Source organism: Pedobacter cryoconitis (genome assembly GCF_014207135.1).
Lineage (GTDB): Bacteria > Bacteroidota > Bacteroidia > Sphingobacteriales > Sphingobacteriaceae > Pedobacter > Pedobacter cryoconitis_D.
In genome coordinates, this window is sequence record NZ_JACHCC010000002.1 from 173,015 (window position 1) to 230,685 (window position 57,671).

A 57,671-nucleotide genomic window follows, 5' to 3' on the forward strand; every position below is an offset into this window, starting at 1 on the left:
AATGTTGCACAATCTTTTATCGATAAAGCAAATCCACATTTCTTTAATTGGTTTAAGCCTTATTACTGGATTACCCTAAGTACAATGATTTCCATTTTGTGCGGTATTTGCTGGCTGTATCTGAACGGAAGAATGCAGTATTTTTTTACTGGCTTGCAGGCCATGGGTAAAATGACGCTTACTAATTACATGATGCAGAGTATACTGGCGCCTTTTATTTTTTTAAATGTAGGTTTAGGTATATTCAATACTCAGCCATACTGGTTTTATATATTTATAGCCCTGCTGATTTTTATTATCCAGGTAGGCTTTAGTAAATGGTGGTTAAGCCGTTATAATTATGGGCCGGTGGAATGGATATGGAGGCAACTCAGCTATGGAAAGAGGTTTCCTATCCGTAAAAAAGATGAAACTATATCATCTCTCTTTTCAAATAATATACAGGATTGATTAAAGCCATTTATCCTTTCGACCAGGGTATTTTCATCACTATCCCCATTTTTAGTCATATTGAAGTAGGAACTTCAGAAAATATCTGTAAAATTCACCGAATCGGGGCATGTTTTGACACCCGGTAAAAACAAAACCCCTGCAAACTATAGTTTGTAGGGGTTTATACGTTTTGATCTCAAATCTTGTGATCCCGCTAAGGCTCGAACTTAGGACCCGCACATTAAGAGTGTGCTGCTCTACCAACTGAGCTACAAGATCATTATCATCATCTATTGTAACTATTAAGATCTATAATTGTTTGTAAATTAGTAAATAATATCAAAGGTTTTTAAAGCCTTTTGCTTTGATGATTAATTAAGCCGTTGTCTCGCATACTTCTTCCTGACGCGGCTAAGGGTCTCGCGGGATAAACCCAGATATGACGCAACCATGTGTAAAGGTAGCCGGTTGTAAAATTGAGGATACACCTTGATGAAATTGGCATATTTTTCTTCTGCAGTTTCATTGATATTGCTTAGAATCCTGCTCTGACTGACTTCAAAGCGTTTAGCCCCTAATCTGTCCTTTAAATCCTGAAATTTAGGAATAAGCTTAAATAAGGCATTCAGATTCTCCTTTGTAAGCATGTATGAAGTTTGTCCAAAGCTGTTTAGCAAAGTCAATATGTTCTTCAGGTACCATTTTGCTAAAAACAGGTGTATCGATTGAACCAGGGGATATTACATTCACTCTGATTTTTCTGGATAATAAATCCAGCGAAAACCCTCTTGCAAATGATATAACCGCAGCTTTTTGACCCGTAAATAAACACTTTTTAGATCATCGGCCTTGGTTACATCACCCGCCAGTCCGATAGAATCATTTCCGAGCTGTTCCACTGCAGAGTCGAGAGTTTTTTTATTCCTGCCGGTGATTGTACCAACTGCACCTTCACTTCTGAAAGCGTTGGCAATACCAAATCCTATACCGCTGTTACCGCCCGTAACTATGGTTATCTTGTTTTTTAACTTCATTGTTCTTTAAATTTTTACAATCCAAAAGTGAGATACTTTTACCAATAGCGACAAGGGCATTTGACAAGATTTTTAGGTGATCTATATCACAGTTATAGCAGAGGAATTAAAACAATCCACACGCTCTGACATCGTACAGCCTCAGCTGAATGACTATAAAAGGAGATTCAGCAACTAAACAGATTAGAATATTCTAATACAGATGAAAAAGTCTTTAAAGCATTCTATCTTTGAAAAAAAATCAATGTTTCATTTAATTCGTATGACATGTATACTGGAATATTAGCTGAATTTTTAAATATGGGTGGCAGCGAAATTATGCTCATCCTTGTCGTTGTCCTTTTATTGTTTGGCGGCAAAAAATTACCAGAACTGGCACGTGGATTAGGTCAGGGGATAAGAGATTTTAAAGATGCTTCTGAAGGTGTGAAAAGAGAAATACATCGTAATATCAACGCCGTAGACCCTCAGGAAGATGCACCGGTAAAAACAGAAGAAAGACCAGCTGAGCCGTCTAAAGTATCTGCTGAAGCTGTATAAGAACGAAATTGTGGTTGGAAGGAGTGTCGTTTTAAGCTCTCGTAATATTAATTAAAACTTATATCCAATCGCAATTCCAAAACCCTTATTTCTCAAGCTTCCGTCTGGTTGATAATCATTGAATCGGGGAACTAGATTAGCCAGACCAGCCGTCCCTGTAATCTGTAGGGTTAGACTATTACGGAATTCATAACCCAGTGTTGCATTAAAACCATAATCAAACGGTTTTCCATAAGTATATTCTGAATCGTTACGAAACGAGCCATCGTTCCTAAAAGCCACGCTACCTTCTCCCTTTATCCTAATATCCCCCAACAATATTTCACTATCAGACTTCCATTTACCCCCTGTTCCATAACCGATGTAAGGCCCGACGCCCAATATTAAATTTCCCATTCCCATTTTCGGTTTATACAGAAAATTTACCGGTAACTCTATGTAATCGGCTTTAACCTTAAAATTTGTCGCTGAGCCGTAAAAACCTCCGCTTTCCTGTTTGAATCCCTTACGGTTATACAACAGTGCAGGCTGGATATAAAAATCATCAGTTAAGGGAACATCTGCAGTAAGACCAATAAGCAACCCGGGCAGTGATTGGGTATTGGCTTTGCTTCCATTTTCCATTTTTTCTTTGACATTGGAAAAGCTTACCCCAGCCTGAATGCCAAATCTGGTCTGGGCATTAGTTATATTGGATGCAGATATAAGGATAACCAGCAATAGCGGTAGTTGGATTTTTTTATGTTTCATATTTTTTTTCGTATTTTTTTTGAAAATTATTATTCGTTATAGGTCTCTTGCAATATTTTAGTAATTGCATTTTTAATTCTGGCCATTCCTTCCGGTGTGTTAAGGTCTATCTCGCAAAACAACGTATCGGTTGACTTTGCATGCAGCACGAGGTAATAAATACCCGCAACTAACAAAGCTGACACCGCCCTTAGGTCGGTCTCCCTACCCTCCAGTTCTTTATCAGACAGTGCGAAAAAATATTTGCTAAGCTGTTCTCTTTCCTCAGCGACTTCTTTCATTATTGTTGTGCTTTCGCTGATCTGCCACAGGATCGTTTTTTGCATTTCTTCATTGCTAAAAAAATAATCCATCTGGTTTAGCAACAGGCATTCCAGTATTTCCCTCGTATTTTCGCCTTTATTCTCTTTCATCATCGACACCGCATCACCTGAAGCAGCAAGCCAGTAATCTTTGCCACGTACATAAGTTTCAATAAGATTATCAACTGTGCCAAAATAAAGTGTGATAAGCCGACGGCTCAATCCTGCTGCACTGGCAATATTTGTTGCAGTTAAGCCTGTATAACCCTTAGATTTAATGATTACTCCAACAGCGTAAACAAGCTTTTGGATGGAACGCTCTTTGTCATTGGATATTCCCTGGTAGGTTTTTCTAGTCATAAATTAGAGGTGTCTAATCCAAATGTATTAATGTTCCCGATAATGGGAAAATTAATACATCAATGACCGATAGTATTTGTAAGAGATCCTACAAGTTATCTATCAATGGAAGTCTTCCAATGTGCAGACATGCTGCTAAACATGACGTAATCGGTGCATATCGGATCATTTATTTTTTAACAATCGTAAAGGTCTTGCACATACATTAATATGAAGTATTTTTGTTAAAATAAGTATGGATATAACGTTAGTTAAATACACAGCCAGTGATTTTGATCTTTTCAAGAGGATGGTAAGTGATGATGAGACAATGAAATATATTGCAGGAAATGGTTGGACAGAAAGTCAAGCAAGGATCCACTTTGACTCGATGCTTGAAACCAATTGCAAAGAAAACGGATTAGGGTTCTACAAAGTAGTTAATCAGAAAAATGAATTTATATGTAAAATGGTGCATATTTTGACACTCTTTGAAAAACAAAACCCCTACAAATTATCGTTTGCAGGGGTTTATATGTTTTGATCTCAAATCTTGTGATCCCGCTGGGATTCGAACCTAGTATAAAAAACAGGGTTTACTCATTATCTGGAAGGTTTTGGATTTGGTACTCACCGAATCACTTACTTTATATTTGGCACGTTTTAGCTGCAAATGCTATGGGGCTAAAATACGCAATATCTTTCAGGAAATACATGTATCTACATTTGATTCTAATTAACACTATACGAAAGGATTTGAATTTTTAACTCATTTGAGGAAGCTAAAACAACTGAAATTCAGGGTATTATCAAGCAATCATCACCTATTGATCGTTTAAGGCATACGGTTGAACTTATTTTGCGTGTACATCAGGTAAGTAGAGAAGACTTAAAGAAATAAACGCCTGGATTGATACCATAGTTGCGGAGATTATTTGCTCCTTAATTTACATCCAACCCTTATTGCCACTTTCAACTTGGTATATCCAATAATTTACCAAATGCTTAATTTCGGTATAATTACCATATTTAAAGCGGATTTTTCCGGCAGCGGTGTGCAGACAAAGATGACCAACATCTACACCTTTATGCCATGGATATTGAAAAGTTGTAATGGCTTGTATTTTATTAGGCATGATAATTTCGTGTGAAATATCCCAAATGCCACTTTTTTTTATGATAAACTCTTCGTTTACAGTAATCCGATGTCTTTTGTAACTGATGTAAATCATCAATACACCTGTTAAAAAGTAAATACCTGCCAACGGTAAATAAGGCTTAATCTCCGCAACGTTGAAACCAACAATTAAAAAAACAACTACAGGTATAACCAGATTGAAAAAGATTGGAAGGTTTAAGAATCTCCAGTTGGGGATAAATATTTTACCCTTAGCCGGAATTTTGCCCAATATCATTTTTAATAATTCATCTCGTTCATTAGCATTGCAGCCTACAATTTCCAAAGTATTACCTTGCATTTCATGCTCATCTTTACTTTTTCCAAAGTGAGCTTGCCTTAAGCTCATATTTAAAAGCCCTATTTTTTTCTGGAAAAAATTTTGAGTGTGCTTTGTAATCTGAACCTTTTCTGGATTAACCAATGTATTCTTCTTTGCAAATAAACCGTAAGATATTAATAACGAGTGCTTGTGCTGGGTAATTTTGAGTTCGAAATATTTATAAAATACTCTAACTAAATTAAAAATCAAGGATAACAGCAATAGCGTAACAACTAGAATCGTAACAGAAAATATTGTAGACATACCGCTCATTAGCGACACATAATGAATACCATCGATTTGAAAAGCTTTAATAATTTGCTGTCCCTCATGAATTAGTGAGCTTAAAAACAAGATTAATAAACCTAAACTTCTTCCGTAATTTGAAGTTAAACCAACTTTAAACAAAGTCCAGGTGCTAATTTGAACAATAGAGCGATTTTCCGTTGTGATATTTGCTTCATCATTTTCTTTAATATCAAGAGCAAAATCAGTGCTTTTATTAAGTAAATGCTCTTTTAAATTATAAGCTGAACTTTCATCAATAGCCAGTATATTCGCTTCCGCACCATTAGAGCCAGCAGTATCAATCTTTAATCCGTAAACGCCAATAATTTTTTGAAGAATGGTTTGATTGATATTTACCTGCTGAATTTTATCAAGTTGAATAATAACCTGATCTCTATTAAAAATTCCCTTATTAACAATGAATTCTTGCTTATCCTTATTTAAAAAGAAAGTAAATTTTAAATACCATAGATAAGCAATAAGAAAGCTGATAAAAATAACAATTGCCAAACCGGAGGTTAGGAATATTAAGCTATTGGTTTTCATTTTAACCAGCGATATAGCAAAGAGAATAATAAAAACTTTTACAATTTTGAAAGCTGTGTGGCTTCCCATAATAATTATTCCTGCTGCTGATTGGCGCTGTGGTTTACTGAAATCATTTTCCATTTATTCTTCAATAATTGTTGAATTCTTAGCCAGATTGAGTGTATTCAATAGCAAATCACGAATGCTTTTAGCCTCATCAATAGGAATTCCTTTAATTTTTAAATGTCCGCTATCGCCACCAGCAGTAAAAACCTGTAGAGAGCCGAGTTTGAAAATTCTGGAAAAAATCCCTTCATTTAATTCAATATGCTGAATCCTATTTAGGGGCACAATCGTAGTAGATTCAGCGATTATCCCACTTTTATAAATAACATCTTTAGACCGGATTGCATAACCTCTTTTTTTAAAACTTGCTACAAATAGAAGTATAAGCAGGCCCATAAAAACCAGATATATAGATAGAATTAAAACCACATTCGGTTTAAGCTCATCAATAAAAGTAATTCCTAAACCTATTAATGCTCCAAAAACAATGAAAGAAATACTAAAGTTGATGAAAATAATTTTAAGGTAATCCTGGTGTGGTTTATTTAGTTCAATTTCTTCGTAGCGCGGAATTGTACTAATATCGATCGTATCATTTTCAAATAGGGACATGATGAGCTTTTGGTTAAAAATATAAAACAATTGATCTACTAATAGATGAAAAAAGAATTGTTTTGTTACATAAGACAATGAAGCTCTCAATAGCGGAGTATTTATATTTTACCCACAACCAAAATACAGATTTTCAACTAGCTGTATGTCAGTGGATTAATACAAATCAGGGGAGTTTGAAGAAATAAAGAACAACGCACCTAATGACGCTCATTTTATATGCGATTTATTGCATGTTTTGACACCCCTTAAAAAACAAAACCCCTGCTAACATAATGTTTGCAGGGGTTTATATGTTTTGATCTCAAATCTTGTGATCCCGCTGGGATTCGAACCCAGGACCACTACATTAAAAGTGTAATGCTCTACCAGCTGAGCTACGGAATCATTTCCTTTTTTGAAGGACTGCAAAGGTAGAAATTAAATACTAACATGCAAATACAGAATGAAAATAATTGGCTTTAAACACCCAACAAGCTGTTTTTCAATAGAATTAATTTAAACATCTCGTTCTATTAGTTTAAACAGGGCTGGAGAATGTTGCTCCAGCCCTGTTTAAACCATTTCTTAAGTTCTATTTAGCAGGTTTACTGCTCATATAAAATGTCAGTTTTCCACCATTAGTAATATCAGCGTGTTTAATTGTATGCATTGTTACGGGTATGCCATTTAACAAAACCTTGGACACGTATACATTTTTATCACTCTGGTTAATTGCATCTATAGTAAATGTCTTTCCGTTTTCCAGTTTCAGCACTGCTGATTTAATTGCCGGGCTACCTAATGAATACTCATCTGACCCTGGTGCTACGGGATAAAATCCCAGTGAAGAGAAAATATACCAGGCACTCATCTGTCCGCAGTCATCATTTCCTCCCAGTCCATCAGGTGCTGCCTTATATTGCATTTTCAGGATCATTCTTACTCTCGATTGTGTTTTCCAGGGCTGATCTGTCCAGTTGTAAAGATAAGCTACGTGATGAGCTGGCTCATTACCATGTACATAACCTCCTACTATGCCTTCGCGGGTAATATCTTCAGTTTCTGCAAAAAATTCATCTGGTAAATGCATCGTAAATAAGGTATCTAACCTGTTGGCAAAACGCTGCTTCCCTCCCATGCGTTCAACCAGCAGCTTTGGGTTTTGTGGAACAAAGAAACTATAGTTCCATGAATTACCTTCAATGAACCCCTGTCCATTGGTACTCATCACATCAAACTTCTTCTGAAAAGTTCCATCAGCCATTTTTGCACGCATAAAACCGGTAGACGGGTCGAAATTATTCTCCCAGTTTCCAGAACGTTTCATATATTCTTCGTAAATGGCCTGCTTATTTAGTTTTTTGGCTAGTTGAGCAATACACCAGTCATCATAAGCATATTCCAGTGTGTTGGAAACCGATGTGCCGCTTTTTTCAACCGGAATATATCCCCTGTCAATGTATTCTCCTATCCCATCATAGTTCCTATGATTAGAAGTTGTAATACAGGCCGCCAGCGCTGCTTCAGGATCACCATTATATACGCCTTTGATAATTGCGTCAGTCAATACAGATACGCTGTGATAACCGCTCATACACCAGTTGTCATTCGCATAATGTGACCATACCGGAAGCATCTTCAGAGAACTCTGATCATAATGAGCCATCATAGATTTAACCATATCATTATTCCTGGAAGGCTGAATCAGGTTAAAGAATGGATGTAATGCCCTGTAAGTATCCCATAATGAAAAAGTAGTATAATTCGTAAAGCCTTTAGCCTGATGCACATTCTGATCCAGCCCCTTGTACTGACCATTGACGTCAGCATAGGTTGTTGGATTGATAAAAGCGTGATACATTGCGGTATAAAAATTCACCTTATCTTCTTCAGAGGTATTGACACTGATCTTGTTCAGCTCTTTGTTCCACTCTTCTTTCGCCTGTTTTCTCACCTGCTCAAAGTCCCACCCTGGTATCTCTGCACGCATGTTTTCAAGGGCATTATCCTGACTCACTGGCGAAAGTGCAAATTTGATCTTCACTTTTTCCTGGTCTTCAGTTTTAAAGTCAAAATACATCCTCAGCTGTTTACCAGCTATTTCCGGGAAATTTTTGGTCTGGTCGAACTTTCCCCAGAACCCACGGTAAACTTGTCTGCGATCATAATTCTTCTGACCATATTGGGTGAATGGTTTCGAGAACGACATCGCAAAGTATACAGTTCTGGTCCTTGCCCAGCCGTTGGTCTGACGGTAACCTGTAACCAGGGTATCATTAACTACCCTGACATAAGTCCATACATTTTTGTCTTCATAATTATATATTCCTGACATCAGGTCAAGAATAATATGTGACTGGTCAGATTTAGGAAAAGTATACTGATGCATCCCTACCCGCCTGGTCGCAGTTAATTCTGCCAGAATCTGATCATCATCTAATTTCACTTTGTAATAACCTGCCTCGGCCACTTCATTCTGATGGGAGAAAGCAGAACGGAAGCCACTTTTAGGATCAGAAGCAGTTCCTGGATTCAGTTGTAATTTGCCCTGTGTAGGCATAATCAGGAAATCTCCAAGATCTGAATGCCCGGTACCACTGAAATGAGTATGACTAAAACCTACAATAGTCTTGTCTTCATACCTATAGCCCGCACAATATTTATAAACGTCACCATTGTATTTACCATTCAGTTCATAAGAAATGGTATCCGTCTCGGGACTCAACTGCACGGCACCGAATGGAACAACTGCACCTGGATAGGTATGTCCCATCTTTTGGGTTCCGATAATTGGTTTCACATATTTAGCCAGATCCTGCTGTGCACTGGCAAGAAAAGGCACGAATAATAAACTGTAGAATAAAGATTTCTTCATCAATTGAATAGGTTTTGGTTGTTTATTTTAGATTGTCTAATATATCATATAAAGTTTATAAAACGCTGTGCTGTAAAAGCTATATCGTTTAATCATCATAAAATAAAACCTTTTTACAAGGATCTGACTCCTTAAAAAATGAATCTTTAACTAAAATCCGTTATTTTTGTATCATATTAAAATACAATGAGTAAAAGGGGTAGAATTCTGGTAGCCATGAGTGGCGGTGTAGATAGTTCAGTAGCAGCAGTAATGCTACACGAACAAGGGTATGAAGTTATTGGCTTAACAATGAAGACCTGGGACTATGCAACCTCTGGCAGCAGTAGTAAGGAAACCGGTTGCTGCAGTCTGGATAGTATCAATGATGCCCGTACTTTAGCAGTAAACTATGGCTTTCCGCATTATATATTAGACATCAGAGAAGAATTTGGTGATTATGTAATTGATAACTTTGTTGATGAATATCTGGCAGGACGCACACCTAATCCATGTGTGTTATGCAATACGCATATTAAATGGGAAGCGCTGCTGAAGCGTGCCAATAAACTGGACTGTGAGTTTATCGCTACAGGTCACTATGCTAATGTCAGACAACATGACAATGGCAGACACGTAATTTCTAAAGGACTGGACGAAAACAAAGATCAGTCTTATGTATTGTGGGGTGTATCGCAGGAAAACCTTGCACGTACACAATTTCCTTTAGGATCTTTCGCTAAAGCTGACATCAGACAAATGGCCCTGGATATGGGGCAGGAAGAACTTGCTAAAAAGAGTGAGAGTTATGAAATCTGTTTTGTACCTGAAAATGATTACCGTTCTTTCCTGAAACATAAAGTGGAAGATCTGGAAGATCGTGTGGCAGGTGGAAATTTTATTACCAGTGACGGAATGGTTGTCGGACAACATAAAGGTTATCCTTTTTATACAATCGGTCAGCGTAAAGGTCTTGGGATTGCTTTTGGGGAGCCTATGTTTGTTACCCAGATCCTTCCTGAAAGTAACACAGTGATGCTGGGCAGAGCTGAAGAACTGGAAAGAAAAGAAGCAATGGTACGTAACATTAACCTGATCAAATATGAAAATATTCTGGAACCAATGGATAATGTGATTACCAAAATACGTTATAAAGATGCAGGTATGTTAAGTACCATCGTTCAGGAGAAAGACAGAATGCGTGTGGTATTTGACCACAATGTATCTGCTATCGCTCCAGGACAATCCGCTGTTTTCTATGAAGGAAACGACCTTCTGGGTGGCGGTTTTCTTGTTTAAACAGCATCCAGCTGATCTGATATCATATAGGGTGAAGAAGTTAATGATTTCTTCCCTCTGTATGATTCAAAATAATAATCTATACGTCCCAGATTTATTCCGGCAAAACCTACCTGGTTAATTGTTGTAAGCTTACCTGACCTGTTTTTAACGTCCTGAGGCTTAGCCATAAAAGTATGGGTATGCCCACCAATAATCAGATCAATATGATCGTTGTTCTGAGCTAGTGTCTGATCTGAAACTTTACGATCCGAATATTTATAGCCCAGATGTGAGAGACAGATGATCAGATCACATTTATGTTCATTTTTAAGTAAGCCGGCAACTTCATTGGCTTTCTGAACAGGATCAAGATAGATCGTATTTCCGTAGTTCTTCTCCCCGACCAGCCCTTTAAGTTCTATACCTATTCCAAAAACACCAATCTTTAAACCTCCTTTATTAAAAATCTGGTAGGGTTTGGTAGATTGATGCATGATCGTATCAGAAAAATCATAGTTACTCACCAGAATAGGGAATTTAGCATGTGGAAGTTGCTTATAGAAGCCCTCTACTCCATTGTCAAAATCATGGTTGCCCATTGTTGCAGCATCGTAACCCATCTCACTCATGAGCTTAATTTCAAGCTCACCGCCATATAAATTAAAGTATGGTGTCCCCTGAAAAATATCACCTGCATCCAGCAAAAGTACATGCTGCTGTTCTGCCCTGATCTTCTTAATCAAAAACGCTCTTCGTGCTACTCCGCCTAACCCCTGGTTCCTGGAACCGTCCATCGCAAAAGGTTCAATCTGGCTATGTACATCATTTGTATGCAGAATAGTTAATTTCCTGATCCCCCCATTAGCCAGGGCATCTATACTATCAATACTTAATGCCGTCGCTGCGGCTGCGATACTTCCGTTTTTTATAAATTTCCTGCGATTAATCATGCGTAATCCTCCCGTCTAATTTTGTACTTATTTTTTCACCTCTTGCCTGAGTCTCTTTAATATAACTGATGAGTGCATCGCGTATTTTAAGGTTTAATACCTTACTGGCCACTGGCTTTTTGAAACAACTGATTCCGTCAGCCCCACCAGCGATATAATCAGAGGTAAGTACGTGATAGTTTTTAGTCTGATCAAATGGTTGACCGTTGATGATTACTGCAGCTGGTTTACCGGCTACAATCTTCATCTTCAGTCCTGATACTGGCTGTCCTCCGGTACGTGCGATATAATCGAGCAGGGACTGGACTTCTGTTCCTTTAATTTCAAAAACGATCAGCTCATTTTCAAATGGCATCAGCTGAAAAACATTAGCTAACGTAATTGCACCTGATGGCAGATCATTGCGTAATCCTCCATTGGTACTAGGCATTGTGAAATCTATTTGTGGATCTGTTTTACGAGCTTCGGCCAAAGCTGCATCTGAGAAAAAATCACCGAGAACCGACTCTCCTCCTGTCATCTTCTTTTCAAGCAGATTTTCAGAATAGCCTAATATTACATTCATTTGTGAATCGAGCTTCAGCTTGTAAGGTTGATAAGTCCGGATAATTGAACTGTCAGCTTTTACTTCTTTTGTTACTGCATATTCAGTACGGTTAGATTTAACCAGGTGATAATTGCTGCTGCAAGAATACAAAAGTAAAGGGCCCAGAATAAAACTGAGTGTTTTAAGGGGTATAAAAGTATGCATAAATGAAATTTAGTTGCAAATGTAAATCAAATTCATGCATATTCAGGTTAAAAAAAAGAGAAATCACGGTTAAGTGATTTCTCTTTTTGCATTATAAATGCCTTTAAAAGGCTTTGTATGGTAATTGTTACAGGTTTTTAGTAATCTCCGGGCTTAAAGGAGTAACCTTAGAACGGAAACGGTGAACCAGTTGTCCATTCTCATTAATCAGGAATTTCTCAAAGTTCCAGTTGATATCTCCAGTGAAATCGGGATTACTCGCCGATGTCAGATATTTGAAAAGCGGATTGATGTCATTTCCCTTTACGCTCACTTTTTCGCTTAATAAAAAGGTCACTCCAAAATTCTTTTTACAAAAATCTTGTATCTCTTTATTGGTGGCTAATTCCTGGCCACCAAAGTTACCCGCTGGAAAACCAATAAGCACTACATCTTTGCCGTATTTTTGATGTAATTTTTCGAGATCTTCATACTGTGGCGTATAACCGCATTTAGAAGCGGTATTCACAATAAGGATTTTCTTACCCTTAAACTTGGAAAGCTTAATCTCTTTACCATCAATTGTTTTCATGGTAAAATCATAGATGCTTTGCGGCGGGGTAAATAACAGACTGAATAAAATAAGTAGGGTGTTCATGGTTTTTAATTTTATGTTACAACGAATATATGGACAAATTTTTTACACGTATATAATAGGAAGGTAAACTTAATGGGCTATCACCATTTATACGTAGTAACACGGTCACTGGATTCAGAAAATAAGCAATATTTTGAGCGCTTAAATGATGCTTTCTAATATTTATTCTTGATAGAATTTTGATTTTAGGCTTATTTATAGTTTTATTTGCAGAAAAACCTTCTAGATGGCCAAAAATTTATTAATAGTTGAATCACCTGCAAAAGCGAAAACAATAGAAGGGTATTTAGGTAAAGATTTCCTTGTTAAATCGAGTTACGGACACATCCGTGACCTGGTAAAAGGAGATATGGGAATTGATACGAACAATGATTTCGCCCAGACCTATGAAGTACCCGCCGATAAAAAGCAAGTGGTTGCTGAACTTAAGAAATTAGCAAAGGAAGCCGAGATGGTATGGCTCGCATCCGATGAGGACCGTGAAGGGGAAGCAATTTCCTGGCACTTATTTGAGACGCTTGGGCTGAAAGAAAACAAGACTAAACGAATTGTTTTTCATGAGATTACTAAACCTGCAATTTTAAAAGCAATTGAGTCACCAAGGACCATTGATTATAATCTGGTTAACGCGCAACAGGCAAGACGTGTATTAGATCGTCTGGTAGGTTTCGAACTCTCACCTGTATTATGGAAAAAAGTTAAACCTTCTTTATCTGCCGGTCGTGTGCAATCAGTTGCAGTACGTCTGATTGTAGACAGAGAACGTGAAGTAAATAAGTTTAACGCTGCTGCTGCATTTAAAATCACAGCAAGGTTCAGCACAGGAAAAGCCAGAGAACTGGTTAAAGCCGAATTACCACAGCGGTTTGAACAGGAAGCAGATGCAGAGAAGTTTGTACGCGACTGTATTCATGCTGGTTTTAAAATCAGCAGCCTGGAAACTAAACCCGCTAAACGTAATCCTGCTGCACCTTTTACAACCTCTACTTTACAACAGGAAGCATCCAGGAAATTAGGTTTCCCGGTTTCCCGTACCATGCAGGTTGCACAGCGCTTATATGAAAGTGGAAAGATCACTTACATGAGAACGGATTCTGTTAATTTATCAGAAACTGCGCTTGCTGCTGCTGCCAGTGAGATCAATACTGCATACGGAAAGCAATATCATCACCCAAGGACTTATAAAACTAAATCGGCAGGCGCTCAGGAAGCGCATGAGGCCATCCGCCCTACTTACTTTAATCAGCACACAGTTACTGGTGATAGTTCGGAGCAGCGCTTATATGAGCTAATCTGGAAACGCGCCATTGCGTCACAGATGAGTGAGGCATTATTTGAAAAAACAACTGCCCAGATTGCAGTCAGTACAAGAAGCGAAAACCTGATTGCTGAAGGTGAAGTCATGAAGTTTGATGGTTTTCTGAAAGTCTATCTCGAATCGAGTGATGACGAGGATACTGAAGAAAAAGACAATGAAAATATTCTTCCTCCATTAACTAACGGACAGGAACTGATCCTGAATGTGATGAATGCGACAGAGAGGTTCTCCCGTCCACCAGCAAGATATACTGAGGCCAGCCTGGTTAAAAAACTGGAGGAACTAGGTATAGGCCGTCCTTCTACTTACGCCCCTACAATCTCAACGATCCAAAACCGTGGTTATGTAGTTAAAGAAGACCGTGACGGACGTACGCGTTCTTTTGGATCTATTATCCTGGAAAACGGACAGCTTACAAAAGCTATCAAAACTGAAATTACAGGCGCTGAAAAATCTAAGTTGTTTCCAACTGATATTGGTGAAGTAGTCAATGACTTCCTGGTAGAACATTTTAAAGGAATTGTAGACTTTAACTTCACAGCGAAAGTAGAAAAGGAATTTGATGAAATAGCTCAGGGATTACAAAACTGGACTAAAATGCTTCATGCCTTTTATACCCCCTTCCATAAAGAGGTAGAGGTTACGACAGAAACTGCAGACAGAGCAAACGGGGAACGTTTGCTGGGTATAGATCCGGTAAGTGGTAAAAATGTCTATGCTAAGGTGGGTAAATTTGGTCCCCTGGTACAGATCGGACAGAATGATGACGAGGAAAAACCAAGATACGCCAGTCTGATGAAATCTCAGTCTGTTGGTACAGTAACACTCGAAGATGCTTTAGAGCAATTCAGGTTACCTTTCCAGCTGGAGAATTATAAAGATAAAGAAGTAGCCGTAGGTGTTGGCCGCTTCGGACCTTATGTGAAATGGGGAGAAACTTATATCTCTATTCCTAAGAATGAAGACCCACTCACTGTAGATCAGCTCCGTGCCCAGGTAATTATTGAAGAAAAAATTACTGCTGATGCACCGGTAGCACATCATGAAGGTTTACCGGTAACTAAAGGTACGGGACGTTTCGGACCTTTTATCAAGTGGAATGACTTGTTTATCAATGTTCCTAAAGCTTATGATTTTGATAATTTATCTGATCAGGACATTGCTGAACTGATTACTAAAAAGGTAGAGAAAGAGGCTAACCGCTTTATCCAGCAATGGAATGCAGAGAAAATAGCTATCGAGAATGGCAGATGGGGACCTTTCATCCGTTTTGGTAAAGACATGCTTAAACTAGGTAAGAATCCGGCAACAAAAGATAAATATACTGCTGAAGATTTAGCTGTTTTATCACTGGATGAGGTTAAGAAATTAATTGTTGAACAAGTACCCAATGCTTTTGAACCAAAGGTAACCAAGAAAAAAGCCGCTGGTACTAAAACTGCAGCAGCTAAAAAAGCACCGGCAAAGAAAAAAGCCCCTGTAAATAAGAAATAAAAACATGAAGAAAGATCTGCCGGAAAATATTGTAGAAGACCTGGCCATGGCAGTGGTGCTAATGAATGAAACACCGGAAAGCAAAAACTGGACTGTTTACCTGGTTAACCTTAAGGGTGTACAGATAGACAATGTACTCATCAGTTCTAAAGGTTATGGAGAAAAAGATGGCAGAATGGTAAAAACCTCTGTATTACGTCATTTTCTGGGAGATGTTCCAGCAACTTCGTTTAAAGGAGTTGAAGCTATAGACACAGAGGTATTTGGACTAACCAATGAATACTGGCTAAGTTATTATATTGACGGAACGATTTATGATAAAAAGTTCATTTTTCTACCAGAAAGTATAGTAGACGAGAATCTCATTAAAATACCCCTGGTTAATAAACCTGGTGTGATGATTAAATAGGATTCCCGGTTCAATAATTTTTCGTATTTTTCCTGTCTATCTATACAAACGGGAAATATGGAAAACGGAAAATATACCTTTCTGCATAAAAATAAAAAGCCAGTTTTAATTGGTGTAATTGCAGTTATCCTCCTGGGGATAACTGCAATTTTTGTTTTCAAAAAACACAAATCTCTGGAGAGTCAGCAGTTATATGCTAAATACATCGATTCTTATACCTCCGGTACAATTTCCAAAAAGAGTTTTATCAGGATACAATTAGCCAGCCAGGTAAAAACTATGGGTGAAATTGGTAAACCTGATGAGCGTAATCTGTTCAGCTTCTCTCCTTCCGTAAAAGGCAAGACCTATTGGATTGATGCACAGACCATAGAGTTCAGACCTGACGAAAAGCTGGAATCAGGTAAAACTTATCAGGCTACATTTGATTTAGGTAAAGTAACGGAAACGGAGAAAGGACTGGAAGAATTTGAGTTTGATTTCAAGGTGATCCATCCCGGACTGGTACTCAGCCAGAATGGACTGATCTCTCAGAATAATACTTCTTTAACCTATATGAAGCTGACTGGAGAGATCAGCACAGCTGATGATGAAGATCCGAAAAAGATTGAAAAATGTCTGGAACTGGAGTTTAATCAGCCTCTTAAAATAAAATGGCAGCATAATCCTCAGAAAAACAGCTCGGTGTTCCAGATTGATAGTATCAAAAAAACAGCAAAAGAAGAAAAATTAAGTCTGAAATGGTCTGGTGATGCAATTGAAGCCCAGAATAAAGGAGAAGAAAATCTGGCTGTACCGGCCAATGGTGTCTTTAAAGTACTTGCGACAAAAGCTGTACAGAACCTGGAAGATTATGCACTGGTGCAATTTTCCGAGCCCGTGGGTATAGGTCAGGATCTGACGGGTTTAATCACCTTAGGTGCTGCAGCGACAGATCTGAGGTATACTATTGACGGTAGTCAGGTAAAAATTTATACACCAGAACCGCTACTGGGAAATTACACGCTGACAGTAAATAAAGGAGTAATCAATAGCAATGAACGTGCATTGAATGCCAGTGTCACCGCCAATATTGTATTTGATAACAAACTACCTTCTGTAACGATAGCCGGAAGCGGAACTATCCTGCCAAATTCGGGAAAACTGGTTCTCCCTTTTGAAGCGACCAATCTGAATGCAGTAGATGTGACTATCATCAAGGTTTATGAAAATAACATCCCTCAGTTTTTTCAGACCAATAACTACAAGGAAGCTAACGAATTAAGGAGGGTTGGTAAACCATTACTACAGAAAAAAATACGCCTGGATGAAGACAAGACACTCAACCTGCACAAAAAAAACAGGTTTGTACTGGATCTGGATAAAATCATTAAAGCCGAACCTGGGGCTATGTACAGGGTAACTTTTAGTTTCCGTCAGAAATATAATATACTGGCTTGTGCAGAAGGAAAAACTAAAGAAGCAACAGATAGTGATGAGGAATATTATGGTGAAAAAATAGATGAAGATGATAGCTTCTGGAAAGCTTATAATAACTATTATACAACAGCCTATAACTGGAGTGATAAAGATAACCCATGCACGCCGTCATATTATACGAATGATAAGTTTGCCAGCAGGAACCTACTGGTTTCCAATATCGGACTGGTAGCCAAAAGAGGAAATGATAATAGTATGCTGGTGGTTGCGACTGATTTGCTGACGGCTAAAGGTATGAGTGGAATCACGCTCGAACTCATGGATTATCAGCAGCAGGTTATTTATACAGCAAAAACTGATGGTGATGGAATGGCCACTTTTGAACTCAAGAGAAAACCATATCTGTTGGTAGCCAAACATGGTGATGAACGTGGGTATCTGAAACTTGATGATGGAAACTCTCTCCCACTCAGCCGTTTTGATGTAGGCGGTGACGTAGTACAAAACGGATTAAAAGGGTTAATTTATGGAGAACGTGGCGTCTGGAGACCTGGTGATTCGCTCTTTTTATCATTCATCCTCGAAGACAAATTAAAGAAACTACCACCTGCCTACCCTATTAGTTTTGAGCTATATAACCCAATGGGACAATTGATTAAGAAGTCTGTCATTGGTTCTTCTTTAAATGGATTCTATACCTTCCGTACAGCCACTGACCGTACTGCCCCAACAGGAAGCTGGGTGGCTAAGGTTAAAGCTGGCGGAGCATCTTTCCAGAAAACGATTAAGATCGAAACAATCATGCCTAACCGATTGAAGATTGGTTTTGATATTGGCAACAGAAAATACCTGGGGACTGGTACCGGGGCAACGGCTACGCTATCTGCAAACTGGCTATTTGGTGCACCTGGTAAAAACCTGAAGGCTAAGGTTGACGTGAACCTGAATACCATGAAAACTACTTTCCCTGGTTTTGATGGTTTTAACTTTGATAATCCTACAGTGAATTTTGTCTCCCAGGTTAAAACTATTTTTGAAGGTACACTGAACGATCAGGGAGTAGTCTCAGTTAATACCAACCTGAATGACAATGCTTCTGCACCCGGTGTACTAAAGGCTAACTTCACCACTAAAGTATTTGAGGCAGGTGGAAATTTCAGTATAGATAACTTCTCAATCCCCTACCATGTGTTTAACAGCTATTATGGTATAAAAGCACCCGAAGGCGAAAAACTGAGTGGAATGCTCCTGACTGGTAAAGATCATAAATTTGCATTAGTCAATGTGAACCGTGATGGTCAGCTGATTGGCGGCACTAAAAACGTGCAGGTAGAGCTGTATAAAGTGCAGTGGCGCTGGTGGTGGGAACAGGATACACAAAACTCATTTGCGAACTTCACGCAGAACAATTACAACAAGCTGATTTCAAAAGAAAATGTAACCTTACAAAATGGTAAAGGCAGCTGGACACTGAGAATAAATGAACCGGAATGGGGCCGTTACCTTGTACTGGTCCGTGATCTTAGCGGAGGGCATGTAACCGGCAAAGCTGTTTATGTAGACTGGCCGGGCTGGGCACAAAGAGAACAGTCATCTAATCCGACCGAAGCTTCCATGCTGTCGTTTACGGCCAACAAGACCAAATTTAAGGTAGGTGAAGATATTGTACTGACAATTCCAACCGGTGCGAATGGAAGAGCACTGATCTCTATTGAAAATGGCAGCAAGGTATTAAAAACCTTCTGGACAGATACTAAGGCAGGCCAGACTCAGTTTAAGTTTAAGGCTGAGAAAAACATGGCACCTAACGTATTTGCCAATATTACGCTATTACAACCGCATGCCCAAACGGTGAACGACCTCCCTATCCGGATGTACGGAGCCATTCCATTAATTGTGGAAGATCCCGAAACTATTCTCAAACCGGTTATCAAAATGGCCGACAAAATTAAACCGGAAACAGAAAATACGATTACTGTTTCGGAGCAGAATGGGAAAGCTATGACTTATACCATTGCATTGGTAGATGAAGGTCTGCTGGATTTAACAAGATTTAAAACACCAGACCCACATGCTGTATTTTATGCTCGCGAAGGTCTGGGTGTAAAAACATGGGATCTCTTTGATTATGTATTGGGTGCCTGGGGCGGTAATCTGGAGAGAATATTAAGTATTGGTGGAGACGGAAGTGCCAACCGTAACCTTAACCCTGCAAAAGCAAACAGGTTTAGTGCTGTTGTCAAATATATGGGGCCTTTTGCTTTAAGTAAAGGCGGTTCACAAACCCATAAATTTAAATTACCACAGTATATTGGTGCTGTAAGAGCAATGGTTGTAGCCGGACAGGATGGCGCCTATGGTGCTGCGGAGAAATCTGTTCAGGTTAAAAAACCATTGATGGTCCTGGCAACACTTCCAAGAGTAATTGGTCCGGGAGAGAGTTTCACTTTACCGGTGACTGTATTTGCTACAGAAAATAATCTTAAAAATGTAACGGTACAATTACAGACCCAAAACCTGCAGGTCACAGGCAATAAAACAAGACAGCTGACTTATAAACAACCTGGTGAACAGATGGCGTATTTTGACGTAACTGTGCCACAGATGACAGGCATAGCTAAGGTTAAAATTGTAGCACAAAGTGGTGCTGAAAAAGCCGTTTATGACCTGGAACTGGATATCAGGAATCCAAATCCTTATGTTACTCAGGTAGTTTCAGCCATTATTCAGCCTGGACAAACCTGGTCGGCGGATTATCTCCCGCTGGGTATTTCGGGCAGTAACACTGGTAGCGTAGAATTATCGGCCATCCCTCCTGTTAACCTTAAAAAGCGACTAAATTATCTGATACAATATCCTTATGGATGTGTAGAGCAAATTACGTCGGCTGTGTTCCCACAGTTATTCCTGAATAAACTGAGTCCATTGACCGAACAACAGAAGGCAACAACAGATAAAAACATTAAATCGGGCATTAACCGTCTGCGTGCTTTCCAGACTACCGATGGCGGACTGGCCTACTGGCCAGGGCAACCTTCTGCTGATGAATGGGGAACAAATTATGCTGGTCATTTCCTGGTGGAAGCACAGAATAGTGGCTATAATATACCAGTCGGAATGCTGGATGAAGTATTACGTTATCTTAAAGCCAAAGCGGGCAGTTGGGTACCTAACAGCAATAATTTCTATGGTGGTGATCTCTCGCAAGCTTACCGTCTTTATGTGCTGGCACTAGCCCGCAAACCAGAAATGGCAGCTATGAACAGATTAAGGGCATTTGAATATTTATCAGTAAGCGCTAAATGGCGGTTAGCTGCTGCCTATCAGCTGGCTGGTCAGGCTACTGCTGCAAATGCATTGATCAAAGGGCTTGAAGTTACAGTTAAACCATATAATCAATTGGGTGGAACTTATGGCTCTGACAGTCGTGATGAAGCAATGATCCTGGAAACGCTGACACTGATGGGTCAGAAAGGAAAAGCTGCCCAGGTTTTACAAACTCTGGCGGCCAAACTCGGCACCGATGACTGGTACAGTACGCAAACTACAGCTTACAGTTTATTGGCCGTAGCTAAATTCTGCGGACAGAATTCTGCATCTGCCAGATTGCAGTACACCTATCTGCTGGATGGACAAAAGGGATCAAATAATGCCAGCCAGTATTTCAGCAGTTTGCCGGTTAATTTCAAAGGAAACAAAGCTGTGGTGACAAATAATGGAAAAACTGTGCTCTTTGCCCGGTTAATACTGGATGGACAACCGGCAGCCGGACAACATAATCTTAAACCAAATAATCCGGATATTCTGGATATGTCTGTGAATTATAAATTACTTAATGGCAAACCAATAGACCCTACGACCTTAAAACAAGGTTTAGACTTTTATGCTGAGGTAATTATAAAAAACCCAGGAAAAATGGGCTTTTATGAGCAGATGGCACTTACACAGATTTTCCCTTCCGGCTGGGAGATTATCAATACCAGACTGAATGATAATGAAAGTATTATTTCATCTTCACCCTATACTTACAGAGATACCAGAGATGATCGCGTATTTACTTATTTTAACCTCAGGGAGAATGAAACTGTGACTTACAAGGTTCTCCTGAATGCATCATATATTGGTAAATATTATCTTTCTGCCGTACAATGCGAGGCGATGTATAATCATACAATCAGCGCAACACAGGATGGGAAATGGGTGCAGGTGATTAAATAAAAAGATGAGTTTAAAAATAAAACCAGTGTCAAAACTGTTGATCTGGGATGGAATAGTGGGTTTATTACTGTGCTGGTTTCTATTTGCCTTGCCTTCCAGGCTTTTCGTCTCTCCTACTTCCTATGTAGTAGAAGCAGCAAACGGAGAATTATTGAATGCAGCCATTGCCTCGGATGGGCAATGGCGTTTTCCTCCGGCAGATTCTGTACCTGACAAATTTTCGAAGTGTATCATCGCATTTGAAGATAAACGATTTTATCAGCACCCTGGAGTCGATATACTAGCCATGGCAAGAGCTATGCGTCAGAATTACCGGGCAAAAGGGATTGTAAGCGGAGGCAGTACACTGACTATGCAAACTATAAGGCTCAGCCGCAGACAAGACCGCACAATCGTTCAAAAATTATATGAGGTCTTTCTTGCACTGAGACTCGAATTAAGGTATTCAAAAAAGGAAATCCTGAAGTTATATGCCGCTAATGCCCCGTTTGGAAGTAATGTAGTTGGTCTGGAAGCAGCCTCATGGAGATACTTTGGCCGCAGTCCACAATCCCTGTCCTGGGGTGAAATGGCAACCCTAGCTGTTTTGCCAAACAGCCCCAGATTAGTACATCCCGGGAAGAATACAAGCCGGTTGATCATTAAAAGGAATAACTTGCTCGATCAGCTGGTGAAATTAAAATTTATAGACCAGCCAACAGCAAATTTATCCAAACTGGAGCCGGTACCAGGCAAACCAAGGCCACTTCCGCAAGATGCCCCACATCTATTGAACCGTTTTAAAGCTGAGCGCGGTTTGCTGAAAATTTCCTCTACCAGAATACGTTCAACGCTTGATGCCCATTTACAAATCAAGATTAACGCCTTATTAAAAAGATATAATAACCGCTACAGGGCCAATGACATTAATAATATTGCTGCTTTAGTGCTTAATGTTAAAAATGGGACTGTAATGGCTTATGCCGGCAATATTTATCAACCTGAAAATGCAGGACTGGAAAGTCATGTGGATATGATTAAAGCACCGAGAAGTCCTGGCAGTACGTTAAAACCAATTTTATATGCCAGTATGTTAAATGACGGACTTATTCTTCCTAAAACATTAATTCCTGATATACCAACACAAATTGGCAATTACTCTCCCCAAAATTATGATCTGGGTTATGATGGAGCAATACCTGCCGATCTTGCACTCAGTCGTTCGTTAAATATCCCTGCAGTACGTTTATTGCAAACTTATAAATATCCCCGTTTTTATGACCAGCTGAAAAAACTGGGATTCTCTACCCTGAACCAACCTGCTGATCATTATGGTTTATCGCTGATTCTGGGCGGCAGTGAAGTCACGATGTGGGATCTGGCAAAAACTTATATGGGCATGGCCAGATCGCTTAATCACTACAATGACTATAAAGGGTATTACAATCCACATGATTATGATGAACCTGATTATATACAACGCAGGGAAAAGGATAAACTGGATGAGAATGAACTGCAGCGCAGTACATTACTGGATAATGGGGCTATATGGAGCACATTTAATGCGATGGAAGAATTAATGCGCCCCGGAGACGAGGGATTGTGGGAACAATTCTCTTCTTCACAACGTTTAGCCTGGAAAACCGGAACTAGTTTTGGTTTCAGAGATGCCTGGGCCGTAGGACTTACACCTGATTATGTAGTCTGTGTGTGGGTGGGAAACGCAGATGGTGAAGGCAGACCTGGGTTAACAGGAATTGACGCAGCCGCACCAGTACTGTTTGATATTTCCCGGCAGTTACCAGCTGGGAAATGGTTCGAAACACCAAAAAACAAATTGAAAAAAATAAGTATTTGCCGTCAAAGTGGTTATAAAGCAGGACAATATTGTCCTGACCGTGTAGAGGAACTGGTTCCCTTTGCCGGAGAAAAGACCGTCGTATGTCCTTATCACAAGCTGATCCATTTAGATCGCAGTGCTGCTTTCAGAGTAACTGATCAGTGTGTAAGCCCATCGGATATGGTTCATCAGCCATGGTTTATCTTGCCTCCTGCGATGGAGTTCTACTATAAGGTTAAACATAGTGATTATAAACCTCTGCCACCGTTTATGACAGGATGCGCAGAAACCGGGAGTAATTATATGATGGATATGATTTATCCGAAGAATAATGCATCAATATATATACCGCTTGAATTTGACGGCAAAAGAGGAAAGGTTGTGTTTACTGCGACGCATAAAAATCCTGCTGCGCAAATTTACTGGCATATTGATGATGAATATGTAGCAACAACTTCACATACGCATCAACTTAGCTTAAGCCCCGCTCCTGGAAAACATACTTTAACATTAGTGGATGATAAGGGAGAAAGATTTGTACAGCAATTTACGATACTGGATAGAGAAAAGCATTAATCAGCCGAAAGCGGACGGATTAGTTTCCGCTCCACACCGCCGATTACAATAAAGTACTGGGCAATCATATAAATTGCGCTGATCAGCAAATCAGAAAACTGAAAAGGGCTGATAAAATAACAATGCGCTAAAATACCATCAGCAATTATAAAAAAAAGGACACCTGTAAGGATCAATTTAAAGCTCGCAGGATTTACGCGTTGATTTCTAAAGGCCGCCATCATAGCTAACAAGGCTACAATAAAAATACAGACTAGTACCGGTAGTCTTAATGGCCCAAGATGTGGTCTGAGGTAGAAATAAAAAGTAGTGAAAATTATGGCACTACTAAATATGGCGATCTTTGCTCCCTTTTTGTCCAGCTCCTGCGCCGAGCGGAAGTCAAGGTAAAAAGCACCAATATAAAATAGATGACAAACCAGAAAAGCTAATAATCCATAAGTAAAATACGATGGATCATAATTTCTCAATAGCACAAACGTACTGCCCGTCAATGCGAAAACTATTCCGGTAAATAATCTTTTGTGAAAACGGCCACTCAACCTGGTAGTCAGGCAGAAAAACACGAGCAAAACCAATGTAACACATGGACTTACACCGTAATTTAAAAGAGTGTAATGCTGATAACCAGTAATGAGCACCACTATAAATAACAGTGCATAAACCAGGTTAAATAACAGGTGTTTTCTTATCATACGCACAATATCCAGCATAATCATAAAATCGTCTGATTAAGAACCAGGAAATCAGACCTGGTTCTCTATGTGATGATAGAAAAAATCAATCCAATAGAAAAAAGCTAATTAATAGCTTCTTTCTCTGTTGTTGTTGTTGCGTTTGAAACCACCACCGCCACCAGCACCGCCAGTATTAGGTTTTTCTTGTGCTTCAGCAACTTTGATGCGGTTACCATTGTAATCGCCACCGTTCATTCTCTTGATCGCTTCTTTAGCCTCTTCGTCTACTGGCATCTCTACGAAACCAAAACCACGACTCTGACCAGTTTCACGATCTTTGATAATTCTAAGTGATTTTACCTGACCGAAATCACCAAATACGGCTGTTAATTCATCTTCCCCTACTTCTAACGGAAGGCCTGTAATAAATATCTTCATTAATGTCTAAAAATTTCCTCAAAGGTACAAAAATCATACCTTTTATTTGCAATCAGATTGTAAGTAATCGATAAAATAATTATTTATTCATATAAAGTTCATAAATAGCAGGTACAAAAGCGCAGATTTCAAGCTCGCAAGCACGTATAACTATTGGTGTAAAAGATTAAATATTAGCTTAATATGGCGCCGGGAATCTCAAGAACTTTTTTCATACAGAAATCTCTGTCTTCATGGTTCCATTCGAGCATAAGCTCCCAGATACCTTCGGGAATGCCCTCAAGCGGAATATGCAACAGGCCATATTCGTCACTGCGCAATAATTTTATTTCCTGTTTAAGATGAGGATCTGAGGTGCAGTTGAAAAAAATTTTTACGGCCACAGGATGATCAAAAGAAAAAGTCACCGTTTTCATAATCTTAAATTTAAACTCCTATTATTATACGTATCAAAAGTTCTTTTATTGTTGAACTAATATTTATAAATAGTTGACAAAAGCCATAATCAACTGTACAACAACAACTGACTGTCAATGTTTTAAAAAAAAAAGAAGATGAGCAAGCCCCCCGTCATCCAGATCCTTTTATATAACAAGCAGGTTCACAGGTTTTGTCAACAATTAAGAAGAAAACGCCGAATATTTTATAATTTCGCGACCACATGATAGCTACATACTCGAAACTTCCGGGAATATCCAATACTATTTTTTCAGTGATGTCCCAGTTAGCGGCCGAACACAACGCCATTAACCTTTCTCAGGGTTTCCCTGATTATGATTGTGATCCTAAATTGATCGAACTGGTAACAGATGCCATGAAAAGCGGGCATAACCAGTATGCGCCAATGACAGGTGTACAATCTCTGAGAGAACTGGTTGCCGACAAGGTAAATCATCAATACAAGTCTGATTACCACCCTGATTCTGAAGTAACTATTACTGCCGGTGGTACACAAGCCATATTTACAGCACTAACTGCGTACATTCAGGCTGGTGATGAGGTTATTATTTTTGAGCCGGCTTATGATTGTTATGCACCGACTATAAAAATGCTTGGCGGCCTGGTTAAATCCTACGAAATGGCCCCGCCAGATTATAGTATAGACTGGGAAATGGTAAAAAAACTTTTTACTGCAAATACCAAAATGATCATTCTGAACAGCCCTCATAATCCAACAGGTACTGTACTGAGTGATAAAGATATTAAAGCGCTGATCAAATTAACTAAGGGTACCGATGTACTGGTCCTGAGTGATGAGGTTTATGAACATTTGGTTTATGACGGAGTTAAACATAACTCTCTGGCTTCTTATCCTGAATTGCGCGAACGCACTTTCATTGTTGCTTCTTTTGGCAAACTTTTACATACAACAGGATGGAAAGCGGGTTATTGCCTGGCTCCGGCAGACCTCATGAGAGAATTCAGAAAAATACATCAGTTCAACGTATTCAGCGTAAATACACCCATGCAGATCGGTATTGCAAATTATCTGAAAGACCCTTCTGTTTATCTTGGATTGAGTAGTTTTTTTCAGGAAAAACGCGATTTATTCCGTTCGTTGCTCGAACAAACCAAGTTTAAATTACTACCTTGTAAAGGTTCCTATTTTCAGTGCGTGAGTTATGGCCACTTTAGTGACGAGGAAGATACTGTTTTGGCTAAACGCCTGATTACAGATATTGGGGTGGCTTCTATACCTGTTTCTGCATTTTATATAAGGAATACAGACCACCGGGTGCTGCGTTTTTGTTTTGCCAAAAGGCAAGATACACTCGAAAAATCCGTTGAAAGATTAATGAAACTATAATTTCACCTGCCCATTACCTTATCATTATATGGAGAACCCAAACTATCTCAATATTAATAATCTCAAGATAACTGTCTTTCAAGCTTATTTATTTTGGGAAAATGTGGACAAAAATCTGCAGAATATATCACTGCGTTTGTCTTCTGGCGTAAAGGAAAAAACTGATCTCATTGTATTACCTGAAATGTTTAATACCGGTTTCAGTATGCATGCTGCTGATCTTGCCGAAGAAATGGATGGCAAGACAATGACATGGATGGCTGCCGCTGCTGCGAAATACGATTGTGTAATTACCGGAAGTCTGATTATTAAGGAAAAAGGTAATTATTATAACAGAATGATCTGGATGCTCCCTACAGGAGAGTATCAGCATTACGATAAAAGACACCTTTTCGGAATGGGTGAAGAAGATAAAACTTATACAGCCGGAAAAGACAAGGTAGTCGTAGAACTGAAAGGCTGGAAAATCAGGCTTGCAGTATGTTATGACCTGAGATTCCCGGTATGGTTGCGTAACAATGATTCTGCTTACGATATTTTACTGATCATTGCCAGCTGGCCGGACAAACGCATCCCCCACTGGAAAGTTCTGATACCTGCAAGGGCAATTGAAAACCAGAGTTACGTAATTGCAGTTAACCGTGTAGGACATGACGGAAATGAAGTTTATCACAGTGGTCATTCTATGTGTATCGATGCTTACGGAAATACCGTTTATTATAAACCGGAAGATGAGGATCTCTACACCTTTAGCATCAATTATGAAGAACTGGTAAAAATACGCCGTAGTTTTCCATTTCTAAAAGATGCAGACAATTTTTCGCTGACGAATTAATCCAGATTCCATATTTAAATCCGGCCCAGGCCGGATTTTTCTGTTTAAAGACCTTTTAGGAATAAGTTTTTTAATGTAATCTTGTATATTATAACCTAAACCCTTTTTATGTTTAACCGTAGAAAATTCATTAAATGTTCGGCTTTGTCCGCTTCTCTCCTGGCACTTGACAAAAGCGGTGTTGCCGGCGTCCTTCCTGCAACGACTAAACCTATGGCTGGAAAACCAATCGTGATCTCAACCTGGGACTTCGGAATTGCAGCTAACCAGGCTGCCTGGGAAGTATTATCCGGCGGCGGACGTTCACTGGATGCTGTCGAAAAAGGTGTTCAGGTACCAGAAGCAGATCCTAAAAATCAAAGTGTAGGTTATGGCGGTCTACCGGACAGAGACGGAATAGTTACCCTTGATGCCTGTATTATGGATGAGCTGGGTAATTGTGGTTCTGTGGCCGCTCTTGAACATATTATGCACCCTATTTCTGTAGCCAGACTGGTCATGGAAAAAACCCCACATGTGATGCTCGCCGGTGACGGAGCATTACAATTTGCTTTAGAAAACGGATTTAAAAAGATAAACCTGCTTACGCCTGAGAGTGAAAAAGCATGGAAAGAATGGGTTAAAACTGCAAAGTATAAACCTGTGATGAATATTGAGAATAAACTTTATGACAAAGCCTCTCCTACCAGATTACCTGGAAACCAATATAACCATGATACCATAGGCATGCTTGCACTGGATGCTAAAGGCAATCTGTCTGGTGCATGTACAACCAGTGGAATGGCTTTTAAATTGCATGGACGTGTCGGCGACAGCCCGATCATCGGAGCTGGTCTGTATGTCGATAATGAAATTGGTGGCGCAACCTCTACTGGTGTTGGTGAGGAAGTAATCCGTAATGTAGGCAGCTTCCTTGTTGTGGAACTGATGCGCCAGGGTTATCCTCCTGAAGAGGCCTGTAAAGAAGCTGTAATGCGTATAATTAAAAAGAAACCAGCAACTGCTAAAGAAATACAAGTTGGATTCCTGGCATTGAATAAAAAGGGACAATATGGTGCTTATGCCATCCAGAAAGGATTCAGCTACGCAGTTTGTTCAGAAGAAGATAAAAAATTGTTAATCCCGGGAAAAAGTTACTATTAATATTCGAATGATGATTGAGATGGAAGTTTGCGCTAATTCGGTAAGTTCTGCCCTTGAGGCACAATCGGGTGGCGCAAAACGTGTCGAACTATGTGCCAGCCTCACCGAAGGTGGCACTACACCAAGTTATGCAGAAATTGCACTGGCAAAAAAAATGCTTTCTATAGAGGTTTTTCCGATTATCAGGCCCCGTGGTGGAGATTTTCTGTATTCTGACCTTGAATTTGAATTAATGAAGGAGGATATTAAAATCTGTAAAGCACTGCAATGCGAAGGGATTGTAACCGGGATTCTGACAGCTGATGGTAAAGTGGATAAAATCCGCTGTGCTGTATTAGTTGAATTAGCCAGACCAATGAAGGTTGCCTTTCACAGGGCATTTGATATGACTGTGAATCTGGAAGAAGCACTTGAAGATGTTATCTCACTGGGAATCATCAGGATACTAACTTCTGGCGGAAAAGCCACCGCAATAGAAGGTGCAGAAAAGCTGGCTGAATTAATTCGACTGGCAGATCAGCGGATCAGTATTATGCCTGGAGCCGGTGTTAATACTACCAATGTCAAAGCGCTGATCGATATAACTGGTGCAAAAGAATTTCATGCATCAGCCAGATTAAACCAGCCCAGTAAGATGCTTTTCAGAAATGAGAATCTGAGCATGGGTACCGAAACTGATGAATATAGTTCGTCATTAACGGATGCAAAACTGGTCAAAAAATTAATGGAACTGGCAAACAGTGCAGAATAATCAAGCGAATATTCTATATTTGCGGCACTGATGAAGCACATACGTAATTTTTGCATAATTGCACACATTGACCACGGTAAAAGTACCCTGGCCGACCGTTTATTGGAATACACGAATACAATCACCCAGCGCGAGTCACAGGCTCAGTTACTGGATGATATGGATTTGGAGCGTGAACGGGGTATTACCATTAAAAGTCATGCCATCCAGATGGACTATGTTCAGGATGGACAACCTTATATATTAAACTTAATTGACACTCCAGGACACGTAGATTTTTCTTACGAAGTATCGCGTTCTATCGCTGCCTGTGAAGGTGCTTTACTCATCGTAGATGCTTCGCAGGGAATACAGGCCCAAACAATTTCCAATCTTTATCTGGCACTGGAACATGATCTGGAGATCATTCCTATTCTAAATAAAATGGATCTTCCAGGTGCAATGCCCGAGGAAGTGAAAGATCAGATCATTGAACTGATTGGCTGTAAAAGGGAAGAAATCATCCCGGCTTCTGGTAAAACAGGACAAGGTGTCCACGATATTCTGCGTGCAATCGTAGAACGCGTACCTGCACCGGTAGGAAATCCCGATGGTGAATTACAGGCCTTGATTTTTGACTCTGTTTTTGATTCATTCCGTGGTATCGTTGCTTATTTCAAAGTATTAAACGGAGAAATACGTAAGAAAGATAAAGTAAAGTTTGTAGCTACCGGCAAGGAATATATTGCGGAAGAAGTAGGTACTTTAAAATTAAAACAATCTCCCAAAGATGTCATTAAAACTGGTGATGTAGGTTATATCATTTCTGGTATAAAAGAAGCCAGAGAAGTAAAGGTAGGAGATACAATTACGCATAAAGACCGTCCGAGTTTAGAGCCTATTAAAGGATTCGAAGAGGTTAAACCAATGGTATTTGCTGGTATTTATCCGGTGGACACAGATGAGTTTGAAGACTTAAGAGAAGCAATGCATAAATTGCAGCTGAACGATGCCTCTATCGTATTTGAACCGGAGTCTTCAGCAGCTTTAGGTTTTGGTTTCCGTTGCGGATTCCTGGGCATGCTGCATATGGAGATTATCCAGGAGCGTTTAGAGCGTGAATTTGATATGACGGTAATCACTACGGTTCCCAATGTGTCTTATCAGGCTATGACAACTAAAGGAGAGTTAATTATTGTCAATAACCCTTCTGATCTTCCGGATCCAAGTAAAATGGAGTATGTAGAGGAGCCTTATATTAAAGCAAATATCATTACCAAATCCGAATTCGTAGGTCCTGTAATGTCCCTTTGTATTCAGAAACGGGGAATCATCGCCAATCAGTCATATCTGACTTCTGACCGTGTTGAACTGGTATTTGAAATTCCTATGGGTGAAATCGTATTTGATTTCTATGATCGACTGAAAACAATTTCAAAAGGATATGCTTCTTTTGATTATCATCAGATTGGTTATCGTAAGTCTGACCTTGTCAGATTGGATATTCTGCTGAACGCTGAACCGGTTGATGCTTTATCTTCACTGATTCACCGCAGTAACTCTTATGATTTTGGAAAACGGATCTGTGAGAAATTAAGAGAATTAATTCCGCGTCAGCAATTCGAAATCATTATTCAGGCTTCTATCGGTGCTAAGATCATCGCCAGAGAAACTGTAAAAGCATTACGTAAAGATGTAACTGCCAAATGTTATGGTGGTGATATATCCCGTAAACGTAAACTGTTGGAAAAACAGAAAAAAGGTAAAAAACGTATGCGCCAGGTAGGTAATGTGGAGATTCCGCAAACTGCATTTATGGCCGTATTGAAATTAGATTAATTTATACAAAGATATTTTGTTTGATATGCAGTTACTGGACGGAAAATTCGCATCTGAAAAGATCAAATTGGAAATAGCAGCTGAAGCAGCTGATTTTTTAGCACAGCATGGACGTAAACCTCATTTAATTGCTATTCTGGTAGGTAATGACGGTGGAAGTGAAACTTATGTGGCCAGCAAGATGAAGAACTGTGAAAAAGTCGGTTTCCAGTCTTCGCTGATCAGATATGGTGTTGAGGTGACTGAAGAAGAATTACTTCTGAAAGTTCGTGAGATCAATAATGATGCTGGTGTGGACGGGCTGATCGTTCAGCTTCCCTTACCTAAACATATCGATCCGGAGAAAGTTACTGAAGCCATTGATCACCGTAAAGATGTAGATGGTTTTCACCCGATAAACCTTGGCCGTATGGTACGTAACCTGCCTTGTTTTATTCCAGCTACACCATATGGTATTTTACTGATGCTAAAGGCTTATGGAATAGATACAGCAGGTAAACATTGTGTGGTTGTAGGACGCAGCAACATTGTAGGTACTCCGATGAGTATTTTAATGGCACGTAATGCAAATCCTGGAAATTGTACAGTAACATTGACGCACAGCAGGACTACTAATCTGAAAGAGCTTGTTCTGCAGGCTGATATTATCATAGCTGCTATCGGTAAAAAGAACTTTATTACTGCAGATATGGTTAAACCTGGTGCCATCATTATAGATGTGGGTATTAACAGAGAGACTTCAGAGAAAACCAAGTCGGGATACAAATTGTATGGGGATGTGGATTTTGAAAATGTTGCTCCACTGGCTTCCTGGATTACTCCTGTTCCTGGAGGTGTTGGCCTGATGACCATAGTTGGTTTACTCAGAAATACACTGGCCTCAGCTAAAAAAGAGATTTATTCTTAATATACCTAAAAGAGAAGTTATTCATTAGCTTCTCTTTTTTTATTTCCCAAAAAACCGGCTGAACAAACCTCGCTTAAAACCGGCATATAACCCATCCGGCTCCTGTTTCAACGGATAAATATAAATATAGTCCCCTTGCCCCTCTGCTCCTCTTCCTGTTGTTAAATCATAAGCATATCTGTGAATCGGACAGATTAATTTTCCATGTTCGCACCAACCACCACTGAGTGTTCCTCCTGCATGAGGGCAAGTATTCTGTACCAGATAAAGTTCCTGATGATGCCTTAACAGACACAATTTTTTACCTGCGATGTTTATTTGCCTGATAAAATCACCTTCTGGAATTTCCTCTTCAATTTTATACCAGCGTAAATCAGCCATTGACTACTTGCTTATTCATAGATTAGTCATTTAAATAAGGTCAATATACATATATTCCCATTTTCCTGCCATATTTATTTAACTTTGCCATTTAAGATATGGCACACAATATTCCAGCAGACGGCACAATGCTTCCATTAATGGAAGAGTTTTACACTATACAAGGTGAAGGTTTTAACACAGGCAAAGCTGCCTATTTTATTCGTCTTGGAGGTTGCGATGTAGGTTGTCACTGGTGTGATGTGAAGGAAAGCTGGGATGCTGAACTTCACCCGTTAACTTCAGCAGATTCGATTGCTGAAAAAGCTGACACATTTCCGGGTAAGGCTGTTGTAATTACTGGTGGTGAGCCTTTGATTTATAACATGGATTACCTCACTAAAAAACTGCAGGAAAAAAATATTCTGACTTTTATTGAAACCTCCGGGGCTTATCCCTTGTCAGGAAGCTGGGACTGGATTTGTCTTTCTCCAAAGAAATTCAAAGCTCCCCGTCCTGATATTACCCCATTTGCCAATGAACTGAAAGTCATCGTTTTTAATAAAAGTGACTTTGAATGGGCGGAGAAATATGCAGAAACAGTATCTCCTTCCTGCAAACTTTATTTACAGCCGGAATGGTCCAAATCAAAAGAAATCACACCAATGATCATTGACTATGTGATGGCTAACCCTAAATGGGAAATTTCGTTACAAACACATAAATACCTGAACATACCATAGTAGATTTTATACAGGTCTCCTGATTTTAACAAAACAGCAATATCTTCAAAAGGTATTGCTGTTTTTTGTTTAAGTTTATCGTGTCGGTTTTGCTGACCTGCATCATGAGATCATATAACCTATGAAGAAAATATTACTCTTGCTCATTTGTCTGTTCAATTGTTTTCTGGTACAGGCACAGGAATCTACGGTTAAAAAAGCGCAGCAGAATTTTGACTCTGCACAGAAATTAATGTTAAACCGGGATTATGACGGTGCCGCTAAATTGCTGGAGGATGCTGTTGCAGCTGATCCTTCTTTTCAGTTTGCCTTTATTCAACTGGCAGATGTCTACAAATTTAAAAAATCATTTGAGCAGGCAAAAAACAACTACCTGAAGGCAATAGCTATTACAAACCCTGCTCCCGAAGCCAGGGTCTATTATTCGCTGGCAGAGACCGAATTAAATACTGGGGATTACGAAAACGCCAGAAAACATTTCGTTGTTTTTAAGGATGGGTATAAAGGTAAAGAGCAATTGATGATCCAGAAGGCAAGAAAATATATTCTGGATTGTGATTTTGCTATGATTGCCATAAAACATCCTGAAAAGTATGAACCGCGTAACCTTGGACCTGCGATTAATACAAAGGACAGAGAATATCTGCCCACATTAACAGCAGATGGCTCAACTCTTATTTTTAGTCGTACAGTTGACGGAAATGAGGATTTTTATGTCTCTCATAAGGTAAATAAAGAATGGAGAACAGCAGTGCCCTTAAGTGATAAGATTAACACCAGATTTAATGAGGGGGCACAATCAATTTCACCGGATGGTATGTATTTATTTTTCACCGGATGCAATCGTGAGGATGGATTTGGAAGCTGCGATTTATACGTAAGTCATAAAAATGGAAATGCATGGGACACGCCCTTCAATCTGGGTGCTGTAGTGAATTCTTCTTCCTGGGACTCTCAGCCTGCTATAAGCCCGGATGGAAGTACTTTGTATTTTGTGAGTAACCGGCCAGGCGGAATTGGTGGTTATGATATCTGGAAAACCACTTTAAATAGTGAAGGAGAATGGAGTAAACCCGAAAATCTGGGGCCTGAAATCAATACCATTTATGATGAAAACACACCATTTGTTCATCCTGATGGCAAAACGCTGTACTTTTCTTCAAATGGCTGGCCCGGAATGGGAAATATGGATATTTTTTATAGCCGTGCCCAGCCTGATGGAAAATGGGGAAAACCTGTGAATATAGGTTATCCTATTAATACTTTTAATGAAGAAACCGGCCTCATGGTAAGCCCTGACGGAACCGAGGGTTTATTTTCCTCGGCACTGAAGGGTGGCTTTGGAGATATGGATATTTATAGTTTCAAAATGCCCGAATCAGCCCGTCCCCTACCTATTACCTATGTAAAAGGAATTGTCAGGGATAAAGAGACACGAAATTTTCTGGAAGCCAGAGTGCAGGTAGTGAATCTAAAAACTAAGGAGACAAAATTTAATGATTACACATCAGCTTCTACGGGAGAATTTCTAGCTGTTATGCCAATGGGTAGTACTTATGCTTTTAATGCAGTAGCGGATGGTTATCTGTTCTATTCTGATAATTTTGTACTGAACCAGACAAAAGCCGGACAGCCCTATACACTGGAAATTTATCTCGAGAAACTAAAACCTGGTGCCAATATGATCTTAAGGAACATATTTTTCGACACAAACAAATACGAATTACTACCCCCATCAATTACCGAGCTGACTAATCTGCTGCAATTATTACAAGCCAGCAAAACTGTCAGTATCGAAATTCAGGGGCATACGGATAACGAGGGCAATGCAGAAGCCAACCAGACCTTATCACTGCAACGAGCTAAAGCGGTATATGATTATCTGATTGCAAACCAGATTAACCCGGATCGTCTGACTTTTAAAGGATTTGGTGCCACAAAACCAATTGCGTCCAATGATACAACGGATGGCCGTCAGCAAAACCGCAGAACATCATTTATCATTACCAGTGTCCGGTAAGAATAAAATTACGGATACAAAAAAGGCTTATATCAAATGATATAAGCCTTTTTATAATTTGATCGGGATACTAAATTACAGCTTTCCTGATTTTGATCAGCTTAACGAGTAATTGCTCCAATAAATCCAGATGAAGCATATTGGCACCATCAGATTTTGCATGGGCCGGATCCGGATGGGTTTCGATAAACAAACCATCTGCACCAACAGCAATTGCTGCTTTAGCGATAGTTTCAATCAGCTCAGGTTTACCACCCGTAACACCAGAACTTTGGTTCGGCTGCTGTAACGAATGTGTAACATCCATCACTACAGGCACACCAAAACTCTTCATCTCAGGCAGACCCCGGTAATCCACAATCAGGTCCTGATAACCAAAAGTATTTCCTCTGTCTGTCAGTATTACTCTTTTATTACCAGCTTCATAAATTTTATCAACTGCAAATCTCATTGATCCGGCTGAAAGAAACTGGCCTTTTTTAACGTTAACAACTTTTCCTGTATGCGCAGCAGCAATCAGCAGGTCTGTCTGTCTGCATAAGAATGCAGGGATCTGCAGTACATCCACATAAGCTGCAGCCATTGCTGCTTCAGCACTTTCATGAATATCAGTTACCGTTGGCACACCAAACGTTTTACCTACTTTCTCTAAGATTTTAAGTGCTTTCTCGTCTCCGATACCTGTAAAAGAATCGCCTTTAGAGCGATTTGCTTTTCTGTAGGATCCTTTAAAAATAAAAGGAATCTCCAGCTGATCGGTAAGCGTTACAATCCGTTCCGCAATTCTCATTGCGATTTCTTCTCCTTCAATTGCACAAGGACCGGCCATCAGAAAAAAATTGCCGGAAGTAGTATGTTTTAATTTATCTAATTCAAAATTGACCATGCTTAAGCTTAGTTTCCAAGTTCTGACATGAACTTAATTCTCATTAATTGTATCTCTTCGCGCGTATAATCTGTCTCGCCTAAGTCCTTCAAAGCTTCGTCTATAGAATCATTTTCAGCCGCACGGAAGTAATCAAATACTTCATCCTGGCGATCGTCATCCAACATCTCATCAACAAAATAATTCAGGTTAAGCTTAGTACCGGAGTTTACAATCGCTTCAATCTCTTTCAGAATCTCTGTATAAGTAATTCCTTTTGATTTTGCAATGTCTTCCAGGCCAATCTGTCTGTCTACATTTTGTATGATAGAAACCTTTAACTGCGATTTATTAGCCTGTGTTTTAATAATCAGGTCTATAGGACGCTCTATATCATTGTCTGTCACATATTTTTTGATCAGCTCAATGAATGGAGTACCAAATTTCATTGCCTTACCATTCCCCACGCCGGAGATCTGTTTCAGCTCATCCATTGCAATCGGATAGTGGGTACACATCTCTTCAAGTGACGGATCCTGGAAAACTACAAACGGAGGAACATTCTTCTGTTTCGCAATCTTTTTTCTCAGGTCTTTTAACAACTGTAATAACTGTGTATCCAGTGTTCCGCTACCATGTTTAACATCGTCCTCATCATCATCAGCCGAGCTGTCAATAGGTACATTCAGAATGAATTTAAGACTGTAAGGGTTTTTCAGGAATTCGTTCCCGGAATTGGTTAACCGGAGCAAACCATAGTTATCAATGTCTTTTGACAGGAAATTATTCAGTACCGCCTGCCGCATTAATGATTTCCAGAGAATCTCTCCTTCTACCTTACCTAATCCAAATTCCTGGAGTTTACTGTGCTCATAAGCGATAGTCTGTGCTGTCTCCATACCCAGTAAAACGCAAAGGATATGTGCATCATCAAATTTCTCACCGGTATGTTTGATCAGGTTTAATGCAACCCTCAGTGGCTCTTCAGCATCGAAATAACTTTTAGGCTTCTTACAGTTGTCACACATACAGTTACAACCTGTCTCATTGAAGTTTTCACCAAAATAATGCAGGATCTGCTTTCTGCGGCATACGCCCGATTCAGCATAATCAATGACCTCCTTTAAGATTTGCGTACCAATTTCACGTTCTGCTACCGGCTTGTCTTTCATAAACTTAGCCAGCTTATCTACATCTTTCTGTGCGTAGAAAGCGATACAAACCCCTTCACCGCCATCACGTCCGGCCCTGCCAGTTTCCTGATAGTAACCTTCCATACTTTTAGGTATATCGTGGTGGATGACAAAACGAACATCAGGTTTATCAATACCCATTCCGAAAGCTATAGTAGCCACAATGACTTCTACATCTTCCATCAGGAATTTATCTTGTGTATCTGCCCTTACTTTAGGCTCCAGACCGGCATGATAAGGTAAAGCCTTAATTCCATTCAGGTTTAAGGCTTCAGCAACTTCTTCTACCTTTTTCCTGCTGAGACAATAAATAATACCCGATTTACCGGTATTGTACTTAATGTACCTGATCATTTCTTTGATCACATCCCTTTTAGGACGGATCTCATAAAATAAGTTGGGCCTGTTAAACGAGGACTTAAACAAGGTAGCATCAGCCATCTGCAGATTCTTAATAATATCCTGCTGTACTTTTGGTGTTGCCGTTGCAGTCAGTGCAATAATTGGGATTTCTGGTCCCAGGCCGCTAATCACCTGGCGAATCCTCCGGTACTCCGGACGAAAATCATGTCCCCATTCTGAAATACAATGGGCTTCATCAACCGCAACAAAAGAGATAGTAATAAGCTTCAGAAATTCAATATTATCCGCTTTGGATAATGATTCCGGTGCTACATATAATAATTTAGTCTGACCACTTAACAAATCATTTTTTACCTGTGTAATTTCGGATTTATTTAAAGAAGAATTCAAAAAGTGAGCAATACTGTCACTTCCCCCAAAAGCTCTGAGCTGATCCACCTGATTTTTCATCAGTGCAATAAGCGGCGAGATCACGATAGCAGTACCCTCTGACATCAGAGCCGGTAATTGATAACAAATGGATTTCCCCCCACCTGTAGGCATAATTACGAAGGTGTTTTTTCGTTCAAGAACATTGGTAATAATTGATTCCTGATCCCCCTTAAAATTGTCGAAACCAAAAAAGGTTTGTAAGTTGTCAAACAACGACTTTTTCACATCCATTTTGTGTATAAAATATTCAGTGCTATTTTTGATTCAAAATAACATAATTTTGCACCAATTAAAGCATCAATATACTAAATATTTCTCTTTGAAAAGTAAAAAATCTATTATCACGGCGGGGATCAACACTTTACAAGCGGAAGCACAGGCTATACTTGGTCTTGTAAATCATATAAATGATGATTTTATAGCCGTTGTTGAGCATATTATCGCTGGAAACGGCCGTGTTATTGTCACTGGAATCGGCAAAAGCGCCATTATTGCGCAGAAAATTGTCGCAACTTTGAATTCTACAGGCACCCCTTCGAGTTATATGCATGCTTCGGATGCGGTACACGGAGACCTCGGAATGATACAGAAAAACGATATTGTAATCTGTATTTCCAAGAGCGGCAATACACCTGAAATCAAAGTCCTCACTCCTTTACTCAAGCGATCCGGAACACTGTTAATCGGAATGGTAGGCCAACTGGACTCTGAGCTCTCCAGACAGGCTGATCTGATCCTGAATACTACAGTTGAAAAAGAGGCATGCCCAAATAACCTGGCCCCAACCACAAGTACGACAGCACAACTTGCGATGGGTGATGCGCTGGCAGTCAGTCTCCTTCTTGCCAGAGAATTCAGTGCTGATGATTTTGCCCGTTTTCATCCGGGTGGGTCCTTAGGAAAAAAATTATACCTTAAAGTTTCTGAACTGGCAGAGCGTAATGCTAAACCCAGTGTTTTAGCAGGCGCCAGTGTAAAGGATGCGATTGTTTCCATAAGTAAAAACCGTTTGGGTGCTGTTGCTGTTGTTGAAGGTAACCGGATTAAGGGAGTGATCACTGACGGAGATATCAGAAGGATGCTGGAAAAATATTCCGACCTTACTGGCCTTACAGCCGGAGATATTATGAACAATAACCCTAAAACAATAGATAAAGATACTTTGGCAGTAACCGCATTCGAGCTGATCAGACAATCAAATATTACACAATTATTAGTTACAGATGCAAATGGTTATTTTGGTATTGTACATTTGCACGATCTTCTCAATGAAGGTTTATTATAAAATATGCCCAACCACAATATGAACAAAAATAATTACGCATTAATCATGGCCGGTGGCGTCGGAAGTCGCTTCTGGCCGGTAAGCCGGGTTGAACATCCAAAACAATTTATTGATTTTTTTGGTGTTGGAAAAACGCTTATCCAAAGTACTTACGACCGATTCTTAAAAATATGTCCTCCAGAAAATATATTTATTGTCACTAACGAGATTTATGTAGATAAAGTCAGGGAACAATTGCCGGAGCTTAAAGAAAATCAGATTCTTGCTGAGCCAATTATGCGTAATACAGCTCCATGTATTGCTTACGGTTCGATGAAAATCATTGAACTTAATCCAGATGCTACTATTGTTGTAGCTCCATCAGATCATACCATTTCAAATCTGGATGCCTTTATAGCAGCCATAGAACAGTCACTGGAAGCAGCCAGGGAAAATGACTGCCTCGTTACCCTTGGAATCAAACCAAGCCGTCCTGACACAGGATATGGGTATATACAGTACGTTGAAACTACCCTACCTACTGATCCGCAAATCAATAAGGTGAAAATTTTCACAGAAAAGCCAAATCTTGAATTAGCCAAGTCTTTTTTACAGAGTGGGGATTTCCTTTGGAATGCGGGAATCTTCATCTGGTCGGCAAAAGCTATTAATGACGCCTTCAGTAAACACCTGCCTGACATGTATGACATTTTTCATTTGGGTGCATCTTCTTACAATACACCTGAAGAAAAGGCATTCATCAGTAATGCCTACTTACAGTGTACCAACATTTCTATAGATTTTGCCATCATGGAGAAGGCTGACAATGTTTATGTCCTGCCTGCTGATTTTGGATGGTCAGATCTGGGAACCTGGGCATCTATCTATGATATGGCCGAGAAGGATTATGTAGGTAATGCGGTTATCCCATCTGAACAGGTCATGATGTTTAACTCATCCAACTGCATGGTTAATGTACCCGAAGATAAATTGGTAATTCTGCAGGGACTACATGATTATATTGTGGTAGAATCCAACAATACACTGTTGATTTGTCCCCGTTCTGAAGAACAGAGCGTGAAACAAATCGTAGCAGATGTAAAGTCTAATTTTGGACAGAAATTTATATAGGAACCTGTTTATAATGAAACAGGCCCTTAATTATTAACACGTTGCCTGATGGCTTCGTATAAGATAACACCAGTAGAAACTGACACATTTAGTGAACCGATCTCTCCAAACATAGGGATCTTCGCTAAATGGTTAGCCATACGCATAATATCATTTGATATACCTTCGTCTTCAGCTCCCATTACAATGGCAGTCGGAACAGTATAGTCAGGTGCATAAATCAAATCGTTGGTTTTCTCTGTACAGGCAACAATCTGCAAACCACAATCCTGAAGGAAAAGTGCTGTTTTATGCAGGTTCTGCTGGCGGCATACCGGTATAGTGAATAAAGCACCAGCTGATGTCTTAATGGCATCTGCATTGATCTGTGCAGAGTTTTTTGCAGGTACTACAATTGCATGAACACCAGTACAGGCGGCAGTCCTTGCAATTGCCCCCATATTCCGGACATCGGTAATACCATCCAGGATCAGGATTAACGGAACCTCTCCTTTTTCATAAATCAACGGGATAATATCCTCTATCTTTTGAAATGTAATTGCAGAAATTACAGCGATTACACCCTGATGGTTTTTCTGTGTCATCCTGTTCAGTTTTTCTACCGGAACATTATGCACTGGAATATCTGTGTCTTTTAGTAAACCTTTAAGCTCAGGGATAATTTCTCCTGTAAGGCCTCTTTGCATGTATATACTTTCTATATCTTTTCCAGCTTTAATCGCTTCAATAACAGCGCGTATACCGAATACAAATTCATTATTTTCTTTAGGTCTGGGTGACCTTCTAAAGTTTTCCATTTATTCTATTTTACCTGCAAAAATAGCTGAAATAATGAGAATTGAGGAATTCAATTTCCGGAGCCCGTTATCAATTCCGGTGAAACAGACCGAAAAAGCAGCATATATATCATTGTCAGAACTGACTAACAGATAATTATCAACATTATTTTGTTTGTAAATAACAGTTTTTTGCGTGCCGCATCAAAAATGAATGATAAGAACAGGCCAGAATGTGTATAAAGAATCTTTACAGGAGTAAAATTTTCGCTATTTTTGGGGCTATGAATACGGATAACGGAACACAAGGTCAGGATAGGCAGAACTTTACCTCTTCCAGAAAAAACAGAGTCGGTACACCTATGAGTAATATGGGTAAAATACCACCACAGGCAATAGATTTGGAAGAAGCAGTATTAGGTGCACTAATGCTGGAAAAAGATGCATTATCAACTGTTATCGATATTTTGAAACCCGAAGTTTTCTATCAGGAATCACATAAAAAAATATTTGAGGCTATTGCAATCCTTTTCCAGAAGTCAAAACCAGTAGATATTCTTACTGTTACTTCTGAACTGAGAACATTAGGCACACTGGAGATGGTTGGCGGAGCCTATTACATTACTAATCTGACTAACCGGGTTGCCTCTGCCGCAAATATTGAATATCATGCCCGTATCATTTCACAAAAGTATATACAGCGTGAACTGATCAGAATCTCTTCTGATATTATACAAAACGCTTACGAAGATACCACTGATATATTTGACCTGCTGGATCACGCAGAAAAAGGACTTTTTGATATTGCTCAGAATAACCTGCGCAGGGATACCCAGAAAATGGATGAGATCATTAAACAGTCTCTGGCCACTCTCGAAGAATTAAGGACTAAATCTGATGGTCTGACAGGGGTTCCTTCCGGCTTTACTGCATTAGACAGAATTACAGGCGGATGGCAACCTTCCGACCTGGTAATCATTGCTGCACGTCCGGCAATGGGAAAAACTGCCTTTGTACTTACCTGTGCAAGAAATGCGTCAGTTCAGTTTAAACGTCCGGTAGTCGTATTCTCGCTAGAGATGTCTTCGGTACAATTAGTAAATCGTTTAATATCCGGAGAAACAGAAATAGAACAGGAGAAAATAAGAAAAGGAAACCTGGCCGAATGGGAATGGCAGCAACTGCACAGTAAAATCGGTACACTAACCGAAGCTCCGTTGCTGATTGATGATACCCCTGCACTGAACATTTTTGAATTCAGGGCAAAATGCAGAAGGTTAAAATCCCAATACGATATACAAATGATCATCATCGATTACCTCCAGCTGATGCATGGTAAAGGTGAAGGACAAAGCGGAGGCGGTAACCGTGAACAGGAAATTGGTAGTATATCCCGTGCCCTGAAATCAGTTGCAAAAGAATTAAACGTCCCGGTTCTTGCGCTTTCTCAGCTGAGTCGTGCTGTAGAAACAAGACCAGGTGTAAATGGTAAAAGACCACTCCTATCCGATTTGAGGGAATCCGGATCTATTGAGCAGGATGCCGATATGGTACTATTCTTATACCGTCCTGAATATTACGGGATCACTGAAGATGAAAGCGGAAGATCGCAGGCTGGTGTCGGTGAAGTAATTATTGCGAAACACAGAAATGGTGAAACGGGTATTGTACCGTTGAGATTTATTGGTAAGTACGTTAAATTTGCTGATCTTGAAGAAGATTTCATGCCACCTAACTCCTTCTCTATGGATAATCCGGGTGCTGGCATGCTACCTTCAGCTGACTTTGACAGGCCTGCTGGTAATGTCATTATCAAACCTTCCCGTATGGATGATTTTAACGATGACGATGCCCCCTTCTAAATGATAAAGAATTTTGCCGGGTTACATAAAGTAGCCTAGCAAAATTCCTGCAAGAACAATCAGAGTAGGGCTGATTTTCGTAAAATTCAGGATTAGAAATGTAATCAGAATCAGAACAATAGAAAGCATATCGGTAAAGCCGGCTGATTTTGTCGTCAGATCCATCACCACAGGTCTGACCAGCAGAATAAATGCTGCGATAATAAAGCCCACACTGACCGCATTAATTCCAGACAAGGAATGCCTTATCCTGGTGATCTTCTTTAAATCCTCCCAGAATGGCACGATAAACAGTACCAGAATCAATCCGGGAAGATTAATCCCGATTACTGCTACAATTCCACCTAAAATCTGTCCATAAATTCCATAACCAAAATTTTTCATACTTAAGGCACCTACATAACTGGTAAAGGAAAACGTTGGGCCTGGTAAGGCCTGCTGTAGTGCAAAACCCGACAAAAACTCGGATGATCCCAGATAATGTTTCATTTGTACGAACTCTGTAAACATTAAAGGCACTAATACCTGTCCTCCCCCAAATATAAAAATCCCATTACGGTAAAAGTTTTCGAATAACCTGATTGGTAAACTAAATGGAGATGTTCTGTTAATAATTGCCCCCATTGCAGCTAGAAATAACAATACCCCGAAAAAGTAAGCTAATTTCCTGGGGTTAACATTAGCGAATAACTTTACTCTGATTTCACTTTCTTCTTTTGGTGATTCTAAGGCTGAAGAAATCATTCCTCCCACAAGAATGGCCAGTGGAAAGACATAGGCATTTCTAAGAACCAGTGTCGCTATTACGGCAGAAATTGCCAGAAAAACAGCTGTCTGGGTAACCAGTACCTTCCTCGAAAGTGTGTAGGCACCAAAGGCAACAATTCCCAGTGCAACCGGCTGAATGTATTTTAAGACTAATGCAAACTGCACTTTATGATCCAGTTGTGCAAAACTGATCGCAGCAAAGGTCATAATTGCTGCTGATGGAATAATCCAGATCAGAAAGGTAACCAATGCCAGCCTGAGCCCCCCTACTTTATGGGCTATACCAACTAAGGTCTGCGTTGAGGCAGGCCCGGGTAATATCTGCGCCAATGCGTTCAGTTCAAGTAAATCCTCCTCCGAAATATATTTCGTTTGTTTGACGAAATATTTTAGCAGAAGAGATATGTGTGACTGCGCACCGCCAAATGCTGTGAAAGTGAAGAGAAAAACATCTTTGATAAATAGTAACTGTCGTTTTTCCATCAATTATTTAATCATCTTCATAATCAAGACCTGCTGCCGAGTTATAAGCCCCCTGTAATTCGGAGAAAGCATGGCCATCCCCCTTTTCTCTCGCTCTTTTCATCCCCAACTGATATATAGCTACGGCTTTATCCGTTTGTCCCTGTTTTTGATATAATTTGCCCAAATGATAATAAGTACCCACATAGGAAGGGTGATCTTCTACTAATTTATGATAATATTGAAAGGCCAGTTCTGTATCATTTAATGAATTATACTCTGTCGCCAGTGCATATAAGATAAAAGGATCATTAGGTTCTGTTGCCAAAAATGATAATAACTTGTTTAATCGGGTACTTTGCATTTTAAATCCCTGCTTTTTTAATTAGATTTGCAAAAAGACATTTTTATGAAACCATTATATTTAAAGGCTGATAATAACCAATAACAGTATATAATGGCTTCATCAATTAAAAACAACTTATTCATATGAAAATATTAGTTTGTATCAGTAATGTGCCCGACACAACCACAAAAATAACTTTTACTAATGATAATACCCAATTCAATACTGCGGGAGTTCAGTTTATCGTGAATCCGTATGATGAAATTGCATTATCCAGAGCAATTGAACTTTGTGAAGGCGGCAAAGGAACAGTAACTGCAATTAATGTTGGTGAAAGTGCGACAGAGCCTACCATCAGAAAAGCTTTGGCTATTGGCGCAGATGATGCTGTCAGAATTGATGCTTTTCCACGTGATGCCTATTTTACTGCTTTTCAAATAGCAGAATATGCTAAGTCAGGTGATTTTGATATGATCCTTACCGGTCGTGAATCAATCGATTACAATGGTGCACAGGTTGCTGCAATGGTTGGTGAATTCTTAAACATCCCTTCTGTTTCCATTATTAAAAAACTAGACTATGATGGTACTACCGCTACACTTGAAAGAGAAATTGAAGGTGGTAAAGAAGTAGTAAGTGTAACTGGTAAATTTGTGGCGAGCTGTGCTGAAGGTGTAGCAGAGCCTAAAATACCAACAATGAGAGGTATCATGTCAGCAAGGTCAAAACCTTTGACTGTAGTAACTGCCCAGCCAATTGAAGAAGTAATTAAAATTGTCCAGTTTGAAACTCCTCCTGCCCGCGGTGCAGTTAAACTGATTCCGGCAGATGAAGCAGCTAACCTGATTAACCTGCTGCATACTGAAGCTAAAGTTATCTAAGGTCCGTTTTAAAAAAATAATAATTAAATTCTAAGCAAAAAATTATGTCAGTTTTAGTATATGTAGAACAAGTCGATGGCAAGTTTAAGAAATCTGTATTTGAAGCGGTTTCTTATGCAAAAGCCATTGCAGATAAAACAGGGACCAGCCTTAGTGCAATAGCAATAGGTAACGTTGCAGATAGTGAATTACAGGAATTAGGTAAATATGGTGCAGCTAAAGTATTAAATGTAGCCACCGCAGAATTAAAAAATTTCGTTAACCAGGCTTATGCTGCAGTTATAGCAGAAGCTGCTCAGAAAGAAAGTGCTGATATCATTGTACTTTCCAATTCATTTTCAGGTAAAGGCCTTGCACCAAGAGTAGCTGTAAAGTTAAAAGCCGGATTAGTTGATGGGGCTGTTGAGCTTCCACAGCTGGATGGTGGTAAATTTCTGGTAAAAAAAGGTGCTTTCTCAGGAAAAGCATTTGCAGTTACTGAACTGACCTCAGCAAAAAAGGTAATTGCCTTAAACCCGAATGCTTTCGGTGTTAAAGAATCACCAGTTACTGCTGTTATTGAACCTTTCTCTCCTGCTGTTCAGTCTACTGACCTGGCTGCGATTGTAAAAGATATTGTAAGAGCAACAGATAAGGTTTCCCTTCCTGACGCAGAATTGGTTGTTTCAGCAGGAAGAGGTCTGAAAGGACCAGAAAACTGGGGTATGATCGAAGAGCTGGCCAATCTCCTTGGAGCAGCAACAGCTTGCTCTAAACCGGTTTCTGATGCAGACTGGAGACCACATTCAGAACACGTTGGACAAACTGGTATTGCAATCAGCCCTAATTTATATATTGCTATCGGTATATCAGGAGCTATTCAGCATCTGGCCGGTGTAAGTTCTTCTAAAGTAATTGTGGTCATCAATAAAGACCCGGAAGCACCCTTCTTTAAGGTGGCTGACTATGGAATCGTTGGAGATGCCTTTGAGGTTGTTCCTAAATTAATTGAGGCTCTAAAAGCACACCAGGCTTAATATTAATATCAGGCGGAGATGAAAGTTTCCGCCGGATATTCATAAATATGAAAAAAGTAAAACTAGATATTGTTGGCTTATCCTATAGCCAAACCCAATCCGGAGCTTATGCACTGGTACTTGGAGAAGTAAACGGCAGAAGACGTTTGCCTATCATCATAGGTGCATTCGAAGCTCAGGCTATTGCTATTGAGATTGAAAAAATGACCCCAAGCAGGCCATTGACTCATGATCTTTTCAAAACATTTGCGCAAACCTATAAAATTGAAATCAAAGAAATTCTAATCTACAATCTGGTAGATGGTGTCTTTTTCGCTAAGCTGATCTGCTCAGACGGCGAAAGAACAGAGGAAATTGATGCAAGAACATCCGACGCTATCGCGCTGGCCGTACGTTTCAACTCTGCGATATACACTTACGAATTTATTTTATCCTCTGCAGGTATCGTTATCGAAGGTAACGATTTTGTTTTCCTCGAAAACATGGACAACCTGAATAAGGAACAAGGGCCAGACGATGTGGATACTTCAATTCCAGGATCTGTCTACGCAAACCTTAGTATAGAGGAGCTTAATCAAAAACTTCAGGAAGCCATTGCTGAAGAAGCATACGAAAAAGCAGCTCGTATCAGGGATGAGTTAAACAAAAGAAATTCATCTCAATAGTTATTATTTGCAAGTTTATACACATCTTTATTTTTTCTACCCAAATTTTTTTATTTGAATATTTTTTATGGAGCGTTTTCACGGAATTATTGGCGTCATTTTTATACTGGGCCTAGCTTATCTTTGTTCTAACAATAAGAAGAAGATTAATTACAGGCTTGTCGGAAGTGGCCTCACACTCCAGATTGTTATCGCCGTCCTTGTACTAAGAGTTGCCCCCGTACAACATTTCTTTGAATTTCTTGGAAAAGGAATGCAGAAAATCGAGCAGTTTGCTAAAGTAGGCGTTGATTTTGTTTATGGTGGTGTAGCTGTCATTGGTTTTGACGGAAAAACACATGCATATGCAGCCCCTGATAGTTTTGTATTTGCTTTCAATGTAACAGCTACAATCATTTTGGTTTGTGTGCTGGTCGCTATATTTTACCATTTTGGTATTATGCAGCGTATTGTAGCAGTAATTGCAAAAGGCATGAACTTCATTATGCGTGTAAGTGGTGCTGAAGCTTTAAGTAATGTGGCCAGTGCTTTTGTCGGACAGGTTGAAGCCCAGGTAATGATTAAACCTTACCTGAAAGGAATGACAAAAAGTGAACTGCTGGCTTCTATGAGTGGAAGTTTAGCTTGTATCGCAGGTGGTATTCTGATTGTTTATGCAAACATGGGTGCACAGGCAGGAATGAATCTTGCACCTAAATTAATTATGGCAAGTTTAATGGCCGCACCCGGAGCACTGATTATTTCTAAAATAGTTTTCCCGGAAACAGAGGTTTCACAGACTATGGGTGAAGTAAAACTTGAAGTAAAAAGTGAATACACAAACCTGATTGATGCCATTTCTCATGGCGCCGGAGAAGGCTTTAAGATTGCAATGAACGTAATCGCTATGCTGATCGGCTTTATAGCCTTAATCGCTTTAGTGGATTATACGTTGGTTAATATAGGTCACTTATTCAATCCCAATTTCAATTTATCACTCGACTGGATCTTTGGCAGATTGTTTTATCCTTTTGCCTGGTCAATGGGTATTCCGGATGCTGATGTAAGTAATGCAGCTACCCTGCTGGGACAAAAATTAACAGTCAATGAATTTTTAGCATTTAAAAACCTGACTACTAAAGCTGTGCCAATCGTTACAGAAAAGGGAGTCCTGATCATCAGTATTGCAATCTGTGGTTTTGCTAACTTCAGCAGCGTCGGAATGCAGATCGGCGGAATTGGTGAACTTGCACCAGAACGTCGCGCAGATCTTGCTAAATTGGGTCTGAAAGCATTAATGTGTGGAACATTAGCTTCCTACCTTTCTGCTTCTATTGCAGGAATATTAATGTAACATCATATATGTCTGGAAAATATCGCCTCGAAAAAAACTGTCTGAACTGCGGACACCATGTTGAAGATCATTATTGCAGCCACTGCGGGCAACCGAACCTCGAATTAAAAGAACCATTCTGGGGATTCATTGCACACAGTGTAGGCCATTATTTCCATTTCGATTCGAAATTTTTCCATACACTCGTACCCCTGTTAACCAAACCAGGGCAAATTACACTGGATTATCTCGCTGGTAAAAGAGCGAGATATATCCATCCAGTAAGTCTTTATATTTTTGTCTCTATCCTGTATTTCCTGATCGTTCCTCATGCAATGGAGAAAGAGAAAAGCAAGGAAGAAGCAAAACAGAAAGTGACTGTTATGAAAGACAGCATAAATGCTCATCAGAAAGATTTAAAGGATCTGCCGGATTTCGCAGGAGATCTGATCACACAGCTGGAATTCAAGAACCTGGACCTTCCTGCACAAGATCACATGCTGGACAGTCTGAGAAAGACTTACAGCCTGAAGCCCTCGGATTCTCTCCGCAAGGTTATCAAAAAATATGATAAAATTAATGCTGAGCAAAAGGATACTACCTTAGAAGTTTACGAGCTTCGTCAGAAATCACTGCCAGCTGCTGAACGCGACAGCTGGATTGACCACCAGTTTAAGAAAAAGCAGATCTACCTTAATCAGAAGAAAGAAAAAGATCACTGGGATATCAAAGAAGAAGTCAAGAAGTATCAGCCTAAACAGTTCTTTTTGCTGATGCCATTGCTTGCATTTTTTATCATGATTAATTTCAGAAAAAACAGGATATACTACATTGATCATCTGGTTTTTACTATTCACGGAATGACGGCATTCTTTATCGTATCAATTGTAGCCCAACCCCTTAAGAAATATGTCTTTGGTCTGAGCTCCGTGACGAGTGGTGTAATAACTGTTCTCGTATTTGCTGCCATCGTCTGGTATATGTATACGGGACTGAAATTATTTTACAAACGTTCAGTCTATCAGACTATTAAAAAAACTTTCACCCTTATCATTCTCTATGGTATCACTTTCGCCCTATCCGAATGGGTTATCAGATCCATTATCAAATATCTGATGGCTTAGTCATATTTCATTAATATAATAGGTTTTACATTTGATTAATGTAATTTACCCGCTTTAATATACAGGTAAATACAAAATGTAAAATTTCAACAGAATAATGAAAACAACAGAATTTGCAATTATAGGATTAGGTGGAGTTGGTGGTTATTTCGGATTTAAACTGGCACATCAATATGCTGATGATCCCGCTGTAAATATTAGTTTTATAGCCCGAGGACAAACTTATGATACTGTAAAAGAGAAAGGGCTCACTTTACTTTCGGCCGAAAACCCGGAAAGTGTAACCAAACCACATCAGCTTTTCAGGGAAATCTCTGAACTGGGTCATACAGACGTATTTTTAATCTGCGTTAAGGAATACGATCTTGAAAACATCTGTAACCAGTTAAAAGACAAAGTTAATCATGATACTATCCTGATACCTTTAATGAACGGTGTCGATATCTATGAGAGAATCCGCAGAATTATTCCCAATGGAATAGTGCTTCCTTCATGTGTCTACGTAGCCTCCCATATTAAAGAAAAAGGAATTGTCGAACATAAAGGAAATCCGGGTAAAATCATCCTGGGCAAAGACCCGATGTTTAAAGAATTTGATCCTCAGCCGATAGTTGGTTTATTAAAAGAGGCATCTATTGACATAGAATACAAGGAAAATTCATTTCCTGCCATCTGGTCTAAGTTTTTCTTTATAGCTAGTTTTGGCCTTGTTACGGCAAGATATAACAAATCTATCGGGCAGGTTAATGAAGACCCTTCTTTAAAAGAAAGAGCAAGCCAGATCATGCTGGAAATACAATCGATAGCTGATCAAAAGGAAATAAACCTACCCCAGAACATCATAGAACAGACCTTTTTGAAAGCCTCTACTTTTCCATATCAGACACCAACCTCTTTACAGCTTGATGTACAATCAGGAAAGGAAAATACTGAACTGGAATTGTTTGCCGGAGCGATTATCAATTATGGAAAATCATTGGGAATCCCTGTTCCTGAAACTACCCGGATTTACCATGAAATCAAAGATGGACAAAGGGCTTAACTTTTACTCTTGAAGTAATTTAAACCAAACAAAGTAATTGAGCAGCCAACCAGGCCGGAAAGAACGGGAGCTGAAAAACCTTTGGTTATTAATAACCAGGCATCACCCAGAATTAGAATAAGTAAAAGAACGGATATAATTTTAATTCCGTTGTTTTTAAAAAAAGTAGTCATATTTTATCAGATATGTGCAAACATAGATATTTTCTGATAGTTTTTCATATTTAAAAGGGAGGGTCTTCAAAGCCCTCTCTCCTTTCAGGACAGTACTTCCTGTAATAAATTAAACAACGTCTGATTCTTTGCAAAGCCGAAAAAATTATAATCCAGAAACAAGTATACTGTTGTTTTTGAAAACCTGCTGACAGACAGGATTCTTAACGGTTCAGAAAACACACCGAAATTTTTAATAAAATTACGCGGATAAATCTCATCAAAACCCAGGTAGATTTCCTCGATATCTGTTAAAGAAATAACCAGGTCTGCATCCCCTTTAATGGTAAGGCCCCGCTCGGTTACAAATAAAACGCCTGAATGATCATGAATTGGTGGAATACCTGAAAACTGCGCAGCCAAATGATGAAATGCTGTCTTAGCTTTCAATTCGTGATCATAACTCCATAACACCCTTGATTCCAGTAAATTCATAGGTCAAAAAGATCTGTTTTTCAGCCAATTAATTTACGCATTTTATTGATTAATTTAGTCTACCTTCACCAACATAAGGCGATTTGCCCTATACTTGTCCTCCCCCCATTGCAAAAAGCATTCAATACGTTAATCGATAGTTTTATAGCAGATAAAATAGGTATATCAGAAAATTTCTTAGGTATACTACTTGCTGCTCAACTGAAAGAAAACCTGACCGGTCTTTATGCCGCCAGCCTGCTCCTCTCGGCAGGGACAGGTAACGAACAGCTCGTTACACATAACAAGTCTGTAAGAAGTGATAAGATCTATTGGCTGGACCGTAAGCACGATAATGTGCATGAGAATAATTTTTTCGATCTGATAGATCAGTTTGTCGGTTATTTAAACAGTACCTGTTATACGGGTATTACGGGGTACGAATTTCATTATGCGATGTACGAGGAAGGTAGTTTTTATAAAAAACACCTGGACCAATTCAAAAATAATGATAGCCGGCAATACTCCATGATAATCTATTTAAATGAAGGCTGGCAACAAGGAGACGGCGGAGAACTTTGTATTCATCACGAAGATAAACATTTACAACATGTATCTCCTGAAAACGGTAAGGGAGTCTTTTTTAAAAGCAGCGAATTATTACATGAGGTCCTGATCAGTAACAAGCCGAGGTTAAGTATTACCGGCTGGCTAAAGATTGGCTAAATTTGTTATAAAATGTTAAATTGGCAGCGCTCTTTGTGAAAGAACAGATTAAACGGTTAAATTGGCGTATCTAATCATTTGAAATGAAACTCTTCTTTAACCTCGTACTTCTATTGGCCTGTTATTCAGTGACCAATGCCCAGGTTTTCACCTATAATCAGGGCGGCACCTCAGCCAAAGATTATTATGCGGAAATTCCTTATCAGACTATCAATGGTAAAATGTTTATCCAGGTAGAACTGAATGGTAAGAAACATAAATTCTTATTTGATACAGGCGCCCCTGTCGCAGTCAGTCCTGCATTATCTGCCGAATTAAAGGCCCCTTTTGTAGATGAGGATACCTTGTCTGATGTGAATGGAATTACAGATACTATCGGTGTAGTCAAATTGAAAAATATCAAACTGGGTAGTATTATGTTTACTGATATTCCTGCGATCACCTTGTTTCCAGATTTTTACAAATGCTGGAATATTGATGGTGTTATAGGCAGTAATATTCTACGCAACTCAATTGTGAGTATCAATGAAACTAAACACTTAATTATCCTGACCGATCAACTGAATAAATTAGCTTTAAATGATAGCTATAGCTCAGAGCTAACAACAGATAATAGTTATCAGAGCAATCCAATGATCAAGATATTATTAGGCAATGATATTACAGTAGACCTTGGGTTTGATACCGGAGACAATGAATTTCTGAGGATTTCAGAAGAGATCACAGATGAACTTCCAGCTACAGGAATATATAATGTTCTGGCCAATGGTTATGGCGCGAATACCATAGGCGGCTTAGGCCTGCAGCAGAGAGCCGAAAAACACCTGATCAGAATCGGGACCATAAAATTAGGCAACAGCGAGTTTACCAATGTAATTACTGAAACCAATAAAGGTGGAACTTCGGCTATCGGCTCTAAAATCCTTCAATATGGAATTGTAACACTGGATTTTATACACAGCAAATTTTATTTTAACAGCCATCATCCAAAGAATGAGGTAAAAGAAAAACAATGGCCCTTTGTTCCTACCGTGATCAACGACAGACTATCTATTGGTGTAGTCTGGGATAAGTATAAAAATGAGGTGAAACCAGGACAGCAGATTGTTGCCATAGATGATGTCGATTATTCCGGCGTTACGCTTTGTGACATGCTTAACCGGCCACACGTACTGGCCAATAAAAATACAGCAACAATCAGTATAAAAGACGATGAGGGGAAGATTCAAAAAATAAAAATCGCTAAACTGGATTACTAGTTTAACTTCTGGGAATAAAAATAAATTTGAGAATGTATTTCAATCTGACTAAATTAGATTAAAACAAAGATCATATGGTTAAAAACAAAAGAGTACTCATGATCTGCATTGGGATATTATTAGCTAAAATTACCATGGGAATTCTGAACACAGGAATTAGCGACGGTAAGAAAATAGCACAGCACCAGTCAGAAACTACTAAAGAAACACAAAAATAAAGAGGGTATCCGATTTTTTCGGACACCCTCTTGCTTGTCCCAGGTTAGGACAATAAATATTAGCGTTTTTCTATTTCAACAAAAGCTCTGTTTGTATGTCCAACATAAACCTGACGTGGACGGCCAATAGGCTCCTTATTTTCATGCATTTCTTTCCATTGTGCAATCCATCCTGGTAAACGGCCCAGTGCAAATAATACGGTGAACATATCAGTAGGGAAACCTAAGGCTCTGTAGATAATACCTGAATAAAAATCGACATTCGGATATAACTTACGCTCTACAAAATATGGGTCACTTAAAGCTGCTTCTTCCAGTTTTTTTGCAATTTCCAGAACAGGATCATTGATACCCAATTTTTCCAGAATATCATCACATGCTTTTTTGATAATTTTAGCACGTGGATCAAAGTTTTTGTATACTCTGTGTCCAAATCCCATCATACGGAAAGGATCATTTTTATCTTTTGCCTTGTTAATCCATTTTTCGGTATCACCACCGTCTTCTTTGATTAATTCAAGCATTTCAATTACCGCCTGGTTAGCTCCACCATGAAGAGGTCCCCACAAAGCATCGATACCAGCAGATACAGAAGCATACAGATTACAATCCGAAGAACCAACCATTCTTACTGTAGAAGCTGAACAGTTCTGCTCATGATCGGCATGTAAGATTAACAAAGTATTCATCGCCTTCACTACAACAGGATCGATTTCAACTTCTTCTGTACGCTGACCAAAGGTCATGTTCAGATAATTGCTTACGTAATCATATTTATTTTTCGGATAGATCAGTGGATGACCTAAAGATTTTTTATAGATGAATGAAACAATTGTAGGGAATTTGGCCAGTAATTTAATCATGGTCAGATCCATTGTTTCTGGTGAAGAGTTAGCTTTAAGAGATTCCGGATAGAATGTAGACAATGAACATACTAAAGAGGCTAACTGCGCCATCGGATGAGATTTCGAAGGATAGCCATCCAGGAACTTTTTCATATCCTCATGGATCAGCGTATGCTTGGTGATCTGAGACTGAAAATCTTCCAGGGCTTTTACTGTAGGTAAATCACCATAGATCAATAAATAAGCAACTTCAAGAAAAGTAGATTTCTCTGCTAATTCTTCGATTGAATATCCTCTGTATTTTAAGATTCCTTTTTCACCATCTAAAAAGGTAATTGCACTTTTTGTAGATCCTGTGTTTTTGTAACCTAAGTCGAGGGTAATATGCCCTGTTAAATCTCTCAACTTTGAAATATCAATTGACTTTTCTCCTTCGGTACCAGTTACAATGGGAAATTCATATACTTTACCATCGATCTTAATTTCTGCAATATCTGACATATATCTTCTAATTTATAAATAACAAACTTAACTATTCTAATACTAATAGCTTACAAATAATGATAACAAAGCTGTTAAATTATTGTTAACCGCAGGTCATCATTAAGTAAGAATTAGGGCTATTTCTTTGTTTTAATGACTTCCAGCACTGCACCACAAGTCAGCATCTCTTTTCCGTAATAAGGATTACTGATTTTCTTTTCAGAAGATAACCAGTCTCCTCCATCACCATGATTAGCCATCGGACAATGCTGAACATAAATGGTACCCTGTTTAAGATCGGCATGTTTAAAGAGTGCAATCACATCAGAACTCAATGCGGTAAATTCTTTACGCTGAACTTTAATATCCTCAGTACCTGCAATTTTCTCAGCAATCATGGCTGTATTTTCACAACCTTCAAATGCTTTAAGAGAAGTCGCCAGGTCTAATGCTGTTTGCTGAGCTGCCGCAGGGTTGCTAGCAACGAGTGAATTCTTTAAACTTATATATCCTTTATATATACTTTCAGTTTTGGGATCTGATAGTTCAACATCATTAACTTCAGTCGCCCCATTTACAGTTTTTGAGCTGTCTGTTACAGCAGTCTCTTTTTTCACAGAACTGGTACAGGCCATGAAAGTTGATAAGACTGCTATTCCAATAAATTTCTTCATCAATTTCGTTTTTTGCTCAAAATACTATTTTAATTTTAAATACTTAAAAAACCACAAGATAAATGAACTGCTTTTCTTAAATATTGCAATTAGTTAAGATGTGGTCTTAGCAAAAAAAGAATTTGGATTAAGATCTTAGCCTGCCTTTACAACAAAGGAGCATAAATTTCAGAAAGTATAAACATATCTTCATTTGATAACAAAAAAGAGGTTAAAAACTATTTGGCTCGTATTGTTAGGTAAAACGTAGACTCTCTGATTAACGCTACAATATTCATGACTATTTTTTCATTTGTATATAGGGGTATTGTCAATACCTGCGTCTCATCTGTGTACTAACGCACACAGATGATAACCACCACTTATATAAATGTGATGAGACCAGCTCTCCTCTCCTTCTTTTTCTTACTGAACTTAAAGAACTTCAGCGCTTTTGCACAACAAAAAAACAATTCCGGTACACTTAACGGACGCATAACAGACCAGAGTACCGGTGAGACCCTGATCGGCGTCAGTATCACAGCCATCAATAGCAAGAATAGTACTACAACTAATAATTATGGATATTTCAGCATCACTGTTCCTGCTGATACGGCTACTTTCAGAATCTCCTACATTGGTTACAGGACAATTGATACACTAATCAATTTATCGGTAGGACATACGGTGTCTTTACAGTTAAAACCCGTCAGAAATGAACTAAATACAGTAGTGATCAAAGGAACAGGCAGCCAGCCTGTTCAAAATACTTCTCAAATGGGAAAAATCAATCTTCCCATCAGCCAGATTCAGTCATTACCCAAATTTTTCGGGGAACCTGACTTACTAAAAGCATTACAAACACTGCCTGGAGTTCAGCAGGGAAGCGAAGGAACAAGTGCCATCCTGGTCCGTGGAGGATCACCTGATCAGAATCTCATTTTACTTGATGGCGCACCGCTTTATAATCCCTCCCATTTACTCGGCATATTTTCTGCATTTAATACTTACGCCATCAAAAATGTAGACTTATATAAAGGAGCATTCCCGGCAAGATATGGCGGCCGGCTATCATCCGTAGTAGATATTGCAATGAATGATGGTAATATGAAAAAGGTACATGGACAACTGACAGTTGGTTTACTTGCATCTCAGTTTACGCTCGAAGGCCCGTTAAAAACAGACAAAACTTCATTTATCATTTCTGGAAGAAGGACTTATCATGACTTGTTTATTGCTCCTCTGATTAAGTCGAACAGCCCTGAGGTCGAGAAATTTACTTTATATTTTTATGATTTAAATGCCAAAATCCATCATCAGTTCTCGGACAAGGATCATCTCTATTTAAGTTTTTATAACGGCAAAGATAAACTCAGGATTAAACAAGCGGATAAAGCAGATGACGGAACCGGCAACAGTTCAGATTTTGGTCTGGGCTGGAGCAATACAACAGGTGCAGTCCGTTGGAACCATATTTTCTCTGGTAAACTATTTGCCAATACCACACTGACAACTTCACAATATAAATTTGACACGAATATAAGTTCATCAGTATTTGGCTCAAAAATTAACGCCGATGATATACTGAATATCAAATCGGGGATTACAGATTATACCGCAAAAATAGACTTTGATTATCAGCCGGCACCGGTTCATAATATCAAGACTGGAGCTTCTTATACTATACATACTTTTACACCCGGTACAAGTCTTTCTAAACAGAGCTTCAATAACAACATCTTAAAGGATGATAATTTTGGTT

52 protein-coding genes and 2 tRNA genes (2 of these 54 running past the window's edge) are annotated in these 57,671 nt (G+C 39.2%); 29 read left to right on the forward strand and 25 right to left on the reverse strand.

Features of this window, described 5'->3' with window-relative positions; translation table 11 throughout:
• Positions 1–450, forward strand: the final stretch of a protein-coding gene (locus HDF25_RS03725; protein ID WP_184622908.1) for a DUF418 domain-containing protein. 756 nt of this gene lie to the left of the window's left edge; only the last 450 of its 1,206 coding nucleotides appear in the window; its start codon lies off the left edge, out of view; it ends in the stop codon at positions 448–450.
• 188 nt (positions 451–638) lie between these two features.
• On the opposite strand, the gene HDF25_RS03730 is transcribed toward HDF25_RS03725, so the two are convergent.
• The 4 genes from HDF25_RS03730 to HDF25_RS03740 form a co-directional block, all read right to left on the reverse strand.
• Positions 639–711: transfer RNA gene (locus HDF25_RS03730), tRNA-Lys, on the reverse strand.
• Positions 712–803: 92 nt separating this feature from the next.
• Positions 804–1,079, reverse strand: a complete 276-nt coding sequence (locus tag HDF25_RS03735; RefSeq protein WP_184622910.1) for a Crp/Fnr family transcriptional regulator — start codon at positions 1,077–1,079, stop codon at positions 804–806.
• The gene (locus HDF25_RS25800; RefSeq protein WP_317618184.1) at positions 1,045–1,233 is read right to left on the reverse strand and encodes a hypothetical protein; all 189 of its coding nucleotides are present in this window, start codon (positions 1,231–1,233) and stop codon (positions 1,045–1,047) included. Before HDF25_RS25800 ends, HDF25_RS03735 begins: the two co-directional genes overlap by 35 nt.
• A complete protein-coding gene (locus HDF25_RS03740; protein WP_260409315.1) occupies positions 1,179–1,466 on the reverse strand; it encodes an SDR family NAD(P)-dependent oxidoreductase in 288 nt (95 codons plus the stop codon). The genes HDF25_RS25800 and HDF25_RS03740 overlap by 55 nt, the downstream gene beginning before the upstream one ends.
• A gap of 267 nt (positions 1,467–1,733) precedes the next feature.
• Here HDF25_RS03740 and tatA point away from each other — a divergent pair, with 267 nt between their 5' ends.
• Complete coding sequence (gene tatA, locus HDF25_RS03745; protein ID WP_184622913.1) at positions 1,734–2,006, forward strand: twin-arginine translocase TatA/TatE family subunit; 273 nt, start codon at positions 1,734–1,736, stop codon at positions 2,004–2,006.
• Positions 2,007–2,057: 51 nt separating this feature from the next.
• On the opposite strand, the gene HDF25_RS03750 is transcribed toward tatA, so the two are convergent.
• On the reverse strand, positions 2,058–2,756 hold the full coding sequence (locus HDF25_RS03750; RefSeq protein ID WP_184622915.1) for a porin family protein: 699 nt from the start codon (positions 2,754–2,756) through the stop codon (positions 2,058–2,060).
• A gap of 29 nt (positions 2,757–2,785) precedes the next feature.
• Positions 2,786–3,418 (reverse strand): TetR/AcrR family transcriptional regulator, encoded by a 633-nt coding sequence (locus tag HDF25_RS03755; RefSeq protein ID WP_184622917.1) that lies wholly within the window; start codon positions 3,416–3,418, stop codon positions 2,786–2,788.
• Between the two features lie 235 nt (positions 3,419–3,653).
• Here HDF25_RS03755 and HDF25_RS03760 point away from each other — a divergent pair, with 235 nt between their 5' ends.
• Complete coding sequence (locus tag HDF25_RS03760) at positions 3,654–3,941, forward strand: GNAT family N-acetyltransferase (RefSeq protein ID WP_184622920.1); 288 nt, start codon at positions 3,654–3,656, stop codon at positions 3,939–3,941.
• A gap of 403 nt (positions 3,942–4,344) precedes the next feature.
• Here HDF25_RS03760 and HDF25_RS03765 read toward each other — a convergent pair whose 3' ends face one another.
• From HDF25_RS03765 to HDF25_RS03780, 4 genes are all read right to left on the reverse strand, one after another.
• Positions 4,345–5,853: a PH domain-containing protein gene (locus tag HDF25_RS03765; protein WP_184622922.1), complete on the reverse strand. Its 1,509-nt coding sequence runs from the start codon at positions 5,851–5,853 to the stop codon at positions 4,345–4,347.
• Positions 5,854–6,390, reverse strand: coding sequence for a PH domain-containing protein (locus tag HDF25_RS03770; RefSeq protein WP_184622925.1), 537 nt, complete (start codon positions 6,388–6,390; stop codon positions 5,854–5,856). It lies immediately after the preceding gene.
• 314 nt (positions 6,391–6,704) lie between these two features.
• Positions 6,705–6,777, reverse strand: a tRNA-Lys gene (locus tag HDF25_RS03775).
• A gap of 187 nt (positions 6,778–6,964) precedes the next feature.
• The gene (locus HDF25_RS03780; RefSeq protein WP_184622927.1) at positions 6,965–9,247 is read right to left on the reverse strand and encodes a GH92 family glycosyl hydrolase; all 2,283 of its coding nucleotides are present in this window, start codon (positions 9,245–9,247) and stop codon (positions 6,965–6,967) included.
• 186 nt (positions 9,248–9,433) lie between these two features.
• On the opposite strand from HDF25_RS03780, the gene mnmA reads away from it, so the two are divergent.
• Positions 9,434–10,525, forward strand: coding sequence for a tRNA 2-thiouridine(34) synthase MnmA (gene mnmA, locus HDF25_RS03785; RefSeq protein WP_184622929.1), 1,092 nt, complete (start codon positions 9,434–9,436; stop codon positions 10,523–10,525).
• On the opposite strand, the gene HDF25_RS03790 is transcribed toward mnmA, so the two are convergent.
• The 3 genes from HDF25_RS03790 to HDF25_RS03800 form a co-directional block, all read right to left on the reverse strand.
• Complete coding sequence (locus HDF25_RS03790; RefSeq protein ID WP_184622931.1) at positions 10,522–11,457, reverse strand: bifunctional metallophosphatase/5'-nucleotidase; 936 nt, start codon at positions 11,455–11,457, stop codon at positions 10,522–10,524. The two genes, mnmA and HDF25_RS03790, sit on opposite strands and share 4 nt — an antisense overlap.
• Positions 11,450–12,208: a 5'-nucleotidase C-terminal domain-containing protein gene (locus tag HDF25_RS03795; RefSeq protein WP_184622933.1), complete on the reverse strand. Its 759-nt coding sequence runs from the start codon at positions 12,206–12,208 to the stop codon at positions 11,450–11,452. The genes HDF25_RS03790 and HDF25_RS03795 overlap by 8 nt, the downstream gene beginning before the upstream one ends.
• Positions 12,209–12,335: 127 nt before the next feature.
• Positions 12,336–12,845, reverse strand: a complete 510-nt coding sequence (locus tag HDF25_RS03800; protein WP_184622935.1) for a glutathione peroxidase — start codon at positions 12,843–12,845, stop codon at positions 12,336–12,338.
• Between the two features lie 226 nt (positions 12,846–13,071).
• On the opposite strand from HDF25_RS03800, the gene topA reads away from it, so the two are divergent.
• The 4 genes from topA to pbpC are packed head-to-tail and all read left to right on the forward strand — an operon-like array spanning position 13,072 to position 24,098.
• Complete coding sequence (gene topA / locus HDF25_RS03805; protein WP_184622936.1) at positions 13,072–15,657, forward strand: type I DNA topoisomerase; 2,586 nt, start codon at positions 13,072–13,074, stop codon at positions 15,655–15,657.
• A 4-nt stretch (positions 15,658–15,661) separates the two neighbouring features.
• On the forward strand, positions 15,662–16,066 hold the full coding sequence (locus tag HDF25_RS03810) for a hypothetical protein (protein ID WP_184622938.1): 405 nt from the start codon (positions 15,662–15,664) through the stop codon (positions 16,064–16,066).
• A gap of 57 nt (positions 16,067–16,123) precedes the next feature.
• A complete protein-coding gene (locus HDF25_RS03815; protein ID WP_184622940.1) occupies positions 16,124–21,703 on the forward strand; it encodes an alpha-2-macroglobulin family protein in 5,580 nt (1,859 codons plus the stop codon).
• A gap of 4 nt (positions 21,704–21,707) precedes the next feature.
• Complete coding sequence (pbpC, locus tag HDF25_RS03820) at positions 21,708–24,098, forward strand: penicillin-binding protein 1C (protein ID WP_184622942.1); 2,391 nt, start codon at positions 21,708–21,710, stop codon at positions 24,096–24,098.
• Here the strand turns inward: pbpC and HDF25_RS03825 are convergent.
• From HDF25_RS03825 to HDF25_RS03835, 3 genes are all read right to left on the reverse strand, one after another.
• Positions 24,095–24,793 carry a lysoplasmalogenase gene (locus HDF25_RS03825; protein WP_184622944.1) on the reverse strand — a complete coding sequence of 233 codons (699 nt, stop codon included), beginning with the start codon at positions 24,791–24,793 and terminating at the stop codon, positions 24,095–24,097. The genes pbpC and HDF25_RS03825 overlap by 4 nt on opposite strands.
• 108 nt (positions 24,794–24,901) lie before the next feature.
• Positions 24,902–25,213 carry an RNA recognition motif domain-containing protein gene (locus HDF25_RS03830; protein WP_041885026.1) on the reverse strand — a complete coding sequence of 104 codons (312 nt, stop codon included), beginning with the start codon at positions 25,211–25,213 and terminating at the stop codon, positions 24,902–24,904.
• A gap of 173 nt (positions 25,214–25,386) precedes the next feature.
• Positions 25,387–25,629 carry a hypothetical protein gene (locus HDF25_RS03835; RefSeq protein WP_184622946.1) on the reverse strand — a complete coding sequence of 81 codons (243 nt, stop codon included), beginning with the start codon at positions 25,627–25,629 and terminating at the stop codon, positions 25,387–25,389.
• 245 nt (positions 25,630–25,874) lie between these two features.
• Here HDF25_RS03835 and HDF25_RS03840 point away from each other — a divergent pair, with 245 nt between their 5' ends.
• The 6 genes from HDF25_RS03840 to HDF25_RS03865 all read left to right on the forward strand — a co-directional run bounded on the left by HDF25_RS03840 (position 25,875) and on the right by HDF25_RS03865 (position 32,474).
• A complete protein-coding gene (locus tag HDF25_RS03840) occupies positions 25,875–27,020 on the forward strand; it encodes a methionine aminotransferase (RefSeq protein WP_184622948.1) in 1,146 nt (381 codons plus the stop codon).
• Between the two features lie 28 nt (positions 27,021–27,048).
• Complete coding sequence (locus tag HDF25_RS03845; RefSeq protein ID WP_184622950.1) at positions 27,049–27,855, forward strand: nitrilase family protein; 807 nt, start codon at positions 27,049–27,051, stop codon at positions 27,853–27,855.
• Positions 27,856–27,963: 108 nt separating this feature from the next.
• Positions 27,964–28,998: a N(4)-(beta-N-acetylglucosaminyl)-L-asparaginase gene (locus HDF25_RS03850; protein ID WP_184622952.1), complete on the forward strand. Its 1,035-nt coding sequence runs from the start codon at positions 27,964–27,966 to the stop codon at positions 28,996–28,998.
• 7 nt (positions 28,999–29,005) lie between these two features.
• Positions 29,006–29,749 carry a copper homeostasis protein CutC gene (locus tag HDF25_RS03855; RefSeq protein WP_184622954.1) on the forward strand — a complete coding sequence of 248 codons (744 nt, stop codon included), beginning with the start codon at positions 29,006–29,008 and terminating at the stop codon, positions 29,747–29,749.
• Positions 29,750–29,779: 30 nt separating this feature from the next.
• Complete coding sequence (gene lepA / locus HDF25_RS03860) at positions 29,780–31,567, forward strand: translation elongation factor 4 (RefSeq protein WP_184622956.1); 1,788 nt, start codon at positions 29,780–29,782, stop codon at positions 31,565–31,567.
• 25 nt (positions 31,568–31,592) lie between these two features.
• Entirely contained in the window at positions 31,593–32,474 is an 882-nt protein-coding gene (locus tag HDF25_RS03865) for a bifunctional 5,10-methylenetetrahydrofolate dehydrogenase/5,10-methenyltetrahydrofolate cyclohydrolase (RefSeq protein ID WP_184622958.1), read from the forward strand.
• Between the two features lie 39 nt (positions 32,475–32,513).
• On the opposite strand, the gene HDF25_RS03870 is transcribed toward HDF25_RS03865, so the two are convergent.
• Positions 32,514–32,855, reverse strand: coding sequence for a Rieske (2Fe-2S) protein (locus HDF25_RS03870; RefSeq protein ID WP_184622960.1), 342 nt, complete (start codon positions 32,853–32,855; stop codon positions 32,514–32,516).
• A 98-nt stretch (positions 32,856–32,953) separates the two neighbouring features.
• Here HDF25_RS03870 and HDF25_RS03875 point away from each other — a divergent pair, with 98 nt between their 5' ends.
• Both HDF25_RS03875 and HDF25_RS03880 read left to right on the forward strand, forming a co-directional pair.
• Positions 32,954–33,577, forward strand: coding sequence for a 7-carboxy-7-deazaguanine synthase QueE (locus tag HDF25_RS03875; protein WP_184622962.1), 624 nt, complete (start codon positions 32,954–32,956; stop codon positions 33,575–33,577).
• A gap of 121 nt (positions 33,578–33,698) precedes the next feature.
• On the forward strand, positions 33,699–35,597 hold the full coding sequence (locus HDF25_RS03880) for an OmpA family protein (protein ID WP_184622964.1): 1,899 nt from the start codon (positions 33,699–33,701) through the stop codon (positions 35,595–35,597).
• A gap of 70 nt (positions 35,598–35,667) precedes the next feature.
• Here HDF25_RS03880 and kdsA read toward each other — a convergent pair whose 3' ends face one another.
• Positions 35,668–36,483, reverse strand: a complete 816-nt coding sequence (gene kdsA / locus HDF25_RS03885; protein ID WP_184622967.1) for a 3-deoxy-8-phosphooctulonate synthase — start codon at positions 36,481–36,483, stop codon at positions 35,668–35,670.
• A gap of 8 nt (positions 36,484–36,491) precedes the next feature.
• Positions 36,492–38,681: a DNA helicase RecQ gene (gene recQ, locus HDF25_RS03890; protein ID WP_184622969.1), complete on the reverse strand. Its 2,190-nt coding sequence runs from the start codon at positions 38,679–38,681 to the stop codon at positions 36,492–36,494.
• A gap of 88 nt (positions 38,682–38,769) precedes the next feature.
• On the opposite strand from recQ, the gene HDF25_RS03895 reads away from it, so the two are divergent.
• Both HDF25_RS03895 and HDF25_RS03900 read left to right on the forward strand, forming a co-directional pair.
• On the forward strand, positions 38,770–39,735 hold the full coding sequence (locus HDF25_RS03895; RefSeq protein WP_184622972.1) for an SIS domain-containing protein: 966 nt from the start codon (positions 38,770–38,772) through the stop codon (positions 39,733–39,735).
• Positions 39,736–39,753: 18 nt separating this feature from the next.
• A complete protein-coding gene (locus HDF25_RS03900; RefSeq protein WP_184622973.1) occupies positions 39,754–40,845 on the forward strand; it encodes a mannose-1-phosphate guanylyltransferase in 1,092 nt (363 codons plus the stop codon).
• Between the two features lie 26 nt (positions 40,846–40,871).
• Here the strand turns inward: HDF25_RS03900 and rlmB are convergent, their stop codons facing one another.
• Positions 40,872–41,642, reverse strand: a complete 771-nt coding sequence (gene rlmB, locus HDF25_RS03905; protein ID WP_184622975.1) for a 23S rRNA (guanosine(2251)-2'-O)-methyltransferase RlmB — start codon at positions 41,640–41,642, stop codon at positions 40,872–40,874.
• Between the two features lie 263 nt (positions 41,643–41,905).
• Here rlmB and dnaB point away from each other — a divergent pair, with 263 nt between their 5' ends.
• Positions 41,906–43,483, forward strand: a complete 1,578-nt coding sequence (dnaB, locus tag HDF25_RS03910; protein ID WP_184622977.1) for a replicative DNA helicase — start codon at positions 41,906–41,908, stop codon at positions 43,481–43,483.
• Positions 43,484–43,504: 21 nt separating this feature from the next.
• On the opposite strand, the gene chrA is transcribed toward dnaB, so the two are convergent.
• On the reverse strand, positions 43,505–44,734 hold the full coding sequence (gene chrA, locus HDF25_RS03915; protein WP_184622979.1) for a chromate efflux transporter: 1,230 nt from the start codon (positions 44,732–44,734) through the stop codon (positions 43,505–43,507).
• A gap of 7 nt (positions 44,735–44,741) precedes the next feature.
• A complete protein-coding gene (locus HDF25_RS03920; protein ID WP_317618179.1) occupies positions 44,742–45,041 on the reverse strand; it encodes a tetratricopeptide repeat protein in 300 nt (99 codons plus the stop codon).
• Positions 45,042–45,202: 161 nt separating this feature from the next.
• On the opposite strand from HDF25_RS03920, the gene HDF25_RS03925 reads away from it, so the two are divergent.
• The 6 genes from HDF25_RS03925 (at position 45,203) to HDF25_RS03950 (ending at position 51,099) form a co-directional block, all read left to right on the forward strand.
• On the forward strand, positions 45,203–45,940 hold the full coding sequence (locus HDF25_RS03925) for an electron transfer flavoprotein subunit beta/FixA family protein (RefSeq protein WP_184622984.1): 738 nt from the start codon (positions 45,203–45,205) through the stop codon (positions 45,938–45,940).
• Between the two features lie 44 nt (positions 45,941–45,984).
• A complete protein-coding gene (locus tag HDF25_RS03930) occupies positions 45,985–46,956 on the forward strand; it encodes an electron transfer flavoprotein subunit alpha/FixB family protein (protein WP_184622985.1) in 972 nt (323 codons plus the stop codon).
• A gap of 47 nt (positions 46,957–47,003) precedes the next feature.
• Complete coding sequence (locus HDF25_RS03935) at positions 47,004–47,621, forward strand: bifunctional nuclease family protein (protein WP_184622987.1); 618 nt, start codon at positions 47,004–47,006, stop codon at positions 47,619–47,621.
• A 67-nt stretch (positions 47,622–47,688) separates the two neighbouring features.
• Positions 47,689–48,954 (forward strand): NupC/NupG family nucleoside CNT transporter, encoded by a 1,266-nt coding sequence (locus HDF25_RS03940; RefSeq protein ID WP_184622990.1) that lies wholly within the window; start codon positions 47,689–47,691, stop codon positions 48,952–48,954.
• 8 nt (positions 48,955–48,962) lie between these two features.
• Positions 48,963–50,057, forward strand: a complete 1,095-nt coding sequence (locus tag HDF25_RS03945) for a DUF3667 domain-containing protein (protein WP_184622991.1) — start codon at positions 48,963–48,965, stop codon at positions 50,055–50,057.
• A 97-nt stretch (positions 50,058–50,154) separates the two neighbouring features.
• Positions 50,155–51,099 (forward strand): ketopantoate reductase family protein, encoded by a 945-nt coding sequence (locus HDF25_RS03950; protein WP_184622992.1) that lies wholly within the window; start codon positions 50,155–50,157, stop codon positions 51,097–51,099.
• A 257-nt stretch (positions 51,100–51,356) separates the two neighbouring features.
• On the opposite strand, the gene HDF25_RS03955 is transcribed toward HDF25_RS03950, so the two are convergent.
• Positions 51,357–51,746: a hypothetical protein gene (locus HDF25_RS03955; RefSeq protein ID WP_184622993.1), complete on the reverse strand. Its 390-nt coding sequence runs from the start codon at positions 51,744–51,746 to the stop codon at positions 51,357–51,359.
• Between the two features lie 108 nt (positions 51,747–51,854).
• Between HDF25_RS03955 and HDF25_RS03960 the strand changes: the two genes are divergently transcribed.
• The 3 genes from HDF25_RS03960 to HDF25_RS03970 all read left to right on the forward strand — a co-directional run bounded on the left by HDF25_RS03960 (position 51,855) and on the right by HDF25_RS03970 (position 53,928).
• Positions 51,855–52,451 carry a 2OG-Fe(II) oxygenase gene (locus HDF25_RS03960; RefSeq protein ID WP_184622994.1) on the forward strand — a complete coding sequence of 199 codons (597 nt, stop codon included), beginning with the start codon at positions 51,855–51,857 and terminating at the stop codon, positions 52,449–52,451.
• Between the two features lie 83 nt (positions 52,452–52,534).
• Complete coding sequence (locus HDF25_RS03965; protein ID WP_184622995.1) at positions 52,535–53,710, forward strand: retropepsin-like aspartic protease; 1,176 nt, start codon at positions 52,535–52,537, stop codon at positions 53,708–53,710.
• Positions 53,711–53,784: 74 nt separating this feature from the next.
• Complete coding sequence (locus HDF25_RS03970; RefSeq protein ID WP_184622996.1) at positions 53,785–53,928, forward strand: hypothetical protein; 144 nt, start codon at positions 53,785–53,787, stop codon at positions 53,926–53,928.
• A gap of 59 nt (positions 53,929–53,987) precedes the next feature.
• Here the strand turns inward: HDF25_RS03970 and HDF25_RS03975 are convergent, their stop codons facing one another.
• Positions 53,988–55,274 carry a citrate synthase gene (locus HDF25_RS03975; protein ID WP_184623002.1) on the reverse strand — a complete coding sequence of 429 codons (1,287 nt, stop codon included), beginning with the start codon at positions 55,272–55,274 and terminating at the stop codon, positions 53,988–53,990.
• 119 nt (positions 55,275–55,393) lie between these two features.
• On the reverse strand, positions 55,394–55,930 hold the full coding sequence (locus HDF25_RS03980; protein WP_184623004.1) for a DUF3347 domain-containing protein: 537 nt from the start codon (positions 55,928–55,930) through the stop codon (positions 55,394–55,396).
• A 375-nt stretch (positions 55,931–56,305) separates the two neighbouring features.
• On the opposite strand from HDF25_RS03980, the gene HDF25_RS03985 reads away from it, so the two are divergent.
• On the forward strand, positions 56,306–57,671 hold the 5' portion of the coding sequence (locus tag HDF25_RS03985) for a TonB-dependent receptor (RefSeq protein ID WP_184623006.1). 1,010 nt of this gene lie beyond the right edge of the window; the window shows 1,366 of its 2,376 coding nt (coding positions 1–1,366); its start codon is at positions 56,306–56,308; its stop codon lies off the right edge, out of view.

Coding starts and splice junctions, on each gene's coding strand:
- HDF25_RS03980 (WP_184623004.1), bottom strand. CDS start 55,930: ATGAAGAAATTTATTGGAATAGCAGTCTTATCAACTTTCATGGCCTGT.
- HDF25_RS03975 (WP_184623002.1), bottom strand. CDS start 55,274: ATGTCAGATATTGCAGAAATTAAGATCGATGGTAAAGTATATGAATTT.
- lepA (WP_184622956.1), top strand. CDS start 29,780: ATGAAGCACATACGTAATTTTTGCATAATTGCACACATTGACCACGGT.
- tatA (WP_184622913.1), top strand. CDS start 1,734: ATGTATACTGGAATATTAGCTGAATTTTTAAATATGGGTGGCAGCGAA.
- HDF25_RS03875 (WP_184622962.1), top strand. CDS start 32,954: ATGGCACACAATATTCCAGCAGACGGCACAATGCTTCCATTAATGGAA.
- HDF25_RS03945 (WP_184622991.1), top strand. CDS start 48,963: ATGTCTGGAAAATATCGCCTCGAAAAAAACTGTCTGAACTGCGGACAC.
- pbpC (WP_184622942.1), top strand. CDS start 21,708: ATGAGTTTAAAAATAAAACCAGTGTCAAAACTGTTGATCTGGGATGGA.
- HDF25_RS03900 (WP_184622973.1), top strand. CDS start 39,754: ATGAACAAAAATAATTACGCATTAATCATGGCCGGTGGCGTCGGAAGT.
- HDF25_RS03835 (WP_184622946.1), bottom strand. CDS start 25,629: ATGAAAACGGTGACTTTTTCTTTTGATCATCCTGTGGCCGTAAAAATT.
- chrA (WP_184622979.1), bottom strand. CDS start 44,734: ATGGAAAAACGACAGTTACTATTTATCAAAGATGTTTTTCTCTTCACT.
- kdsA (WP_184622967.1), bottom strand. CDS start 36,483: ATGGTCAATTTTGAATTAGATAAATTAAAACATACTACTTCCGGCAAT.
- HDF25_RS03950 (WP_184622992.1), top strand. CDS start 50,155: ATGAAAACAACAGAATTTGCAATTATAGGATTAGGTGGAGTTGGTGGT.
- HDF25_RS03880 (WP_184622964.1), top strand. CDS start 33,699: ATGAAGAAAATATTACTCTTGCTCATTTGTCTGTTCAATTGTTTTCTG.
- recQ (WP_184622969.1), bottom strand. CDS start 38,681: ATGGATGTGAAAAAGTCGTTGTTTGACAACTTACAAACCTTTTTTGGT.
- HDF25_RS03970 (WP_184622996.1), top strand. CDS start 53,785: ATGGTTAAAAACAAAAGAGTACTCATGATCTGCATTGGGATATTATTA.
- HDF25_RS03810 (WP_184622938.1), top strand. CDS start 15,662: ATGAAGAAAGATCTGCCGGAAAATATTGTAGAAGACCTGGCCATGGCA.
- HDF25_RS03855 (WP_184622954.1), top strand. CDS start 29,006: ATGATGATTGAGATGGAAGTTTGCGCTAATTCGGTAAGTTCTGCCCTT.
- HDF25_RS03965 (WP_184622995.1), top strand. CDS start 52,535: ATGAAACTCTTCTTTAACCTCGTACTTCTATTGGCCTGTTATTCAGTG.
- dnaB (WP_184622977.1), top strand. CDS start 41,906: ATGAATACGGATAACGGAACACAAGGTCAGGATAGGCAGAACTTTACC.
- HDF25_RS03825 (WP_184622944.1), bottom strand. CDS start 24,793: ATGATAAGAAAACACCTGTTATTTAACCTGGTTTATGCACTGTTATTT.
- HDF25_RS03940 (WP_184622990.1), top strand. CDS start 47,689: ATGGAGCGTTTTCACGGAATTATTGGCGTCATTTTTATACTGGGCCTA.
- HDF25_RS03795 (WP_184622933.1), bottom strand. CDS start 12,208: ATGCATACTTTTATACCCCTTAAAACACTCAGTTTTATTCTGGGCCCT.
- HDF25_RS03925 (WP_184622984.1), top strand. CDS start 45,203: ATGAAAATATTAGTTTGTATCAGTAATGTGCCCGACACAACCACAAAA.
- HDF25_RS03760 (WP_184622920.1), top strand. CDS start 3,654: ATGGATATAACGTTAGTTAAATACACAGCCAGTGATTTTGATCTTTTC.
- HDF25_RS03740 (WP_260409315.1), bottom strand. CDS start 1,466: ATGAAGTTAAAAAACAAGATAACCATAGTTACGGGCGGTAACAGCGGT.
- rlmB (WP_184622975.1), bottom strand. CDS start 41,642: ATGGAAAACTTTAGAAGGTCACCCAGACCTAAAGAAAATAATGAATTT.
- HDF25_RS03870 (WP_184622960.1), bottom strand. CDS start 32,855: ATGGCTGATTTACGCTGGTATAAAATTGAAGAGGAAATTCCAGAAGGT.
- HDF25_RS03780 (WP_184622927.1), bottom strand. CDS start 9,247: ATGAAGAAATCTTTATTCTACAGTTTATTATTCGTGCCTTTTCTTGCC.
- HDF25_RS03815 (WP_184622940.1), top strand. CDS start 16,124: ATGGAAAACGGAAAATATACCTTTCTGCATAAAAATAAAAAGCCAGTT.
- HDF25_RS03750 (WP_184622915.1), bottom strand. CDS start 2,756: ATGAAACATAAAAAAATCCAACTACCGCTATTGCTGGTTATCCTTATA.
- HDF25_RS03845 (WP_184622950.1), top strand. CDS start 27,049: ATGGAGAACCCAAACTATCTCAATATTAATAATCTCAAGATAACTGTC.
- mnmA (WP_184622929.1), top strand. CDS start 9,434: ATGAGTAAAAGGGGTAGAATTCTGGTAGCCATGAGTGGCGGTGTAGAT.
- HDF25_RS03800 (WP_184622935.1), bottom strand. CDS start 12,845: ATGAACACCCTACTTATTTTATTCAGTCTGTTATTTACCCCGCCGCAA.
- HDF25_RS03850 (WP_184622952.1), top strand. CDS start 27,964: ATGTTTAACCGTAGAAAATTCATTAAATGTTCGGCTTTGTCCGCTTCT.
- topA (WP_184622936.1), top strand. CDS start 13,072: ATGGCCAAAAATTTATTAATAGTTGAATCACCTGCAAAAGCGAAAACA.
- HDF25_RS03935 (WP_184622987.1), top strand. CDS start 47,004: ATGAAAAAAGTAAAACTAGATATTGTTGGCTTATCCTATAGCCAAACC.
- HDF25_RS03865 (WP_184622958.1), top strand. CDS start 31,593: ATGCAGTTACTGGACGGAAAATTCGCATCTGAAAAGATCAAATTGGAA.
- HDF25_RS03790 (WP_184622931.1), bottom strand. CDS start 11,457: ATGATTAATCGCAGGAAATTTATAAAAAACGGAAGTATCGCAGCCGCA.
- HDF25_RS03830 (WP_041885026.1), bottom strand. CDS start 25,213: ATGAAGATATTTATTACAGGCCTTCCGTTAGAAGTAGGGGAAGATGAA.
- HDF25_RS03930 (WP_184622985.1), top strand. CDS start 45,985: ATGTCAGTTTTAGTATATGTAGAACAAGTCGATGGCAAGTTTAAGAAA.
- HDF25_RS03955 (WP_184622993.1), bottom strand. CDS start 51,746: ATGAATTTACTGGAATCAAGGGTGTTATGGAGTTATGATCACGAATTG.
- HDF25_RS03765 (WP_184622922.1), bottom strand. CDS start 5,853: ATGGAAAATGATTTCAGTAAACCACAGCGCCAATCAGCAGCAGGAATA.
- HDF25_RS03840 (WP_184622948.1), top strand. CDS start 25,875: ATGATAGCTACATACTCGAAACTTCCGGGAATATCCAATACTATTTTT.
- HDF25_RS03735 (WP_184622910.1), bottom strand. CDS start 1,079: ATGCTTACAAAGGAGAATCTGAATGCCTTATTTAAGCTTATTCCTAAA.
- HDF25_RS03755 (WP_184622917.1), bottom strand. CDS start 3,418: ATGACTAGAAAAACCTACCAGGGAATATCCAATGACAAAGAGCGTTCC.
- HDF25_RS03770 (WP_184622925.1), bottom strand. CDS start 6,390: ATGTCCCTATTTGAAAATGATACGATCGATATTAGTACAATTCCGCGC.